Here is a 57,671-nt window from a genome sequence, read left to right on the forward strand (position 1 = left end):
AATATGCGAGTAGGTGCGTTCCATGACGGGTTCCTTGCGTGGGATAACTCATTGTTATCGTTTGCAAGTCGCACTTCAAGCTAGAACTCACCCCGACTACACTATTGGATCGCGTAATCTATCTTATGGAACTTTGAAAACTAGTAGAACCAAGGGAAGATCGTTCATTCTACGCGATCAAGCCTCGCCCATTGCAACAACTTCTGTGCGATTGCGTCCACTGTTCTTGGCTGTGTAAAGCGCCTTATCCGCGCGGATCATGACGTCCTCGAACTTAGCAGGTGCGCTCCGGGTCACAAGACCGATCGAAACCGTCACTGATATCGACGTATTCTCTATCGCAAACATGCTCTCAGCCACGGCGTTTCGAATATGCTCCGCTGCCAATTCAGCATTGAGACTGCCTTTCTCACCAAAGATGATGACGAATTCCTCGCCGCCCGTCCGAGCGATAAAGTCGTCCGCTTCCAGCACTGCTTTCAACCTCTGCGCAAGAGTTTGAAGAACAAGATCCCCCGCGAAATGACCATAGGTATCATTGATCGATTTGAACCAATCAATATCCAGAACTGCAACAGCTCGATGCTTGGAAGTTTCGTCGCCGGATTCGATAATCGACGTGCCATAAGCGATCAGTGAGCGCCGGTTGGGCAGATCCGTCAGATAGTCACGAGATGCAGCATTCTGCCAACGGCGCTTCACCTGATCGGAGCACATGAGCAGGAATGTCGTTGTCCCAATGACAGGCAGTACCGATAAGAAGACTGGCGTGACACTATTCATCCAGTGAGTGTTATCCGCTATCGTAAAGTTCGCCTGTGTATCAAGAGAGACATACAAAACGGCACGGAGAATAGTGGTGAATGCTGCCATCATATAGATGACCGCCATCGCAAAACGGCTACGGGATTGATACTCCGCGGAATGTTCTTTGCTGATCAGTATCGACGTGGAGGCCAGCATGATGCAGGCCCAGAGAACCGATACTATGACCACACGTGCTTTGATGTCTGGAACAAAGACTATGTAGTAAAGAAATGCGAGCATACCGAAAAGCGGCACCAACAGCACATTTGAGTAGAGCTGTAATCCGTGAAAGCGTCTTATGGCCAGATGGTACATGCTGAGCGCTATAACGAGCACTATATTTGCTACAATAACCGTGAAATTTTTGGGTAAATAAACCTCGGCCGCGAAAATTCCACAGCCGAGCGCAACGAGAAGCGTTGCCCATTGCCAGATGCGGGCAGCCGGGCGCAACGCGGCTGGAAAGTCGGAAAGAATGGCGCTCAAAACACCACCGTTCGCAAGAATGATCAGCATGACTGTAATATAGACTGACTTTGCGTCCATGCTCCGCCCCTCTTCGATACTGAAGAAGTCGAAATGCCCCCCAGGTCGCCAGAATTTTTATGTAAATAAGTTTATAATTTCAAATCAAGTGTCAAATGGCAAGTATTTTTCCGACGATAATAACAACTATAATCAATAGTAATATCGTATGCTGAACAGTCAAGCTTTAGCTGTTCAGCATTTTTCGCATGCGTTTATTTTCTATGCTGAGCTTCTCGGCTAGCTGCCGCTTTAGCGCGACATTCTCCGCTTCTAGCGCAGCCAGTTCATCCAGAATGTCAGCTGTGGCCTTGGGCGCTGGCTTGACCTTCACCGGCTTGTCAGCAAGTGACTTTAAACGACGGGGGACGTTAAGCTTTTTCCTTGTGCGGACAGGAGAAGTCGCCGCTTTGGCAGCGACGGGATTTTGGGTCTCCTGCGGAGCAACTTCTGCTTCAGCGGCGATGATTTCCGGCGCGTCTGCAACAACGATCTTCGGCTCAACAACGGCTTCCACCTGAAGCGATGGCTCGTGGGTTGTCGTTACAGGCTCACTGCTGGTTGCGGAAATCGCGGGCTGTGTTGGTTCGACAGGTGCCGGTGCCTTGGTGTCCTCTTCCACTGCACGTGCAATCGATTTCAGATCGAGATTGCCCCAAAGCGAATTGCCGCCCTTACGTGCACGTCGGTTCTTATATTCAACGACAACATTGCGGATTGGATTCTTCATCCGAAAATAGCTTTCTCAATCAATTTCCATGGAGGTGCCCCGACAGGTACTACGCTCTACCTATAGATTCCATCCTCGGTTTTCAACAAACAATCGAGACATATAATAGATCAGCTCACCATGCTCATTTGAGGGCATCTCTTCACAAAGTGTCAAAGTAATGGCACTTATAGTTGCATTAAGCATTGTCCCATATATTCGGCGACCGGAAAGCTTACCCGAGTATCAATCCAGGAGAACCTGAACATGGCTGATGAAACCATTGTAGAAGCAAACCAGACCGCTGCAGCTGAGCCAGCAAGCGCCAAGCCGAAAACCCGCGCACCGCGCAAGAAGGCTGAGCCCAAAGCTGCTGCCGCAAAGCCAGCTGCAAAGACAGCCAAGGCCCCTAAAGCTGCAAAGGCTGCTCCCAAGGCCGTCAAGGCGAGCGCAGCAGCTGTTGCTGCTCCGGCTGGTCGTCAGGTAAAGCGATATACGCCTGCAGAACGTGCTTCCATTCTTGCATCTGTCGAGAAGGCCACCAAGGGCGGCAAGACCACATTGAAGGCTGCACTGCAGCAGGCTGAAGTCAGCGAACAGACCTATTACAACTGGAAGAACGCTGCTGGAAAGACCGCAGCACCGGCAGCTGCCGCAAAGGCATCTTCGACGAGCGACGATCTGAAGGCGCTTGTGGCACTGGAAGCCGAAAACATCAAGCTGCGCAAGGAACTGGCTGCGAAGCTTCGTTCGGAAAATACTGAACTGCGCAAGCGTCTCGGCAAGGCATAACAAGCAGCATTCAAAACGCTGAACCAAAAGACGCCAAACAGGTGCCCAGCTAAAAGCCGGGCACCTGTTTTGCATTTGCGGCCCCAGCGTCGTCGATAGAGCCAATGAAATGGATTGGATATGGCGATGTATTTGATGCGGGCATTGTCATTACATAATCGACGCTTAGACCGCGTTACTCATATCGAGGTTTAACGTAACACCGGAAGCCTTATCAGCCTTCTCTGTAGAGCTGGGGAAACAGACACTCAACGAATTTAGCTGCTGTCGGCCTTGGCTCATGATTGGCAAGGCCGGGTCGTTCATTGGCCTCAACAAAGATGTACTCTGGTTTGTCCGGCTGTTTGATCATGAAATCTATACCGACCACTGGGATATTGATTGCGCGCGCGGCGCGACAGGCGGCGTCAACAAGTTTGGGGTCAACGATCGACGTCACGTCATGGATAGTTCCACCCGTATGCAAATTAGCCGCTTTACGCACGGTTATCTCATGGCCATCTTCTAGTACGCTATCGAGGGACAATTTTTGTTCCTGAAGGCATCGTTTCGCTTCCGCATCAATAGGGATGCGACTTTCCCCACCAGTCGCAGCGGAGCGCCTTCGCGATTGGATTTCGATGAGCTTTCGCACCGTTGCTTTTCCATCACCCATCACACGCGGAGGGCGCCGCACTGCCGCGGCGACAAGCTCATAGTTGATGATGACCAGGCGCAAATCCTCACCCTCAAAACATGCCTCCAGTAACACACGATCACAAACAGTGCGGGCTTGTTTGATCGCTGTCTGAAGGTGTTTCATGTCGGATATTCCAACGGAAATTCCGCGCCCCTGCTCTCCTCGCGCCGGTTTGACGACAAGTTTCCCATGCTGGCGTAAGAATGCCTCAAGCACTTCAGTACTTTCGTCTGCGGAAATCTGCGCGGGAACAACCAGTCCCGCTTTTTCGACGACGCGTCTGGTTACGGCTTTGTCGTCGCAGATCGACATCGCAACGCCGGATGTCATCTCGGACAAGCTTTCGCGACAATGAACTGAACGCCCTCCATAAGAGAGACGAAAGAACCCACCCTCTGCATCCGTTACATCGACCTGCACGCCCCGGCGCATTGCCTCGTCCACGATAATCCGTGCATAGGGATTAAGTGCTTCAACAGCTTCGAGACGGGATGCGAAAAACTTTTCATTAATTGCGTTTTTGCATTTAACCGCAAAGAGCGGAACGCGATTGAAACCGAGTTTCTCATAGAGACGAATTGCGTTTTCATTATTGTGCAGCACTGACAAATCAACATGACGCAGGCCGCGAGCCTGAAAATGTTCGGCAAGCATGCGCACCAGCTTTTCGCCGATGCCGGGCTGGCGTGCCTGAGGGTGAACCGCAAGGCACCAAAGCGACGCTCCCCGATCTGGATCATCGAACAGGCGCTGATGGTCAATACCGGTCACTGTGCCAACAATCTCGCCAGTGACATCGTCCTGAGCGACAAAATAGGTGACTGCACGATTGACGCGCTCTGCAGAAAAGAAGTCTTCACGAAGCTGAACCATGCCGCACGCGGCATAAACACCATTGATGCCGTCCGCATCAATTTCTGAAATAGCGCGGCGAATGGTGATGCCGCGTGTGCGGCGTCCACCGGCCCGGTAAGTTGAGAGTTCCAGACGATATGTATGCGACGGATCAAGGAATATTTCGTGAGGTGCAAGCGACAGCAGTACGTGTGGGTCGCTGACATAGAATAAAATATCTCTGCTCGCTGGCGCCTCCGCTCGCATTGCGTCGACAATGGACTGATTGCTGTCGAATGTCTGGGCAAACAACAGTCGCCCCCAACCGCAATCGAGGGTGACATTGTGTTGTCTATTATCGGCTTCCACCTTGTTGCCGCCATGCGAATGTTCCTGGTAAAATCCAGCATTTTCAGGCGTGCGCAAGCGTGTCAGACGATGTGAAAGAGCCTTGCCGCCCCTGGCTTTCTGCCGGGTCATATGTTCCTCACCATGATTTCGCATTTATGCCTCCTGTGTCTGGAGCCACATTTCCAGCAGTCCGGCCTGCCACAGTTCCGAGCCACGCAGCGGTGTGATGTGGTCTGATGGTTTGGCAAACAGACGCTCAAGATAGTCACGCTGGAAAAGCCCACGCTCACGTGCTTTCTGAGATGAAAGCGCATCCCGTAGCATGTCGAGATAAGGGCCAGCGATGTATTTTAGCTGCGGTACCGGGAAATAACCCTTCTTGCGGTCGATGACTTCGCTTGGAATGACTTTTCGCGCTACGTCCTTGAGGATGCCTTTACCGCCATCGCGCAGCTTTTCCTCCGGCGGAATACGCGCTGCCAGTTCAACCAGTTCGTGGTCGAGGAAAGGAACGCGCGCTTCCAGCCCCCATGCCATCGTCATATTATCGACGCGCTTGACCGGGTCGTCCACGAGCATGACATTGGTATCAAGCCTGAGTGCACGATCAACGGGCGTATCGGCACCGTCTTCTAGCAACTTCTCTTCGAGAAGTTCCTGACTGTAATCTCGCTCGGGCATCCATTCCGGAGACAGTTGCGTTGCAAGCACGGCATGCGTGCGGTCGCGAAAGCCCTTGGCATAGTCGCTAACAACATCGTTGGAATCCACAAGCGGCGGATACCAGTGGTAGCCACCAAACACCTCGTCAGCACCCTGACCGGACTGGACCACCTTGATATGTTTCGACACCTCTTTAGACAGAAGGTAAAAGCCGACATTGTCATAAGAGACCATCGGTTCCGACATGGCGGCAATGGTTCCGGGCAAAGCGTCCATAAGATCCGCCGACGGAACGAAGATTTTATGATGATCTGTTCCGAAGTGCTTGGCTATCAGGTCCGAATAGACGAATTCGTCGCCTTTCTCACCATTGGCTTCTTCGAAACCGACAGAAAAGCTCATAAGACCAGTCTGGCCTGCTTCCGCTAGCAAGCCTACGATGAGGCTGGAATCCACACCGCCGGAAAGAAGAACGCCGACCGGAACGTCTGAAATCATGCGCCTTTTGACTGCCAAGCGGAGCATGTCCAGCAGCTGTTCCTGCCACTCCTCGCTGCTGAGCGCGTTGTCCCCCGGAAGTCGGCGATACGGCGCCTGCCAATAGATGCGATCCTTGAAACTGCCATTGGCCTCATAAATACGCATCGTTGCGGGCGGAAGCTTGCGTACGCCTTCATAGATCGTTCGCGGCGGCGGAACGACAGCGTGAAAGCTCATGTAATTATGGAGGGCAGCACGGTCAATTGATGTATCAACACCACCCGCCTTCACCAGTGCAGGCAAAGAAGATGCAAAGCGCAATGCGCCATTGACCTCGGCGAGATAGAGCGGCTTTATCCCGAAACGATCTCGCGCAAGAATGATCCGCCCAGTATCGCGTTCGTGAATTGCGAAAGCAAACATTCCTAGAAACCGCGAGATGCAATTTTCTCCCCACGCATGCCAAGCTTTCAGGATCACCTCGGTGTCTCCATCGGAGAAGAAGTGGTAACCCTTCGCTTCAAGCTCCGCGCGTAACTCGCGAAAATTGTAGATACATCCATTGAATACCAATGTCAGACCGAGATCTGCATCGATCATTGGCTGTTGAGATTTTTCGGAAAGATCGAGAATTCTCAGTCTTCTGTGACCGAAGCCGATATTGCCCCGGATGACGATACCAGATGCGTCTGGCCCTCTGGGGCTCAAGACATCTGCCATTTTCGAGACTGCCGAAACCGATGGCGTACCGCCATCGAACCTGACTTCTCCGCAAATTCCACACATAAAAAGGGTCGAAACCTCCATTGTCATAATGGGAGCGTGTCCTGTGACGGTTGATCCGCCATACCCGCTCCGTCTCTTTGCATTGCTGAAAACTGTTTCACACTTTTCCAGCAACGCTATCACGAATGGGGCCGTCGCTTATGTTCTGGCGGCGGCCCTCATAGTTGCAAATGCAAGAGCGCCGGGATGGTTCCCATTTTTATCGACTTTTCCTACCCCGCAATAGCGACAGTCCCGGCTTTAGAAAGCATATAGTCTTCCGCTGCCGCCATGTGTTCATAAGTGATGCGCCGGGCATCCTCAGCCCTGTTTTCCGTAAGAGCGGCAAGCAGGCGATGCTGGAAAACAAGACCAGCTTCGCGGGAAGCAGGCGTTGGATCTGCATAGATTGCGCGCGCAACAGGCAGGCTGCGCAAAAGGTGGTGCGTCAGCCCACAAACGAAACCTAGCAGCCTGTCAGGACATTGTTGCGCCAGCAGCGAATGGAAATCCAGCTCCGCCACGCGTTGCTGATATTGATCTTCCAGATCAAGCGGAGGGCGGTCATAGATACGCATCGTGTTTTCAAGCTTGATGACATCGCCTTGTGTGAGTTTGCCTGAAAGCAATGCAGCAATTTCCGGTTCCAGCAATTTCCGTATCGCGTAGATTTCGCTCAAGCCTGGCTGGTCAAAGAAGAAAAAACTGCCCAGCATTTCCATGGCATGTCGCGCCGATGGCTCAGCCACAAATGCGCCGCCACCCGGTCCGCTTCGTGTGTAGATAAGCCCTTGCGTTTCAAGCGCTTTCATCGCCTCACGAACAGTCCCCTTGGCGGCCTTGAACCGATCGATCAATTCCTTTTCCTGAGGTAACCGATCTCCGGGTTCCAGTGTTTTCACTCGTATGAAATCTTTGATGCGGTCGGCAATTTCCTCCGGTCTGCGCTTGGCTTTTGTTGCACCCGGGCGCGCTCGTGCGCCTGTTACGCCGCCATTTTGAAGGCCCGTTTTGACCATGCCGCTTCTACTCTTTCCTGATGCGTGGTGCGCTTTCCAGCAATTGTCGCGTATAGGCGTGTTTCGGATGACCGAAAAGCTCTCTCGCTTCAGCTTCCTCGACAATTTCCCCGAAATACATCACTGCTACACGATCTGAAATCGCTTCCACGACCGCCAGATCGTGACTTATGAAAAGATAGGATAGATTAAATTCGCGCTTGAGCTCTTCCAGAAGCAATAGAACCTGAGCTTGTACCGAAACATCAAGAGCGCTCACGGGCTCATCCAGTACAATGATCTCGGCTTCCGCTGCGAGCGTTCGCGCAATCGCAATGCGCTGCGCCTGCCCGCCCGAGAACTCATGCGGATAGCGATCCAGCGTGTCTCTGGGCATTTGTACCGCATCGAGCAACTGCGCCATTTTCTGTGCACGCTGCGCAGCATCAAGTTTGCCTAGAAGATTAAGTGGAACGTCCAGAATTTGCTTGATCGTCTTGCGCGGGTTCAGTGAAGCGACAGGGTCCTGAAAAACATATTGAATGACCTTGCCAAATGCGCGAGCACCCGATTTGCGCAGATCGGTTGCATCGCGGTCCGCGATTGTCATGGTCCCGCTTGTCGGTTCGGCCAGTCCCACAAACATCCGTGCAAGCGTGCTTTTACCCGATCCGCTTTCCCCGACCACGGCAAGTGTCTCCCCCCGCCGCAGATCAAGCGACACATTTTTGACCGCATCGACCTGATGGCGTTTTCGACCGAAAAGAGTTCGCCCACCACCAAATGTCTTGGTAAGCTCATGTGCACTGATCGCAATTTCACTCATGCTTTCATGCCTTTATTCTCGCGTCCGAAGACTTTCGCTACCTTGTCGAGAAAACTTGCGCCTTGTCCGAGTTCGGGCACACAAGCAATCAGTCGACGCGTATAGTCATGCTGCGGATTGGATAAGACCTCCTTTGCAGTACCGGTCTCGACGATCTCGCCATCTTTCATCACCGCAACGCGGTCACAGATTTCCGAAACCACCCCAAAGTCATGGGTGATGAACAACAGCGCGATACCGCGCTCACGCTGCAATTCACGCAGCAGATCGAGAATTCGCGCCTGCACGGTCACGTCCAGCGCGGTGGTCGGTTCGTCGGCGATGATGACATCGGGGTCATTGGCGAGAGCCATCGCGATGCCAACACGCTGGCGCTGTCCTCCGGAAAGCTGATGCGGATAGTGACTGGCACGGTCTCGGGCGTCCGGAATGCCAACCTTCTCCAGCAGGACTATTGCCTGTTCACGTCGCTCGGTTGCTGTCATACGACGATGCGCTCCAATGGCTTCTTCAACCTGCCAGCCGATGGAATACATTGGATGCAATGTCGTCAGCGGATCCTGAAACACATAGGCCACTTTGCTTCCACGAAGGGTCGTGAGTTCTGTTTCCGGCAGGGAAAGAACATCCCTGCCCTCCAGACATATCGAACCGTTACGAATAAGCCCCGGCGGCGATGCCACGAGCCCCATGATTGAAAGCGCGGTAACGCTCTTTCCTGAACCGCTTTCTCCAATGAGGCCGAGACACTCTCCCCGATGCAACTGGAGAGAAACATTCTTCACGGCAGGGGTGAAACGCCCGCTGCTGACAAAACCAGTTTCCAGCGCCTCGACCGACAATATCGCATCGCCGGGCGCAACGGATTTCGTGGCGCGATCACGGGCTATTTCCGTTCTGGCGCCGGGGCGTGCAAGTGCACCGGACCGCAGGCGTGGATCGAGTATGTCGCGCACACCGTCGCCCAGCACATTCAAGCTGATCACGAGCAGGAAAATCATCAGACCGGGTATGATCGACACATGCGGCGCATTGAAAAGCTGTGCCCTGCCCTCACCCAGCATCGACCCCAGATCAGCCTGCGGGGGTTGTGCTCCCAGACCAAGAAAACTGAGACCGGCTGTTTCAAGGATCATCCAACCGGCAGTTGTCGACATGGTAATGACGATCACCGGCATGACATTCGGAAGAACCTCGCTCGCCAGGATCGAAGTAGGACTTTTGCCGGAAAGCCGCGCCGCATCGATGAATTCGCGATGGGCGAGACCGAGCGTAACACCACGGACATTGCGCGCAAAAAACGGGATGTTCACGACGGCTATAGCGAAAAGCGCATTCATCAAACCCGGCCCGAGAACTGCAACAATGGCTAAGGCAAGCAGTATGTAAGGGAACGCCATCAACATATCGATGCCGCGCATCATCAGATTATCGGTGCGGCCACCAACAAAGCCAGCGACAAGGCCGATGGAAGAACCGATAACAGCCGCTATCAAAGTTGCAGCAAAGCCCACCGCCACCGATACACGTGTCCCCCAGATGACCCGGCTTAGAATATCTCGCCCAAGTTGATCCGTTCCGAGCAAATGGCCGGACGCGAACAATGGCTGTAGACGTGTCGCGGGCGCTGTTGCATCCGGATCAGGTAAAGGCAGCAACGGTGCCGCCAGAACCACAAGACAGATAGCAGTCAGCAGGAAAAAGCCGAAAGCGGCCAGCCGATTGCTCATGAGCAATCCCCATGAGGTTAGACGTGTCTGCGCCGGTACAGCCGCAGTTTGTGTCAGAAAGCTCATGTGCGAATCCTCGGGTCAAGCACGGTCTGGAGAATATCGGCAACCAGATTGAAAATGACGTAGCTTGCAGCCACCACAAGCACACCGCCCTGGACTAGCAGGATATCGCGCGTGGATATGGCCTTCACTAACATCGCGCCGATACCGGGCCATTGGAACACGGTTTCGATATAGACCGCTCCACCCAGCACAAAACCTGCCTGTATACCGATAACGGGAATGACACTGACAAGTGCCGCGCGAAACGCGTGGCGATAGATCACCCGCCGTTCATTGAGCCCCTTGGCGCGGGCCGTGCGGATATAGTCCTGTCGCAGGACTTCCAGCATCGCGCTGCGTGTCAATCGGGCGATAACACCAGCCGCTACAACGGCAAGCGTTGCCGCTGGTAAAATCAGATGCCAGAGCAGGTCTTTCAGATCCCCGCCGCCATAGACAGCATACATTCCCGAGGCCGGCAGCACTCGCCAATGAACTGCAAAAAGATAAATCAGCAATAGGCCTAGCCAGAATGACGGGATGGAAATTCCGGCCAGAACCGCAAAGGTTATCGCGCGATCAGCCCAACCGAATTGCCGTACCGCCGAGACGATGCCCGCGAGCAAGCCGACGATGGAACACAGGACGAGCGCCACACCAGCCAAGATCAGCGTAGCATGGAATCGCTCCAGCACTTCATCAAGCACTGGTCTGTTGAGCACAAAGGAACGGCCAAAGTCGCCGTGCAACAGATTGCTGATCCAAATGAAATATTGCTGCACAAGCGGCTTATCCAGACCAAGATCGCGGTTTACGCGCTCAACGTTTTCCGGTGTCGCATACGAGCCTAGCAATGCAGTTGCCGTATCGCCGGGGATCATGGCCATCACAAGGAAAACGATGATCGAAAGTCCCAGCAGGACGGGGATGACCGCGGCAAGGCGTTTTAGAATATAGGCTGGCATTTCAAGCCCTCCTTCACGTCCGGGAATAATGCTGCCGTAGACTCTGGCAAGCGGGCTTGAGACTTAACCCTTTGTCACGTCTTTCAGATGCAGCAGGAAAGACGGTTGCAGCTTGAAGCCTTTGACAGCTGCTGTCGTGACCGCATTCTGCTTCCAATTGGCCACAAAAAGCCACGGCGCATCGTCATGCACAATTGCCTGCACCTCGCCGTAGAGTTTGCCCCGTTCGGCCTGATCGGTCGAGGTGCGCGCCTTTTCGAGAAGCGTGTCCAGTTGCGGGTTGGAGTAATAGCCGGAATTAAACCCACCCTTGTCAGGCAAGGCGTCCGTCCGCAAAGTCAGATATGGTACTGTATCAGGGTCATTGGTCATCCACGCCATTTCCGCCATATCGGCTTTGCCATCGAGACCGGTGTTTACGCGACCCAGAAAGGTGTTCCATTCGTAGGTCTCGATTTTCACCTTAAACCCAACAGCCTGCAGATCAGCCTGGATAGCTGCTCCCATGGTGATGGGGTCAAGCATGCCGGAACCGCCCTCAGTCACATAAAATGTAATCTCTGGATTGGTGACCCCGGCCTCGGCCAGCAATGCTTTTGCCTTTTCTGGATCATAGGGATAAGGCTCTGTTTTGTCCTCCACCCAGTTGAAAGCAGGTGGAATGGGGCCGGCTGCCACAGTTGCCGAGCCTTGCAGAACATTATCGACGAGCGCTGGCTTATTGACTGCGTAGTTTGCGGCCTGACGCACCTTCTTATCAGAAAAAGGACCGGTTTTTGCATTCAGAATCGTGAACCAGACGTGAGGTCCAGCCTGCTCGGCAACGGCGAAGTTCTCGTCCTGCTTGAAGGTGGCGAGATTGTCTGGCGGCACTTCCACCATCACATCAAGACCACCAGCCATCATCTCAGCGACGCGGGTATTGGAATCAGTGATCGGGCGAAATACGATGGCTTCCAAGGCGGGTGCACCATCCCAATAGTCGGGGTTTCGTTCCACGACAACGCGTTGACCAGATTGCCATTCTGCAAATTTGAACGGACCCGTTCCCGATGGATGGCGCCCAAATTCCTTACCGTATTTCTTCACGGCTTCAGGCGATACGATCAGACCGGTTGGGTAAGCCAGATTGGACAGGAACGGTGCAAATGGCTCCTTCAGTTTGAACTCGACTGTTGCCGGATCAATCGCATTGACCGCTTCAATCGATGAGAAATTGAAGGAAAGCGGAAAAGGCCCCGTGTTGTAGAAAGGGTGATCCTCCTTCAGCATGCGGTCGAAGTTGAATTTCACCGCTTCGGCGTTGAAATCCGACCCATCGTGAAATTTGACACCCTGACGCAGCTTGAAGCGATAGGTTTTACCGTCATCCGAAATTGTCCAGCTTTCAGCGAGTGCCGGTTCAACCTCAAGCGTCCCATCCTTATAGCGCACGAGGCCGTCATACATATTGACCAGAATACGGAAATCATTGGTTGCGGTCACCGTATGCGGATCGAGAGATTGCGGCTCAGCAATCTGTCCGACGATCAATACATTGGGCGGCGTTTGAGCCAGCGACGGCATTGCAGGTCCCGCAATTGCGAGCGCTATCGCTGTCAGCGCAGCACGAAATAATCTTCTCATAGAGCGATCCCCTTTCGTTATGCCAATTAGCTGACTCTAATTTATAAGCATAAAATCGTAGGGATCAATGAATTATCATAATAAATTTCAAGCCGACGAAAAAGGCGGGCCCTGGCCCGCCCGCAAGTTCCGGTCAATTTTTGCTATTCGGCAGGCGTGTCTTCCGGCTTCAAGTCCTGTTCGGCTTTGGTGGACTTTTGATGCGTAAAGCCCTTCAATCCCTTGGCAGTTTCTTCGGCATCGCGTTTAATTTCCACGTCGCTCATTGCGTAATGAACGGTCAGTTTTGCAATCGATGTCAAAGCACTCAGATGAATGCGCTCATATCCGTGCGACGCATCGACCCCGAACGTCAATAGCGCTGTGCGCACGTCATGCCCGGCTTCAACAGCTGAAGCCGCATCTGAGCGATAATAGCGAAACACATCTTTCTGCACCTGAATATCGTGTTCGCCACAAAGCTCATAGAGCTTCTTGGTCAGGTGATAATCGAACGGTCCGGTCTGATCAGCCATAGCAAGTGTTACGCCGAATTCAGATGAGTTTTGTCCTGGCGCAGTGGTTCCATTATCGATGGCAACAAGAGAGGCAATATCGGGAACCACCACAGCCGATGCGCCGACCCCCACTTCTTCGCCAATCGTGAAAAGCCAATAGGTGTCAACTGGCGTTTCGATTTCACCTCGCTGCATGGCTTCAAGAGAGGCCAGCATGATGGCAACGCCTGCCTTGTCATCCAGATGGCGAGAAACAATGAAGCCGTTATCGATAAACTCCGGTGCGGGGTCGACAGCAACAATGTCGCCGACATCAATGCCAAGCTGGACAAGGTCTTCCTTGTTTCGTGCCAGGGCATCGACCCGCAATTCGACATAGGGCCAGCCCACTGGCTGACTATCCACTTCTTCGTTGAAAGTGTGCCCGGAGGCCTTCAATGGCAGGATTGACCCGCGATAGGTTCCTTTACCGGAAAAGATGGATACACGCGCGCCTTCCGCGAAACGGGCAGACCAGTTGCCGATGGAGACAAGCTCGAGCCGGCCATTATCTTTCAGATACTTAACCTGAGCGCCTAATGTGTCAACATGGGAGACAATGCCTCGCGCCGGGCGTCTGGATGCACCCGATCGACGCGCCTGAATAGCGCCGCGTCTGGTCAACATGACTTCCAGACCGAGCATTTCCAATTCACGCGCAACATAGTGAACAGCTTCATCCGTAAAGCCGGTTGGGCTTGGTATCGAAAGAAGCGCTTTGAGCCGAGCGACGAGATAGTCCTGATCGATAGAGATGGAGTTCTGCATGACTCGAATGTCGCAGAATGCAGAAATATCGTCAACAATGCGGAGCCAACCTATCGTGAAGTTGACCCCGCGCAGTCCTGTTGTCAGCGATTTGCGAAAACGCTTTCAATTGCTGTTTTCGTTGCTGAAACGACCTGATCCGCTTCGTCCTGCGTCAGACAGAGCGGTGGCGCAAAGCCCAGAATGTCACCTTCCGGCATTGCACGCCCGATGACGCCGTTGGCAAGGAGGGCTGCCGAAATCTGTGCCCCAATCTTGAGCGACGGGTCAAAAAACCTGCGATCATCGCGATCTTCCACAAACTCGACTGCAGCCATCAGCCCCTCACCGCGCACATCTCCGACATGCTTGTGATCGCCGATAGCATCCTGAAGCGCCTTGCGGAAATAAGCACCGGTCGAACCGGCATTCTCCACGAGTTTCAGGTCATCAATGAGCTGGAGATTTGCTACACCGGCAGCCGCGCAGATCGGATGCGCCGAATAGGTCCAACCATGCCCGATCGGTCCCATCTTGTCCGATCCCTTGACCAGCACGTCCCACATGCGATCCGAGACTATCGATCCAGAAAGTGGCGCATAGGCCGACGTCAATCCTTTGGCGATAGTAATCAGGTCAGGCTTCATTCCATAATGTTCGGAACCAAACATGCTGCCCAGACGACCGAAACCAGTCACCACTTCGTCTGCGACCAGCAGAATGTCGTATTTGTCGAGAACAGCCTGTATCTTCTGCCAATAGCCAGCCGGAGGCGGTACGATCCCGCCGGTACCCAATACAGGCTCGCCGATGAAAGCAGCAATCGTGTCAGGTCCCTCGGCGAGGATCATTTCTTCAAGCTGATCAGCACAATATTGCGAGAATTGCTCCTCACTTATCGAGCGGTCCTCGCGGCGGAAATAATAAGGTGCCTGCGTATGCAAAATAGGTGCACGCGGCAAATCGAATGCATTATGGAAGGTCGCAAGACCGGTCAGACTGCCAGTCATGACGCCGGAGCCGTGATATCCGCGCCAGCGCGAGATGATTTTTTTCTTTTCGGGGCGCCCAAGAATATTGTTGTAGTACCATATCAGTTTGATGTTGGTTTCGTTGGCGTCAGAGCCGGATAAGCCGAAATAGACGCGGCTCATATGCGCTGGTGCCCGGTCGATAATCATCTTGGCAAGCGTGATCGATACTTCTGTGCCATGGCCCACATAAGCATGATAATAGGCAAGCTTATGAGCCTGCTCAGCGATCGCATCAGCGATCTCCTTGCGGCCGTAACCCACATTCACACAATAGAGGCCGGCAAAAGCATCAAGGCTCTGACGTCCATTCACATCGGTGATGAACACGCCGTTGCCTTCGTCCAATACTCGGGTTGGCGTCTCTCCGCGCGCATGCATGCCCATATGTGTTGATGGGTGGAAAAAATGATCGCGGTCCCAGGCGGTCAGTTCGTTGCTGTTGTTTAACACTGTCAGTTTCCTTTCATTTCGCGACACATTCATGCGGCGGTATCGATGCAAATATACTTGAGTTCGGTGAACGCCTGGATGCCGTGATGCGAGCCTTCTCGCCCTAGTCCGGATTGTTTCCAGCCGCCAAAGGGGATGGGTGCTCCGGTGATCTTGGCGCGATTGATGGCAACCATGCCGTATTCGAGCGCACGCCCCATTCTCAGTTGCCGGGCACCGTTTGCCGTTACGACATAAGCGACGAGGCCATATTCTGTGGCGTTAGCCCGCGCGATGACCTCATCTTCATGATCAAAGGCGGTAATTGCAGCAACCGGACCGAAGGTTTCTTCATGCATGATCGCCGCGTCATTCGGCACATCGACCAGCAAGGTCGGCTCATAAAACAACGTGTTTTCGCCGATACGATTTCCGCCAACGAGCACACTTGCCCCACGCCCACGCGCATCCTCGACGTGCTCTTCGACCTTGGCGATGGCCCGTTCATGCATCAGCGGCCCGATATCCACCCCAGCCTCGAAACCATGACCAACCTTGAGCGATGCGATGCGCGTCGCAAAGGCTTCGGTGAAGGACGCGAGAATGCCGCGCTGGACAAAAATGCGATTGGCAGCAAGGCAGTCTTGACCCGAAGTGGCGAATTTCGCAGCCATCGCCACGTCTACTGCTCGCTCCAGATCCGCGTCGTCGAATATGATCAATGGCGCATGCCCGCCAAGTTCCATGACAAGGCGTTTTACGCTTGCAGCACATTTTGAAGCGATCAACTTGCCGATCTGGGTGGAACCGGTAAAGCTCAACGCGCGTATTCTGGTGTCATTGCAAAGCGTATCGACGACTGGCGCCGCCTTGCCCGTGACTACGTTGAAAATACCAGCGGGAAAGCCTGCTCTTTCGCCAAGTTCAGCCAGCGCCAGTGCGGAAAGCGGTGTCTCGGAGGACGGATGGACGACGACCGGACAACCTGCGGCAAGAGCCGCTGCTGCCTTTCTGGTAATCATGGCATTCGGGAAATTCCACGGCGTTACCAGACCCACAACACCAAGAGCCTCACGACGCACGAGCATTTCGGCATCGGGCAGATGGCTGGCTATTGTTTCTCCGTTCAGGCGTTTTGCTTCTTCGGCGAACCACTCAATAAAGGCTGCGCCATAGTCGATCTCGCCGAGGGATTCAGAGAGCGGTTTGCCCTGCTCCAGCGTCATGAGCACTGCGAGGTCGTCCCTGTTCTGAACAATCAGTTCATACCATCGCCGTAAAATACCCGCGCGCTCCTGCGGCAGCAACCGTGACCAAACAGGAAATGCACTCTCTGCAGCATCAACTGCCGCAAGAGTGTGGGTCGCGTTCAGACTTGCGACACGTGCGAGGCGCTGGCCAGTCGCGGGGTCGACAACCGGAAATGTCTCGGCCTTCTCGCCGGACATCCAACGCCCATTGATATAGGCAAGCTCTCGAAAAAGATGTTTGTCCCGGAGCCTTTTAAGCCCGTCATGTTGTATAGGATGATCCAGAACGGCATTCATCGTGCTTCTCCCAATTCAGGAAAAGCATCTCATGAGAGCACTGTGGATTTGGACCAAAGCAGATTGCAGTACAGGTGATTTGGACCAATATAGCCCCTGTTCGTAGTCCGCTTGGTCTATGCAGGATTATCCGTCAGGAGTGAAAGTGGCGCAGCGCCTTTCGCGTCTTTGACCAACTTGGTCACAATATACGTGAAATAGCGCTCGATACCGATACTCTGGTCCAAAAGCCGGTCGATCAACCGCTGGTAGCCATCAATATCGCGCGCTGCGACCATCAGGAAATAGTCCACGCCGCCGCCAACAGACCAACAAGAAATGATTTCCGGTAACGCCGAAACAGCCCGCTCAAATCGATCAAAGTCGCTCTGCCGATGATTACCCAGTGTAATCTGCACGATAACATGCACGATGGGCGCGACTTTTCGATAGGCGATGTGCGCATGATAACCGGTCACTATGCCCGCGTCTTCCAGCTTGCGAAGGCGTAACCAGCACGGTGTCGGGGATAACCCAACCTTTTCCGCCAATGCGAGTTTCGTGATTTTTGCATTCTCCTGCACTGCATCGAGAATGCGTAGATCAACAGCATCAAGCTTCAAGGCGGACTTCATTTGGTTGATCCGGTTCACATGAGGTTATCTAATTCGGGCGCCGTTCCCTGGCATGAGCAAGAAGGGCTGGCAAGGCTCGCCGCCAAAACAGTGCGGAAATCTAATTGTAATGATCCAATATAATCATTGACATGATCTTCCCTGTCTTTCACACATATTGCAACGAAAATAATCAAGACATGGGGAACGAGCTTGCGGCCAGACGGTTTCGCATATGGTGCATTATTGCGCCTTGCGTTTGAGCATCCTTCAAATTGGCTGCAGCGTTTCCGTCACTCAACCAGCTCCGAGAGGCAATAGGCGTGTCCGAAACGGTGAGCATCAGAGAAATAGAACAAGCCCGCGACAGGTTAAAAGGCCATGTCAAGCGAACCCCGCTTGGCCGCTCAAATGCCCTCAGTAAAATATCGGGAACACCTGTCTTTCTCAAACTTGAAAATCGCCAAACCACAGGCAGCTTCAAATTGAGAGGCGCTACAAATGCTGTTCTAAGCCTGCCAGCTTCGAAGCGGATGTTCGGGGTTGTCGCTGCTTCAACGGGAAATCACGGTCGCGCATTGGCCCATGCAGCTTCCCTGCAGGGTCTTAAAGCCACCATCTGCCTGTCTTCACTCGTTCCACCAAACAAGGTCGAAGCCATACATCGACTGGGTGCGGATATTCGCATTGTTGGAAAATCTCAAGATGATGCAATGGAGGAAGTCGCTCGTCTCTCCCGTGACCAGAGAATGAATGTGGTCCCACCGTTCGATGATCCCCATGTGATAGCAGGTCAGGGAACGGTCGGGCTTGAACTTCTGGAAAGTTCGCCCGAGATTGAGACCGTTTTGATCCCGCTTTCTGGTGGCGGACTTGCATCAGGTATAGCTGCTGCAGTTAAGGCTCTTAAGCCGAAAGCCAGACTAATTGGCATCTCCATGCAGCGCGGTGCTGCAATGCAGGCAAGTCTTGCTAAAGGCCATCCCGTCAATGTGGAAGAAGTGGATACGCTTGCAGACTCACTTGGAGGCGGCATTGGACTAGATAATCGCTGGACCTTCGCTATGTGCCGCGATCTGCTGGACGACGTGATTTTGCTTGAGGAAGAGGAGATTGCCGCAGGCGTAAGGCACATGGCTATCCATGAGAGCGAGATCATTGAGGGCGCTGCAGCAGTTGGAGTAGGGGCACTGCTCAGTGGGAAGCTTGAGATTTCCACACCCACAGCGATCATTGTTTCGGGCGGTAATATAGACCCCAAACAGCATCGCATCATCATGAGTGCCAGTGTAGAGGGGGCGAACTGATGGCCGAGATGCGGATATTGAGCGAGGGAGATCTCCGTCAGTTCATAGCGCTTGATCTGGAGAGCATTGCGTGTGTTGAGGATGCGTTTCGCGCGCTTGCAAGCGGTAAAGTCAGCATGCCGCCTATCCTCCGGCTCGACATTCCTGCCGAGCGCGGGGAAGTCGACGTTAAAACCGCCTATATTCCCGGCCTCGATAGTTTCGCGATCAAAATCAGTCCCGGATTTTTCAACAATCCATCCATTGGCTTGCCCTCCACCAACGGCTTGATGATCCAGTTTTCGGCAAAAACCGGGCTTATTGAAGCCCTGCTACTCGACAATGGTTATCTGACCGATGTTCGCACGGCCGCTGCTGGTGCGGTCGCTGCAAGACATTTAGCACGTGAAGATGCAAGCAAGGCCGCGATCTTCGGCGCAGGCACACAGGCCCAGTTGCAGCTAGAGGCCCTGATGTTGGTGCGCCCAATCCGGGAAGCACGCATCTGGGCACGTGATTTCACCAGAGCCAAAAGCGCTGCAGCGATCCTCGAACAGAAACTCGACATCCCCGTCGTTCCTGTAGAGGATGCGCGGAAAGCCTGTGCCAACGTTGATATCATCGTCACGACAACTCCGTCTGAAAAGCCTCTTCTTGACGCGGACTGGTTGGAGCCGGGGCAGCATCTCACCGCAATGGGTTCGGATGCCGAACACAAGAACGAAATAGATCCCGCGATTTTCCGTCGTCCAGTCCTCTACGTCGCGGACAGCCTGAGCCAAACGCGCAGGCTGGGTGAGTTACATCACGCAATTGAAGCCGGGATTGTCAAAGCCGACGCCTCTTTCCCGGAACTCGGACGGATCATTTTGGAAGAAGGCATTTTTCATCGCAATGCCGAAGACATCACTTTCTGCGACCTGACAGGCACGGGCGTTCAGGATACCGCCATTGCGCGTCTTGCTACCGAACGCGCAATTACCCGCAACGCCGGTACTAAAATCGACTCGAACAAATCTGCTGGAGGCCATCAATGAGCGTTGAACTCAATTTCACCCGCGCCGAGTATGACGCCAGAATTGCCAAGACCAGACGCGCCATGGATAAGGCCGGCTTCGATATTATCATCGTAACTGACCCATCCAACATGCACTGGCTGACCGGTTACGACGGTTGGTCCTTTTACGTCCATCAATGCGTCGTCCTTGCGATGGATGGAGAACCAATATGGTATGGGCGTGGTCAGGACGGTAACGGCGCAAAGCGCACGGCCTGGATCAGTCATGACAGCATCATTGGCTATCCCGATCATTATGTGCAGTCGCTGGAACGGCATCCGATGGATTTACTGGCGTCCATCCTCAACGACAAAGGCTGGGGCAACAAGACCATCGCGGTGGAGTTCGACAATTACTGGTATACGGCAGCCGCCCATCATGCATTGCAGAAAGGCCTACCGAATGCGTGTTTCAAAGATGCGCAGGGCCTGGTGAATTGGCAACGCGCGGTCAAAAGCTCTACCGAGATCGACTATATGCGTAAAGCGGGCCGCATTGTCGAGGCTATGCACAAGCGTATCGTCGATACAATAGAACCCGGCATGCGCAAATGCGATCTTGTGGCGGAAATCTACGACGCAGGAACGCGCGGTGTGGCTGAATTCGGCGGTGATTACCCTGCCATCGTGCCGCTCTTGCCGTCAGGTGCGGACGCATCGGCCCCCCATTTGACATGGAACGATCAGCCGATGAAATCCGGCGAAGGCACGTTCTTTGAAATCGCAGGTTGCTACAAGCGTTATCATTGTCCGCTTTCTCGCACGGTCTTTCTCGGTAAGCCTACGCAAGCATTTCTTGATGCCGAAAAGGCCACATTGGAGGGGATGGAGGCAGGTCTCGCCGCCGCACGTCCTGGCAATACATGCGAAGATATTGCCGCAGGGTTTTTCGATGTTTTGAAGAAATATGGCATCGTGAAAGACAATCGCACTGGCTATTCGATCGGACTTTCCTACCCGCCGGACTGGGGCGAGCGCACGATGAGCCTTAGATCCGGTGACCGCACTGAATTGCAGCCGGGCATGACTTTTCACTTTATGACGGGGCTTTGGCTCGAAACCATGGGACTGGAAATTACTGAAAGCATTGTCATCACGGAAAACGGTGTCGAATGCCTTTCAAACGTACCGCGCAAGCTGGTGGTCAAGGACTAGGTCTGTTATGATGCATACTACACCACCTTTACGCCCCTCTCCGATCACGCCAACTGTCGATCTCAATCTGGATGGGGTCCAGCATGGTCATTTGCGACTACCGTGGTCGCGGAACGATTCTGCATGGGGTTCGTTGATGATCCCCATCTGTGTGATCCGCAACGGTGACGGTCCGACGGCCTTGCTGACCGGAGCCAATCATGGCGATGAATATGAGGGGCCCGTCGCGCTTTACGATCTTGCAGCGAACCTGAAGCCGGATCAGATCAAAGGTCGCGTCATCATCGTGCCTGCGATGAATTTTCCGGCCTTTCAAGCTGGTACACGCACCTCCCCAATTGATAAAGGCAATCTCAATCGCAGTTTTCCGGGCCGTCCGGATGGCACGGTAACGGAGAAAATCGCCGACTATTTCACCCGCTATCTGTTGCCTGATGCCGATGTGGTATTGGACTTTCATTCTGGTGGGCGCACGCTCGATTTCTTGCCCTATGCGGCTGCACACGCTCTGCCTGACAAGAAGCAGGAAAGCCGCTGCTTTGCGGCGGTCAAGGCCTTCTCTGCGCCCTATTCCATGCGCATGATCGAGATCGATGCAGTGGGCATGTATGACACTACTGCGGAGGATGCAGGGAAACTGTTCGTGACAACCGAACTTGCAGGTGGTGGAACCATATCCGCCCGCTCGGCTGCCATTGCCAAACGCGGCGTGCGCAACCTTTTGCGCCATTCCGGCATTCTGGAAGGTGAGATTGAACACTCGCCGACTGTGTGGCTCGATATGCCGTCACAAGACTGTTTCGGGTTTGCAGACACAGACGGCCTTCTGGAGCCTCTTGTCGATCTTGGTTCCGAAGTTCGGAAGGGCGATGTCATCGCCCGTGTGCATAACATTGCGCGAACCGGTGGTGCGCCACAGGAATACCGCGCGAGGCTCGACGGCGTTCTGGCCGCCCGCCACTTCCCAGGGCTTGTCAAAATGGGTGACTGCCTCTCGGTCATCGCTACGATCTGCGAGGAGCCCGTCACGCGTTAACACGTGCCAATAGAGACATTGAAGCAATAAGCCGGTGCAAAACAAAACCGGTAATTTTAAAGAGGAGTGAACACGATGCGCATGAAACTTTATACGATTTCCGCTCTGCTTTCTGCGGTGGCTACAATTGGCCTTACCTTGCCATCTCAAGCTGTCACAATCGACGACCTGAAAAGCGCTGGCTTTGTTCGCGGTGCAACCGCCAACGAGATGCCTTATGGCTATATGGACGAGAGCGGCGCGGCCAAGGGTATCGGTCCCGATGTCGCAGCCGCAATCTTTAAAAAGCTTGGTATTGAAGAAGTCGACTGGACTGTCACGCCCTTCGGCTCTCTTATCCCCGGGCTGAAAGCCAAGCGTTTTGAGTTTGTGGCCGCTGAACAGAATGTCTTGCCGGAACGCTGCAAGCAAGTGCAGTTCACCGTCGCCAATTCCAGCTATGGTGAAGGACTTCTGGTGCCCAAGGGTAATCCCAAAAAGATTCACTCCTACGACGATATCAAGAAGGACCCTTCCCTGAAGGTCGCGATTGTTTCGGGCGCTGATCAGATCGATTTTCTGCATGGAATGGGGATCGACGAATCCCAGATTGTTATGATCCAGGGCAATGCCGATGCGCCATCGACGGTGCAAACGGGTAGAGCTGATGCATATGCTGCAACTGAACTGACAGTTGCAAAGCTCGTTGAAAACTCACCGCAGCTGGAACAGGCTCATCCTTTCACCGATCCCGTCGTTGACGGAAAATCGGCTCGAAGCTTTGGCGCCTTCAGTTTCCGTCCTGAAGACAAGGACTTCTTCGCGGCCTTTAACAAAGAGCTGATCGAGTTCAAGAAGACCGACGACTATAAGAAAATCCTGACAACATATGGACTTAGCGATGAGAGCGTAGAAGCTGCTCGTACGGCAGACACAGCGGCACTCTGTAACGCGAAATAAGCTTACCAGCACCCGCCGGTCTCAACAGGGGTCGGCGGGTTCAGTCTTTTCTCTGCCCGGGAGACAACCCTATGCATTGGACGGAATATCTACCCGCCCTTTTCAAAGGTGCCCAAGTCACCATCATTCTGGCTCTCAGTTCGATGGTGATTGGCACGATACTCGCATTTGCCGCTGGCATAGCCCGCTTTGCAGGTGGACCACTCCTGTCCGCTATTGCGGTGATCTATATCGAAGTCTTCCGTGGTACATCGCTTCTCGTGCAGCTATTCTGGCTCTACTATGCCCTGCCGCTGATCGGCATCTCCTTTGATCCGATCACAACCGGCATTATGGGGCTGGGCCTGAATATTGGTGCCTATGGTGCAGAAGTGGTGCGCGGTGCGCTACAGGCTGTGCCGGAAGCCCAACATGAGGCCGCACGGGCGCTCAATTTTGGCAAGCGGCACACACTGTTTCATATTGTCTTGCCACAGGCAGTTGTCGAAATGATGCCAGCCTTTGGTAATCTGGCGATCCATAATCTCAAGGATACCGCCCTTGCGTCCCTCATTGCAATCAGTGACTTGACGTTTCAGGCGCAGAGGTTACGCAACCTGACGCTGGATAGCGTGACCATCTATTCCCTCACACTGCTCGGTTACTTCGCCGTGGCTCTCGTGCTTGCAACCGCAATAAGATGGCTGGAGCGACGCCTTAGACGCCAGACGATGGCAGGAGGTCTCGCATGATATATGGTTATGCCTGGGATACTTCGTCTACCCTATCCTTCGCCATCTCGATCCTGCCAATCCTGGCTATAGGCCTGACAGTGACGTTGAAGGCTGCAGCAACGGGCTTTGCAATCGCCCTGGTCCTCGGACTGGTCTTCGCGCTTCTCCGACGCAGCAGTCTCAAAATCGTATCCTGGCCAACCGTCGTTGTCGTGGAGTTTCTACGTGACACGCCGCTATTGGTCCAACTTTTCTTCCTCTATTATGTTTTGCCTGTCTATGGCATCGTTCTGCCCGCGTTCCTAACCGGCGCTCTGGCGCTTGGCTTGCAATATTCGGCCTATACATCGGAAGTCTATCGCGGCGGCATAGAAGCTATACCCCGAGGGCAATGGGAAGCTGCGCGCGCACTCAATCTGACGCCTTGGCGGACTTATCGTGATATCGTCATTCCTCAAGCGGTGCCACGTATCGTACCAGCCATGGGCAATTATCTCGTATCGATGCTCAAGGAGACGCCGGTTCTATCGGTCGTCAGCATTGTCGACATGCTCAATCTCGCCAATCTGATCGGTGACCGCACGTTCGAATATCTCGTGCCACTGTCAATGGTTGGTCTGATCTTCCTCATCCTGACGCTCATCTGCTCGGCAGCTATCCGCCTGCTTGAACGCAAACTTCCAAAGAACGGGATCGCTCTCAAATGACCCAGGAAATCATCCGCTTTCAAAACGTCGTCAAACGCTTTGGAGCGCTGACCGTATTGGATCAGTTCAATTTCTCGGTCAGCACCGGCGAAAAAGTCACGCTCATTGGTCCATCCGGCTCGGGTAAATCCACCGTGCTTCGCATACTCATGACGCTGGAGCCATTTCAGGAGGGCACACTGGAATTGGGTGGCACCTCCTATCATGAAACCGGAGGCAAGGAGCCGTTCCATGCCAGCGAAGCGCATCTGCGCAAAATCAGGTCGCATGTCGGCATGGTGTTTCAAAGCTTCAATCTGTTTCCCCACATGTCCGTTTTGCGCAACATCATCGAAGCGCCTGTTCACGTGCTTGGTCTCAAACGCGCTGAAGCTGAAGCACGAGCACTGGATCTGCTTTCGCTCGTCGGTCTGTCGGACAAGAAGGATCACTATCCGTCACAACTATCAGGCGGGCAGCAACAGCGCGTCGCCATAGCGCGATCACTGGCGATGCGTCCTCGCGTTTTGCTTTTCGATGAGCCGACATCGGCGCTTGATCCACAGCTTGTCGGTGAGGTGTTATCAGTTATACGCAGCCTCGCCCAAGAGCATGATCTGACGATGCTGATGGTAACACATGAGATGCGCTTTGCGCGCGAAGTCTCTGACCGTGTTTGCTTTTTCGACAAAGGTCGTATCTGTGAACAGGGCACGCCGGAACAGATATTTCATGCACCGAAAGAACAGCGCACCAAAGAGTTTCTCCAGTCTGTTTTGTGAGATCAGGCTATCGCGCCGACATCGTAAACAGGTGGAAGCTGGGCGGAGGTTTCCCGTATCGTTTCGAGCGCCTTGCGCAAGGCCGTCCGAGATAACCGCCCACCAAGGCAAATCCGGATGCCTCCATGGCCGCGATCAGCACCAGCAATGAATGGATCGGAGGGCGTTACCGCCACGCCCTTGTTTGCCAGCGCCCTCACCAGCCCGTCTTCCGACCAATGACGCGGAATCTTGAGCCAGGCGCACAGGGACAATGGGTTACTCCCTGCTATCAGAGATCCCAGAATATCGCTTACTTGCGCCTGTCTCGTTCGCAATTCGCCACGTTGAATTTCGAGCAATTCGTTGACCGTGCCATCCTCGATCCAGCGGCTGGCCATTTCGCCCAGAAGATTGACCCCGCTCCAGCTCGTCACACGCAGGATCGAAGCCACACGAATGGAATATTGCGACGGCACGACGAGATAGCCTGTGCGAAGTCCCGTCATAACGGTCTTTGTAAAACTGGTTACAAAAAAACCGAGATCGGGAAGTAATTCCGGCATTGAAGGCAACCGTTCTTCCAGAATGGGTTTGTAAACTTCGTCTTCAATCACACAGACTTCATATCTGGCCGCTATTTCCGCGATCGCTATGCGGCGTTGCGCGGACATGAGATGACTTGTGGGATTGCCCAATGTGGGGATCAGAACAAGCGCACGCACATCACCGGCTTTGCATGCCAGTTCAAAGGCGTCTGGTATGACGCCCTGCTCATCAATTGGCAGTCCGCGCAACGTAAAGCCCAGCACGTTGGCGAGCCCGATAATTCCATGATCGGTCAAGCGCTCGGTCAGTACAACTTCGCCCGGTTGAACAATCGTCGCAACGGCAAGAAACAAGCCGTGCGCCGCTCCATTCGTAATGACAATGCGGCCCGGATCAACGTCAACGGAAAGCCCCTGCAGCCACTCCTGAGCAACCGCACGATGACGATCCAAGCCTGCAATCGGGCGACATGGCCGCATGAAACTGGCGTTTTCTGATTGACTCAACTCTTCAAACAGGCGCTTCGATGCTCTCTCATGCGCTTCCGTATAGACGGCTCGAATAATTGACATGTCCGCGGTTCCACTCGGATCACGGTCGAGCATGAAGCGGTCCGCACGTTCAGTTACGCGCTTGCAGACATATGTTCCGCGCCCGACTTCGCCGCGCAGATAACCGCGTCGTTCTGCCTCCTTATAGCTGATGCTGACGGTCTGCACCGAAAGACCAAGACTGTGGGCCAGTTCGCGATGGGTGGGCATTTGGGTTGCTGGCAGCAGAACACCGTTCTCGATGTCATCGACGATTTTTTCTGTCAGAAGTCGGTGCTTGGTTGCGCCTTTGCGCAGTTCCAATACGGGTTTCCACATGCGCACACGGGCTCCATCATGACAAAAGACTGATTGAACTGTTATAACGATTTTTTGTCATGACACACACATTAAATCCGGTTCGACGGAACTTCACCCACACATTGTGAAACCAGGGCCTTTTCAATTGCGTGATCCCACAAGTGCCGTTTCCAGAACAAGGTTTAACCCCGGAATAGCCCAGAAAATAACTCGGTACGGTCACATTGGGCCTGTGCACTGGCCCGGTCGCCCCAAATCGCATTAAGCGAAATCACTGGAAAGGAAAGATGATGCCAAGAATTGCATCGTTTGCATTCGCAACTCTCGTCGCCCTGACCCCAGCCGCAATGGCTCAGCAACAGGCGCCACAGCCTCCGGCTAATTCGGCGCCAGCGACCCCGCAACCAACGGCACCAACCATTCAGACGGTATCGGTGGTTGATATCAAGGAACTCCCGGCTGAAAGCCAGAAGGAAGTTCAAGCCGTTGTCGAAAAACGAAGCGCCGACGACCTCACCAAACTACGTACATCTGTGAAAACATTCCCGCAGGCACGTGAAGCTCTTCAACAGAAGGGTATGAACGAACAGGATGTCATTGCTGCCAGCCTGTCGGAAAACGGGGCTTTAACACTCATCACGAAAAAGGCGGGCTAAGCTACAGCGACTCACAGTAGTCTGTTGCTCGTTGGAAACAGAAGGTCGGGCCGGAAAGGTCCGATTTTCCGGATTACGCATCTGCAAATCTGGTTCGAAGCGTTAAGATATCGTCGTAGTAATCAATTTGACCATCACGGATCATAATTCCGCAATCGCAATATTGCATGATCTGCGATATCGAATGCGAAACCATAATGACCCGAGCATGCGAGATTTTCGCATCTATTGCAGCCTTGGATTTAGCCTTGAACCGCTCATCGCCCACAGCAATAATTTCATCGATTAGATAACAGTCGAAATCAATCGCCAGACTCATGCCGATGGCCAGACGCGCTTTCATCCCGCTGGAATAGGTTTTGACCGGGAGATGGAGTGCAGTACCTAGCTCAGAAAAATCACTGACATAGTCGATCATCTGCTCCGTGTCCTGCCTATATATCCGCGCAACAAAACGGATGTTCTCCAGACCCGTCATTCCACCATTGAAACCGCTTGAAAAGCCCAGCGGCCACGACACGCGGCCGCGCCGCACGATCCGGCCTCTGTCGGGCAGCTCTGTACCGGCGATCAAGCGGATCAGCGTGGATTTGCCTGCCCCGTTGGGGCCAAGAATGGCGACGTTCCTGTCATTCGGAAAGGAAAAACTGAGACCGTCGAAAATGACTTTCCTTATCCCGTTGACCTTATACGATTTGGATACACCAATCAGATCGATCAAGCGGTCCTCCTTTTCCTGAAAAGGCGCTCTCCGGAAAAGCCAACCAACAGTAGAACGAGTATTGATCTCATCAGATAGGCACGATCAAGGATTGTACTATCATAATCTGGATAGAAGCCATCGCGCATCCACTCCACCACATGCAGAATCGGATTCCAGGATAGGTATGTCATCAGGTCGGGCGGCAGCAGGCTCGGTACATAAAAAATTCCGGATAGGAAAAAGAGCGGGCTGGTCAGTATTTTCTCAAGATGTCGCCAGGAATCCCAAATGGACAGAATGACCGCGTTTAAAACGCCAAAGGCTGTTCCCAATAGAGCTGTGACTGCAAAAGCTTCAATGGTCCTACCAAGATGAGCAGGCATTCCACTTGTGTCCCAAAAGATGATACCGCAAAACACCAACAGAAACACAACGGCATAAGTTGCGCTAATCAGCAAAGCGCGCGCGACCAGAACATCCAGCTCCTTTATCGGTGGATAGGTCAAGAGGGCTTTGTTCGCTTCGAATGCCGCCATCAATGACGACGACAGCTTGCTGAAGAACTGCAAGGTGAGGACGCCCGTTGCAAAAAAGAGCGCGAAACTCGATCCATAAGGAGGATTTCTTCCGGCCAAGGTGAACACAGCTACTAGCACCGCAATGCTGGTGGCTGGAACAATCACGGCCCAAAGATAACCGATGTGCGAGGCACCAAAAGCAGCGCGTGTTTCGCGCAAAACAAGTGCCTCCAACACGTGTATCTGTAATCCTAGCAAAGCCATCATGACAAATGATCCCTCACTGAATAGATCATAAGGACGGCAAGCCCCCAAAGAGCGATGAGGATTGCACCAAACTCCAGAATGTTGAGAATGCGTTTGGGATAAAGCGGATATTCCGGCAGTGACGGCGATTCATAAATTGCCAGGTAGCGTTGCTGTCGTCCAGCTTCAACCCGCGCTTTTTCAAGAGAAGACAGTGCTGATGCGTAAGCCTGTTGCGAAAAGTTGCGCTCGACATCCAGGGTCTCATAGGTGGAAAGCAATTCGGATAAGGCAGTGTTCGGTAAGTTCTTTCTGCTCTCTCCTTTCGTCGCCTCCAGCTTTGTGGCGGCGATTTCCTGTTCCAGCGCATCCACCTGACGCCTTAGTATTTTCAGTGACGGAGAATCTTCGTCGACAGTACCGATAAGCGCGGATATTCTGGCTCGCAGTTCGGCGAGTTGTTTCTCAAGTCCGCCGACAATTTCAATTTGAACTTGCGCACTTTTGGTCGGATCAATTGACTTCTCGTCGTCACGGAAAAACCGCAGTTTCTCCAAAGCGTTCCGAAGTCTATCCTCTGCGTGCGCAACCTCTCCTTTCGCAAACGAAACAGCATCGGTTCTTGCCCGCTCCGATAATTCATTCACCAGCTCTGTACAGTAGTGTAGAACGAGATCGGCAATCCTTTCCGCGTCGCGCGGCGAAAATGCATTGACCCTAAAGGTGATCACACCCGAGATGTTATCGTAGGATGTCTGGATCATTCCACTCCAATAATCAACAACATGTTCAATGTCGCTTCCGGTGGACAAATGGGAGATGATATCAGGACCTTCCGAGGCATAGGCACGGCGCAGCGGGAAGTCTTCTTCAAGCTTTTCGACCATCCCTCGGCTTTTCATGTACTTCAGCAAAATATAGGAATCCGAAGTTGTGCTACCAGCATTCGCAATGCCGGTGAAAGCTCCGAAGAAGTCGCCACCGCTCCCCGCATCCATGCTCCGCACGGCAAATCCAGCGCTTGCGACATAACGATCAGAAGCGATGCACATGAAGTACACAGCGCCAAGGATGGTGGGTACGATGACGACAAACGCGAACGAAAACGCTAGCACGTGTCGCCTTCGTTTCTGGGGCCGTGTTTGCCTTATTCTTGGGGCTCCGTCATCTTTGGTAGGCTGCGGCACCTTGAGGGAGACAACTGTTTTACTGGCGTCGTTCAATCTGCGGTTCCACCGTGTGACGTCTCGGTGGCAAACCCGTTACCGAGCTGAGAGATATGTATCTGGCTTTTGTTGCTCTTGCTGTTTGCACTGCAAGCTTATAGGCGCGACGCCAAAGCGGGATATGCAATCGCGGCTGATCGCGCCAGGCAATCAGTTCCTGCACGACGCGCTCCGGCGTCGTATAGTGTCCCGTCACGCGGCTTACATAAACTGGATAAAGGATCAGGGTTCCGGCGACGAGTTCATCAAGGCTTAGCTGCCTTTTCCTAACAAAAGGGATGACGTCTTTCGTAAGCCCCCAACCGGAGTAGAAGGGCAACCCATAGCAAGTAACAGGAATTTCTCTGAGCAGCGCTTCAAACCCGGTGAGCGACGTCATCGTGTGAACTTCATCAACGGTGTCGAGTATTTGTGGTAATCTGGAATCCCATATGATTTCGTCACAATAAGATTTCAATTGCTCCGCCGTCGCTCCGCCATGACGCAAACCAGCGGTCACATCTGGATGAGGTTTGAACACAATATAAGCATCAGGCCTAGATCGGCGCACTGCTTTCAGCAGTTCGATAATTGTCGATGTGCCCGGTGCGCCCCAATGCAGCGATGCATCGTCTTCAACTTGGCCAGGCACTAGAATGACAGGGTCGGCACCCACAGGCCGACACCATGCTGTTTGCGCGACATTATACTTGGAAAGACCCGCCGCAACGATAGTCTTGCGTAGTTCGGCCGCTCTTCTGAGAAGAGTTTTATCTTCCTGTAGGCCCTCAAGGATGTGGGAAAGACCGGAGTGCAGCGTAGCATCATAATAGATGCCGGCATCATCAACTATCCACGAGAGCGGCGGCGTCAGCTCTGCCCCCAACCCCACAGACCGTAGAAAGCCGTCTTCGATACGACGAATTGACAACGGCGTTTGAATGTCTTGGATATCTTGTTTCCCCCAGGCAAAAACATGTGATTGGGGCGGAACAGACTTGCCTGTCTTGTGAAAATGCACTTCTGAACCCGCCGCGAAGCGGCGAAGGATCGGCTGTTTCCATTTGCTGAACCTAACGGCATGAAGCTCCTTAGGCAGCCGTTCCCTCATGGTGCGCTGAAACGCGAGATACTCCGCAACACGTTCTACCTCGCAGCTTTGACCAGTCTCGGGATCGACATAATTGCAGTATTCTATCAGAGCCGCATGGACAAGCTGCTCTATACTCGCATTTTGTCGCCTGAGTGGTCTAGACAGCTCGTCTTGCGTCAGCCCCCAACCTGCGTAGAACGGCATACCGAAACAGCAGACTTCCTTATCCCAGATAAGTGCTTCAAAGCCAATCTGGGAAGTGACCGTATACACACGTTGACAGTTCTCGATCAACTTAACTGGATGACAGTTTTCACTGATCAGCTGGATGCGTGGATCATTCAATACATTTGGCGCAGTAAAATAGCCTCTACGTCCACGGAAAAGAACATCAGGATGCGTTTTGACCAGAACAAAGCAATCAGGGTTTTCTATTAAGGCGTTATAGAGCATCTGATGGAAAGTGCGATCGTCAGCAAATCCATAGCTGACGGACCGATCACGAAAAGACTGATCGACCACAAGGACATAACGGTCAGGAAGATTGCCATCATATTCACGAGCGCAGTTATATTTGGAAATGCGGCCGCGCCGCCAAAGTCCGATCAATTCCTTTGCGCGATGCAGTTCAGTGGCCGACAGCGGTCTGGAAATCAATCGCTCAAGACGGCTCGGTTGTGTTGCGTCATAATAAATGCCTATATCGTCCTGAAGGAGCGACAGAGGTGGGTCGTTGCGTTCGACCGAGCGCAAGAAGCCGTCTTCCAGTGTCAGAAAGGGCAAAGCTCGATTGATGGCCAATCGCTTTGCCAAACGGGCATGTATTCCACGTCCCCACCCTGCCATTATATCGATATCACGCAATCCACTGAGCGGGACATAGTGTGGCTCGGCTCCTAAAAACGCACGCAGATTGGGCAATCGCGTAGCCTGAGCGGAAAGGAACCCCATTTTTCTATGTGAGGCGCCCATTTCAGGTTACTCTATCCATGATCTGTCCGAGCCGGTGTCGCCATGTGTGGTGTCGAAGCACGTGATCCGTGCCCGCACGCTTGCGTTCGCGATCTCGGTGAGACCAGCCGTCCTTGGAAAGCCTGTCGAACAACAGCCTAGCATCTTCTTCGCAATCGATTGTCTCGCAGTAATCCCGAAAGTGCCGAGTGACCGCCGGTGTTGTATTGGTAACGGCGAAGCCGCCACTTGCGATGATTTCCACCAGCCGCCGGGAGAAGGCAGTACGCGAATTATCGACCGTATTGACATTCAGGCTGGCAATATGACGGCGATAAACATCGGCTGTGCGCGTGTGTGCTATCGCCTTTTTGACGTTGATCCAATGCCGACTTGGAAAGCGGTATTGTTCCGACCGGCGTCTGGAATTGCGGTTATAAACAGTCAAGCCAATGTCGTTAGCGGCCTCAAATGCCATATCCTGCCACTGGCGGCGGTGAATATGAAGATGTCGGCTGTAACTTCCGAGGAAAGCTAGCCGTCGATCTGGTTCGGTCAGCGCTGGATAGTGTATTGCCGGTTGAGCCGCGAACATTAGTACGTCGAGTGAAGGTGTATCTTTAAGCGCTGCATGGTAGAGCGGTATCATGTTTTCATCGACTGTAAAAATATGCTCAAACAAGCTTGCCGAAGCGATGAAGCGGTCAAAATGGACACCGTCCTCGCGGTTCCAGAATACTGTCGGGATGCTTTCATCCCGCGCGCGACCCACAAGGCAATCCAGAACTGCGTTGTTGCGCTCCGGATGATCAGGATAAGACGCAATGCCGTATCGCCAGCCGCCCCAGAATCCTTCCCATGCCGACTCGACCAACAGAATATCTGGCTTCCAGTGATCGAACACATAAAGACTATTCCAGTACGTGACGTTCATCACGCGGCATTCATGCGACAAGCATATTCGTGTCGGTTCATCTGCGATCAAGGCAATCTTGAGACGAGAAAAGATGGAACGTGGCGAACTCAAGACGAAGCCTCCACGTGGAAGCCGCAGATCAGCGCCAACTCCTGGCGGATAATCTCGTTGGCGCTGCTTTGACTGCGCACCCGCTTCGCGGCGGCCCTGGACATATCGAGAAATTTCTGCGGATGTTTGTAGAGATCGGCTATGGCAGCCGCCAAGCCTGTGGCATCCTCTGGCTTAGTCAGATAGCCGCAGCTTTCATCCAGAAATTCGGGTATAGCCGATATTCCAGTGGTGACGGGCACAAGGCCAGAGGACATCGCCTCATCACGGGAAACACCTTGAGAATCCCATCGCGTCGGCGTTAGAAAGACCCCATAATTTTCCTGAAGAGCGACGATTTCAGAATGGGAGACAAAACGCTTTTCCAGAAATACATTTTTGAACCCCTGCAATGGTAGTGTTTCTTCATCGAAGAGCTGCCCATCGCCGATCAGGCGAAACTCCAAGGCCGGCAAAAATGGCTCGTCTTTCAGAGCCAGTATCGCGGCTACAGACAAATCATTGGCGTATTTCTTGGATGCGTAGGTTCGGATCGACAGGATGCGCTGACGAAGACCGACGTCTTTCTTCTGATAGGCAAAAAGATCGGTATCGATGGGGTTATGGATGATGGAGTAACGCCACTCAGCGAGCCGGAATCCCAGATCCTCCATCACCTCTTCAGAGAAATTCTTCGATACGAAGATGATGTGAAGATTGTCATGCTGTTTGGCTAAAAGCTTCTGCCAGAACTCAAGCCTTTGCTGGCTTTTCGCCTTCTCGGCCTGTCGTTCCAAATCGTTGCGAAAATTGAATTCGCGCCGATGCCAAGGCTGAATCTCCGCACCATGGATCCAGACATTGACTCTCACTTTGTCGATGTGGCGCTCCAATACTTGCCACATGACGGGATCAAGGAAATGCACGGCAATACTCTCGAACCGACTGTCGCCGATCAGCTTGTCCAGCGCCTCGGTGCCACCTGTCGTTACGTCGACGTCTTCGAATTCATGGTAGCTGAGCGTGGCATTCGCCTGAAAGCGGAAGACATCCACCGGCACGTTGCGCTTGATGTAATGCTTCACCCGGCTGTGTACGAAGCCGTTTCGATACAAGTCGTCATAGCGCGGATAATGATTGGTCAGAACGAGATGGCGAGCTTTTCCCAGGAGCGCTCCTGGCACTGTAGCCTTGTGGCCTTTGAATAGTCTTTTGACCTCGGCAGTGCCCGGACCGTACAACCGTAAACCGATACGAACCAGAGACGTGTTGTCCGGTAAGGTGCAAGTGGCATTCTGGTTCGCGTGGAATATTTCGTGGCTGAGCTTCTGCCTTTTCGCGTCGAGGTAAACCAGAACGCATTGAACATTCAATCCGGGCGTCGTTTCCAGATGTAGTTTCGCTGTGTCCGAGAAGCCGAGTGCTGCTGGCTCTAGTTCCCTGGAGGCATACACATACTCGTGCTTGCCGTCGGGCAAGATTGAAGACATCCGCCAGCGTTGGTCCTGAACCGCAAGCGTGAGATACTCGCTGCGCGTCGTTTTAAAGTGACTGGCAAGGTCTGGCGCAGAAATCGCCGAGTCTGCCCCCGTTGGCATGGAGTCAGCCGCTATCGCCTCGGCTCTGGCAATAATCGAGGACATGCTGAGACCCGCATCGAAATGCGCATCATCAACTTGTTCCAGAGCCGCTGCGGTAGCGGCCGTTCCGTTCTCGCAATAGTTAAACTCGTCGATAAACAGCGCTCGGTCGACAGTAACAACCTTTCGATGAAGGTCTGCAATCCAGTCATTAACGGCATCATCTTCGATCACCGACGCCGCAATGATCGCAGATTTTGCCATCACTGTTTTGCCGGGACGATAGCGGTGGCCGGTATCGCTCAATTCGATACCATCGGCTGACTCTGACACATAATAGTGATCATGTTTGCCGATGGCCTCCCCATTGAAGTAACGCGTAGCCAAAGCAAGATCGGTGAGGTAGTGGCGGCCATAGTAATCTGTTTCGACCATGCCAGCGACATAACGGGCGCTACCGGTCAGCGATGAGAAGCGCGCTTCATGCAGATGTGCGCCGTCGATAGCGTGTACCAAAATATTGTCTTGCGGTTCAACTACAAAGCCGTTTGTCACGACCAAAAGACGCTTTTTCTGGTAGGTTTGGCGATGGAAGTTCGTGAGTATCCGATCAAATATAGCGAGGTCATCGGCATAGGAGACCACCAGAATATCCGGCAGCAATTGGGCCGGCTGGGTTCGCAGCACCTTCGAAGCTACGTAAGCAAGGCGGTCTTGCATTGTATGTTCGCTCATGACCTTGCGCAGACCAGCCAGCCGGAACTTCCGTGCCGACGTGTCATCGGAAATTCCGTCGAGACTTCGGAGGATTTCATCGCCATTATCGCTACAGATAACCAGGTCACCGAAGAGTTTGCGCACCCCACGCGAAAAATTACTGATGGTGATCGTGTTGCTGCCAAGCAGTTCGTAAACCCGGCGCGCAAACATACTTTGGGATTGCTTGATTGAGTTCATGTTGATGGCGTGCGTGTAAGCCTTATAGGCCTTTTCAATCTGCTCATAAGAAAGGTTCCCCACGATGAAAGGCTGAAACTCCGGCGGGAACTGATACCGTGGATCGTCCTGTCCATAATTGCGATCATAGATCGCAACCTTGTGGTTTTCTGCAAGCGCCGAGATGATACTCGCAAGATCGCCATTGCGTTCCGGATATCGCGCATAATAAGCCCCGGCAAATGAGAACGCTTGCTCACGCGCATAAGTTTCAATCGGATTGAAGCGACTGGTCGGGCAGGCAAAAGGCAAAAGCCAGACATTGTCGTGTCCCAGTGCTGCTTTATATCGACCGATACAGTCGATATCAGTCGTGAAAACATGATCGAACAGAACGGCTGTGTTCAGGAATGTCTCGTAATGGACGGGATCTTCCTTATTCCAAAACACCGTCGGTATTCTTCGGTGCTTGCACCACTCGACCAGCTCGACCAGATGGTTGCTGCGATGTCCAATCTGATTGCCCCAAAGCTCATCTTTCCCGCGCCAAGCGGATTCAACAAACAGCAATTCCGGAGCAAAAGCCTCAAGCTGATCCCGCCAGTCATCTGGAGTAAGCTGCATGAGAACGGCTTCGCTCTCATAGGAAGCATAGGTGAAGTCATCCATAATGCAGGCTATCTTGAGCGCCTTGAGTTGCTGTGCGCTGTAACCCGCCTTTTCAAAGGTGATTGAAGGCAATTTCAGTTTCGCAGGGACCAAGCGTGCAGGTTTGAAATCGCCTTTGGTCCGTAGCTTGGCATCTTTCGATATATCTCGAAGACGCTGCGGCAAGAGCGCTAGACCTTGCCAGGATTTGCTTGCCTGAATGAGCGCATAACCAAGCTGGAACGAGATCATATTGCGGGTTCGCAAAACTTTCGTTTCAGCCAGAACGCGCCCTCTTTCGGCGGCTTCGACCTTGGTTTGCAGCAGCATGATTTGGGCACTGGAGCGTTGAACCTGCCGTTGCAATTCTTCGTTGCGGATGCCGGTACTGCGGCCGTCCAATTCCGCTGCTTCAAGCCTGCCGAATGTCGCCTGGTGCAGCTCCTTTTCAGCTTGCAGTTCTTTTTGGGTCTGATCGTGGGCGAGTTTTCGCTGCACGGCATCCGTACGCAATCGCGCTAGAGTGTGCTCGGCTTCTTGCAGACTGGAGGTCAACAATCCGATCTTCTCATCCTTGTTGGTAAGTTCAAACTGCAACTCACCGATTTGACTTTCCAACACCCGACGCTGGAACCGCTCGCTTTCCTGTAGTTTTGCGAACAGCTCTAGTTCGGTCTTACCGCGACTGACTTCAGCGAGCGCATCCTGCAATTCACCGGAAAGACGCACGATCTCCTGATCCTGATCGTCTCGTTCGGCACGAAGCTGCTTTAATCGTCCTGCTGCGATAGTCGTCTCGTTCGTCTGCGTGGCAAGCCGTTCACCAGCTTCTTTGAGCAGTATGTCAACGGCATCAAGACGGGCTTCCGCCAGAATGATTTTCTTCTCAGCAACAAGCCGCTCATGTCGTTCACTCTCAAGTGTTTCAGCGAGCTGTTCCGACTCGTGCTTGAACCGTTCGGTCAGAGTTTCGAGGGCGGTGTGCTCTGCTGACAGACGGGCGAAGTCCTGAGCAGACGCGGCCTTTTCCAGCTTTGCCCTCTGCAAGCTGCCTTCCAGCAGATCAACACTGTCAGCGATCTCGGCACCCTTGCCTCGGTAAACATCAATTTCGGCATTAAGCGCAACAACCCGCTCTTCCGCGAGCAACTGGATTATTTCTGCCTGCGATAAGGTGTCTATCAGTGTGGCGTTCTGCTCGTCGATGGATTGAAGCCGAGCCTTCAGCTTATCAACCTTGTCCGTCAATGCGCCTGATTTGGAAATCAAATCGCGTTCAACGCTTTGAAAGGCCCGCTCCACTTCCAGTAGCAACGCCTCGGACGGTACGCCATCGAGCTCGCGGGACTCGCCGCGCCTCCGACCGACAAAGCCAATCCATTTGCCGAAGAATTTTACCTCCTCGATGTCAAAATGCTTAGACAGCAATCGCCAGGGTCCAAGCAGATAGAATGTGTGTTTGTGGTCTGGCCAGTCGTTGACACCAAAGGGCACGGTAACGATAACCGTTCCATTTTCATTGAGCAGTCGGGCGGCAGCGCTGACGAATTCATCCGGCTTCGTCAAATGCTCCAGCACTTCGCTCATGATGACAGTGTCGAATGTTTCGGCTCCGAAATCTGTGCCTATGAAATCGCCATGAATGAACCTGACGCTTTGTCGTACATGGGCGGGTTCACGCGCGATGAATTGACGTGCCTCATCAATTGATCGCTTGGAAATGTCGAGCGCAATGACGGAGCGTCGTTCTCGCCCAAGCAGGATCGACGTTATGCCCTGACTGCAACCAACATCGAGGATGCGTATCCCCTTGGTGCGTTCGCATATCCAATGAATGCGCTCACGTGTGGACTGGGCAAACTCTTGTCCAAGCTGGCCAAGATAGGCTTCCATGATGCGGTCATGTAGGTCCGGCAACAGTGCGGCTTCCGCAAGTCCGGCATTGTTCGTCTGTTCAGATATGTCTGGCGATTGAAGGGTCATGTTTGTGTCTCAACCCTCAACCGCATTCTGGCGCGCCTTGCGAGGTTTAGCGGTTCGCTGGTTCGCGAGCAGCCCCACCACATCAATGATCTGCTGGTCATCACGTAAGGATTGTTCTGCAAGGAATTGGAATGATCGGTGCGCGACCAGAACCAGCAATATATCAGCCTCTTCCACTGCGACGGGAATATCCACCAGTCGGGCTTTAGGCAGGCGTGGTGGGAGCTTTTCGATATTCGGTTCAACAACTATCAGCTGCTCTCCAAATTCTTTATAGAGCGCAATAGCTATTTCCAGCGCGGGGCTTTCGCGCAGGTCATCAATATCTGGTTTGAACGAAAGTCCGCAGACAGCAATCACAGGCTTTCTTCCATTATGATGCTCAAAGTTTGCAGCCGCTGCCCGAAGTTTTTGCAAAGTCCAATCAGGCTTTGAATTGTTCACATTGCGCGCCGCGCGCACGAGATGCGCCAGATCCGGCGCTCCGGCCACGATGAACCAGGGATCGACGGCAATGCAATGACCGCCGACTCCAGCGCCAGGCTGAAGAATATTGACCCGGGGATGACGGTTCGCCAGACGGATCAATTCCCAGACATCGATACCGCTTCGGTCGCAGATTAGCGAAAGCTCGTTCGCATAAGCGATGTTCACATCACGAAATGCGTTTTCCGCAAGCTTGCACATTTCCGCTGTGCGCACATCTGTGGCAATGCATTCGCCTGTGACAAACACCTTGTAGAGCGCCCTTGCGGCCGCTGCGCAGCGTGGTGTTACCCCACCGATAATGCGATCATTGTGTACCAGTTCATCCAGCACCTTGCCGGGTAGTACACGTTCAGGACAATGGGCAATCCGGATATCAGAAGCCTCACCCGCATCCTGCGGGAAGGTTAAGTCAGGACGGGCCTCCGCAAGCCATTCCGCCATTTTTTGGGTCGCACCCACGGGAGAGGTTGACTCCAGAACCACGAGGTTTCCAGTTGTGAGTACAGGTGCGATAGCGCGCGCCGCGGCCTCTATATAAGACAAATCGGGTTCGTGGTTCGAGCCGACGAATGGTGTTGGCACAGCAATCAAAAAGGCGTCAGCGGGACCAACTATAGTGGATGCACGAAGATAACCGCCCAAGACCACTTGCCTGACGCAATCTTCAAGACCAGGTTCAACGATATGCACCTCACCCCTGTTAGTGGTCGCAACAACGGACACGTTAACATCGACGCCCTGCACGCTGAGGCCATGTTGGGCGAAGACCGTGGCTGTTGGGAGGCCGATGTAACCAAGGCCGATTACGCATAAGGTTTCGTAGGCAAAAAAATGCTGCATGAACGTGGTCCCGTCAGGAATACAGTGCGGATGCATGTTTGCGACCAAGACCAGTCGAAAAATTTTGTAGGGCTCTTACGATGGCAATTGAGGCTGTTCCATTGCCATAGGGGTTCTGAGCTGTTGCCATTTGATTGTAGACGTCGGGATCAAGAAGCAGCTCTCGGACGCCGTCGAATATGCGGATTCGGTCGGCTCCAACCAATCTGGCAGTGCCAGCTGCGACAGCTTCGGGGCGTTCGGTGGTTTCACGCATCACCAGAACGGGCTTGCCGAATGTCGGCGCTTCTTCCTGCACACCGCCAGAATCTGTGAGTATCAGGTAGGAGCGTTTCATTAACCAGACGAAAGGCAGGTAGTCCTGAGGTTCGATCAGGTAAATATTTGAAATTCCGCACAGAAGTCGCCCAACAGGTTCGCGGACACTGGGATTCAAATGCACTGGATAGACAAAATCAACATCCGGGAAATGGCGGGCGAGATCGCAAACCGCCTCGCAGATGTTTTCAAAACCAGAACCTAAATTCTCACGGCGATGCCCGGTTATCAGCACGAGCGGCGCCTTCGCGCGCAAAAAGTTGAAGCGCTTACGCATTGTATTGTCAAGCTGGGCGTCCTGAGTGAAAAGCTGCTCGGTATGAACCAGAGCATCGATCACCGTATTTCCCACCACGGTGATGTTTCGTGCCGGAATGCCTTCCAGCAGCAGATTTGTTCGCGCATTTTCAGTCGGCGCAAAATGGAGCGCTGCTAGCGCGCCGGTCAGTTTGCGATTGGCTTCTTCCGGCCACGGCGAGTAGAGATTACCAGTACGCAAACCGGCCTCTACATGCCCGATTGGCGTCCGATGAAAATAGGCCGCAAGGCTGGCACTGAAAGTCGTCGAAGTATCGCCATGAACCAGAACGATATCAGGAGAAAAGTCGTCGAACACCGCGTCCATACCGAGAAGAATAGCGCTCGTGATATCGCCGAGTGTTTGGCCGGGTTTCATGATGTCCAGATCATAATCCGGGGTCAGCTCAAAAAGCTGTAGCACTTGGTCCAGCATTTGTCTGTGCTGAGCCGTTACGCACAAGCGCGCTTCGAATCCTTCAGTATCGGAGAGACCTCTCACGACAGGCGCCATCTTGATCGCTTCGGGCCGCGTGCCGAAGACCGTTAGTACTTTCATATGCCCCCACATCATTTGTCGGAGCGTTCCCGTGCGAAACCGGATAATGGAAGCGCTGATTTATCTCTTAGTCTGGTCGGCCTGCTTGAAACCGTTTATTCGCCAAGAACCTCAGCCGTTCGGGCAGCGCCGAGAACCGGAGAAACGATTAGCGTCAGAAACTTGCTCAACTCGGCAGCGGGATGGTTGGCGACATAGATGACGTCCTTGTCTCGCATCTGAAATGACTGGGAAAGAAAGAAGGATTCAGGCTTGTTGAAGTTAAGCCTGTATATAACTGGTACACGTCGAGTATCGTCTATTGGCAATCGGTCTGCCCGACTACCGGACATTTGTTGCACAAGTCCGTAAGGTTCGAACCTGAAGATAAAGACACCACCAGCATCGGCAGATCGGTCACTCAGACCACCCACTTGTGCCAAGGCTTCAGATAAAACGAGCTTTTCGGCCGGGAAAGCAACGAGCTGACTATTCTTGACCGCGCCAAAGGCTGAGAAAGTGCGTGGCTGGTGTGTCACGGTTATATTGTCGCCGGAAGCTAGCCAGATGTTATCATCTGGATAGTTGACAGCATCTTCAAGCCGCACGGTCGCGTTGGCTGCGCCCCTTGTCACCGTCGCAATGCTTTCGAAAATCGCTTTTTTGGTTCCGCCCGCAAGCGCAACGGCATCCAATAGCTTTAGACCGCGCAACGGTACCGGAAAGGGCCCGGAACTTGCCACGTCCCCCGTGACAATCAGTACTTTACTTCGATTTTCGGTCACGAGGACTTGAATCTGCGGCTCTACCGCCTTGCCTTTCAGTCCCACTTCAATCGTGCGACGTAACGCTTCGGCGCTCTGCTCCGCAGCGCGCACCTGCCCGATATAGGGGATGAACACCATACCCCGCTCATCGACAATCAGCTGCAGCGTAGCGCTCTTTTTCTCTGCCGTCGAAAACAAACCGTCAGGAGCTGCCTCCCAGATATTCACCGCAAGCCCGTCACCTGCACCGATCGTCATCGCTTGCCTGTTGCCAAGTTTACCCTTGAAACTCGCGGGAATGCCGCCGAATGAGTAATTCCTTAGGACGGACAGTGCAGCGGCATTGAGTGGCACGACGACATAGCTTTTACTTTCGGCTTTTGTGGTTGTTTTGGTACCAACCGCTGCGGTCAGGGGGCCGCTGCCGGGAACTGCTGTGCAGCCCACAAGACCGGGAATGGTGATAGCTGTTACGAGAAGGTGTGCGAACTTTTTCATTAAGCTGCGTCCTTCAGAACGTCGCGTCGAACAGCCGGAGAACGGATCGCATCAATGACGGCCTTACAACTTGCTTCCATTCCGTTCGCAGTAAAAAAATCTCCGGGTCGCAAGCAGTGTTTCCTTATCCAAGCGATGTAACGCTTTCGCAGGCGCGCATGAGCAACTGTTCCACTCTTCCAAAATGCATCAAAATCCGGTTTTCCGAACGCACAAGTAGCAAGGTCACTATTGGCATAAACCGCGTCTCCAATAACCAGAAGTCGAACTCCGTGATGAATGGCGGAGAAGCCAGATGTGCTGTTGATGGTGATCATGCCAGCCGAATGGCGCGTCAGATGGCCAATTGACCCCACATCCACGAGGTCGACGCGATTGCGGATGCCAAGTTTGGTGGCTGTTTCATCTATGAGACAACGATCATTGTCGCGTCCGCGTTCAAGCGGATGTATCTTGAAAACCAAACGAAGAGTTTCTGGGGCAGATACCGCAAAGCTATCGAGCACTTCGGTTATCAAACGCGTGTTGTTCCAGCCTATGGCAGATTGCTTCAGCTGGGTATCCTGCGCGACCTGTAGCGCCACAACAAAATACTGACCAACATGATGTTCCAGAAGATGCTCGATGATGGCCCTATTCTTGGACTGTCTCCAAAACCATCGGTGTAGATTTCTGATCCAACATACAGTTTCCCGAAAGCCATCGATATTGCGGTGCAGAAGTTGTCGCTGTCTGCCTCTCGCAAAAACTGCAATGGCCCCGTAATAGAGGCCCCCATAGGCACACATTGCTGGGAAATTCCGTCGATCAGCCCTATAGGATTCTTCAGTCTCGATCTGAATGTTGCGTGGTGGTAACTGCCTGGCAATTGGAGACATTGCGTTGTTTGCTCCAAACTCCAGCGTGATCGCGCCAGGGCGTATATATCCCTCTTCAAGTGAAATCACAGCCAGTCCCAGCTCATCAGCCACCCGGCGTGCAACGACATGAACCGGGCGTTCTGATCCGAAGAGAACCATATGCGTGATTGCCTTTTTCTTGATCTGCACACAAAGCCAATCTTGAAGACCATCCATGTTGCCGCGATAGATCAAAGTGCCGTTGGCAAGCCCTGCGAACAGCCGGTCTCCCGGGTTGAACAGAACCTGAAAGCAGTGAAAGCTCAGCTGTTTCAGTCTTTTCCGAAGTCGATAAAAGAATGGGCCGACAGGTCCTTGTAGCAGGAGAACCCGTTGCCATGGTTCAGGTTTCAACTCGTCTCTGGGATCAGCCCGCACAATGATTTCCTGCCGTCTCGCGCGATAATTCATATGGGCGAGAAAGCGCTCGAAATACGCGATCGCCTTGCCCCATTCTTTACCTGGATTTACCGTTGGCCCGATACCCGCCTTACATTCGTTGCAAAGCAGAATAGCAATTCAAACGTGATCGCAGAGCTGACAAAGCGAACAGGAAGCAGCTAAAATAGCGGGCAATCCTGTCGATAGCCGGTCTGTACGGAGACCGCGAGCTTGACGTTGGCAGCACCGCAAGCGAGAAGTATATATTTATGGTTGAATGGTGTAGATCGCGCCGTTAAACTGCGCGAATGGCAATTTTTAAAGATATTGATGGCCTGCTATCGCAGACTGGTCGACTTCTAGCTAGGTTTTGGCCTCAGCTGCTTCTGGTTGGCGCAATTGGATACATAGCACGTGACTTGCTGATGGGCGCGGCGGTTGCGACCGGTCTCAAGTTTCCGCTGGGCGGCATGGTCATTCTGTCACTGGTTGTTTTGGTCAAGCTCCTTGTCGTCATCACGATGTTTGCAGTTTTGCGACCCGGTTTGCCTGCGCTAACCGCCTTGCGTGAAAATTCGGCTCCAAGGGCGAGTCCCCGAAAAGACGATAAGCGTAGCGACCGCATGCTTATGGTGGCAGCCGCAGCCATTCTGCCATTTTTTGCTTATTATGCCGCTTGGGGATTTCTGGGTGACACAATTCGCGAGTATTCGCGACTGGCCTTTGATCGCGCAGCTTTCGGGGAGAAAATTCAGATTTTCGATCTCGTGCGATCCCGAAGTCTGATTGCGGCGATCGTTCTCTGCTGGTTCATACGGTGGATTGCGAAGAAAAGCGCGGACAAGACGCAATCGCCATGGCTCCGCTTGTTGATCGTGGCAGCAGATGCAAGCTGGATATTCATTGGTCTTTATGCTCTCGATAAATGGAAAGACGATTTTATCGCATGGTTGGGAGCAGCTTCGTTTCTCGAGTATCTTGAAGCTCATGCGACCTGGTTCTCAATTCAGGCCTATGCCGCAGCTCCAGAGTCTGTCCCTGTTGAGTTTCGCCAACCAAGTTTCATCGAGCAGGCAAAAAACCTGTTCTTTTATGCACTGCTGCCGCTTGTCTGGTTGGTGATGGCATCCATTATCTATGGCTATGACCTGTCCGCAAAGCGGGCATCAGTCCCTCCTCTCCCCTCACGCGTGACCACGTTACGGGTTTGGCTAATGGACTTTGCTGCTCATTATCTGGGCGGCTATCGTTCGCGGTATCGACCAGTATGGACGTGTCTGCGGCTTGTGTTCGGGGCCGGACTTGGAACGCTGTTGAGTTTCATCGTGTTTTATAAAGCAATCAGCTGGGGCGGCGCCTGGATCTGGTATGCCATCACGCATACTATCGGCCCTTATGATATTGGAACATGGCAACGCATCTCCGATATACTGGTCATCCTGATAGGAAGCCCATCAGAGCTTGACGGTGGTATTGTGCTTGATGCCGTGCGGGTTGCACTTCTGGCAGCCGTGCTTGAATATGCAGTTGCTGGTGCTACTTCAAAAGCAGGCTCTGATGCGGTTCGCCCCGCATAGCAACCGATACTGCGAAATCCTTTGCGCCAGCGGGGACAAGAAATGTTTCAGCAATCTCTACGGTTCCTTTCTCAGCGCTTTGAATGAGATTGAGACAGTGCTGTTTTTCAGCTGCATCCGGCTTCGTCTTTTTCAGAATTTGATCTGTCAGGAAAGTTGGGCTCCAGCTGCGTTTCTGGCTGTCAGTCACGGCAATAATACACGGCATAGCCTGTTTGAATCGCTCAGGATCGTCGATTTCAAGTTCCATTTCTGCGACCAGCATAATGGTCTGCGGTAACTCGCCGGGAAATGATGTCAGCGCAACAAGCTTCCAGTTTGCGCCCGCATAGCCCGGCATTTCGCCTCTCTCAGCTATTGTCGGCTGGCGCAGTTTTTCCTGCGCCCATTCAATAAAGCCGCCGCGCGAGTGGACCAAAACCGCAAGCGGGATGAATAGCACGAGTAGAACGATACTGATCCGGAAATATCGTTTTTCGCTCAGAGTTTGTTCGACTGTCATCGCGCCTCCAACGCCCATGGTTGAATGCGACCGCCGCGCTTGATCAGGATCGCGTGTTGCGTATGGCTTTCATCGGGAAAACCAACGCGGATCTCTGCCTGTTGCCCGAGCGGCGTTATCAGGCTTTCAGCCACGAGAAGAAAACCGCCCTTGATCTCATGTTCCGGCAACTCAAATATGAGAAGGACCGGTCTTGGAATGCCCGGTTCCAGCCTTTCCGAACCGAGCACGCCCCATGCATTGGTGATACGTTGGCTCAATGCATATTGCGCGCCACTTGGTCCCTGCCACAGAGCCGACATCAGGTTGATGCTCTCTTTGTTCGCTCTTGCCGCGGCTTCCAGAACCAGCCATTTACCTGACGTCGTATAGTTGCGATCATTTCCGAAACTGGATGTGACCAGTTGATCCGCCATATAGGCCTCCGCGACACCCATGGTGAATTTCGCAGTTGAGACCGGCTTTCCAGCTTCACCGCGTACTTTGACCATCGAAACAATGTCGCTGTAATAAGGCGTGGAATGCTGCATGGCGTATAAGGTCGCAATCGTAGCAACCACTGCGACGAAGGTTAGTAGCGTGCGTCTCATCCGCTGTCTCCTGGTGCGGATTCGGCTATTTTCAGTTCGACAGCAGCAACCGGGTCGCGGTCCAGCCAGTTGGATGCGCCAAAGAGATTGTCGCGCTTTTTATAAATCTGGCTTCCAACTAATAACCTTATCTTATCCGGCAACGTGACATTGGCAGGAACTTCCCAGGCAAGGGTCAGTTTTTCCGGCAATCCCGGATGGATCGCGCCGGCTACAAATTTGTCTCTGGCGAGATAGATCGTCGGATCAACCAGCCCCGCTATCGGCGGATCAAGTGTGATCAACTTCATTGGAACGAATGCTGATTCCGCCGAGCGGTTATCCGCTTCGAAAGCGATCAGAAGGAACTTTTTGGGTTCAACCGGCTGAAGGCCTGTTGGAGACGTATTGCTCAACCGCGCATCGAACACTGTGATGTTCCACCGCCCGGTATCTATCTTTCCACCTTCCGTGACGACCTGCAACGGCACCGGATTGGCAGCATGATAGATGGCGGTCGCATAGGAAATGGCACTTGCCAAAGCGCTCCCGACGCCAGCAATAATGATCGTGGCAAGGCGCTGCCGGACCGTTTTTCGCTTTTCGTCCGCCATAACCCTCCCCGTCATTGGCGTTTCAACGATTTTCCCCAGCCCGTTGATATCCCTATAGCATGGTCCTTCCGTTTCGTCACCTCAAGCGGCACTCCCGTTCAAGGTGACGTTCTGCCTGATCGCTAAGGAGCGAATAGCCGTGTCTCATCCCGCAATAAGAGGCGGATTGATTTGAGCAAAACCTGCCTGACGTTGATAGGGAAAATGTGGATATGGCGCCGTAACTGCACTGGCTGCATCGAGTTTTGCAATTTGCTGGGGAGACAATGACCAGCCCACGGCCCCAAGATTCTGGCGCAATTGCTCTTCATTACGGGCCCCCACGATCACCGATGCCACTGTCGGTCTTGACAGGAGCCAGTTCAGCGCCACTTGCGGCACTGTTTTGCCGGTTTCTCCCGCGACCACCTCTAATGCATCGATAACATTGAAAAGATGTTCCGTTTCCACCGGCGGGCCATAGCTCGCGGTCTCATGCAGGCGACTACCTTCAGGCAAGGCCTCGCCGCGTTTGATTTTCCCGGTTAATCGGCCCCATCCAAGTGGGCTCCAGACCAACGCGCCCAGTCCCTGGTCGGCTCCAAGCGGCATCAGATCCCATTCATAATCCCGGCCAATGAGCGAATAATAGACTTGATTGGCAATATAGCGCGGCCAGCCATAACGATCTGCAACAGCGAGTGCCTTCATGATCTGCCAGCCGGAAAAATTCGACACGCCGACATAGCGAACTTTGCCTGTCCGCACGAGCACATCAAGCGTGGACAAAACTTCTTCCACTGGCGTATGCGCATCAAAGGCATGCAGTTGCAGAAGATCGATGTAGTCGGTATCGAGCCGCTTCAGCGCCTGTTCTACAGAACGTATCAGGCGAAATCGCGATGACCCGGCATCATTGGGGCCCTCTCCAATCGGCAGGCTCATTTTGGTTGAGATAATGACGCTATCGCGCCGTCCACTGATTGCTGCGCCCAGAACTTCTTCCGAAGCGCCGTTCGAATAGACATCGGCTGTATCAAACAGATTGACACCAGCCTCCAGACATATGTCGATGAGGCGGCGCGCCTCTTTCACATCGGTGTTTCCCCATGCACCGAACAATGGGCCTGTCCCACCAAACGTTCCCGCGCCAAAGCTCAGGGGCGACACTTTGAGGCCAGAGCGTCCCAGATAACGGTATTCCATGAGATTTTGCCTTTCAAAACGGTGGGGCAACATGATCCCCGCAACAATTGATGAATGAACATAGACCTCTCTCGTCCTGTGATATAGAATAGGACAATTCAAATCATTTGTGAATTAGAAGACCAATGGCGAGATCAGAGATCAACCGCTCTGGCGAGATGGAAGTCTTTGTCAGCGTTGTGGAACAAGGTGGCTTTTCAGCGGCAGCCAGAGCTTGCCGGATGACGCCCTCAGCTGTCAGCAAGCTGGTCGCCCGTTTAGAAACGCGGCTTGGTGCACGCCTGATAAATCGTTCCACGCGCGCGCTTCAGCTGACGCCCGAGGGATGTGCTTTTTATGAGCGCGCAACCCGGATTCTTGTCGATATTGAAGACGCCGAACGCGTTGCAGGTGTAGGCGAAAGACCTGTCGGTCGCATCCGCTTCAGCACCAGCCCATCTTACGCAACGCATGTTCTTGCGCCGATACTGCCTGCATTTCTGGAACTATATCCGGATGTCACTCTTGATCTGACACTCAGCGACACTGTCGTCGATCTGCTAACTGAGCGGATAGATGTGGCGGTGCGAGCAGGACCGTTGAAGAGTTCAAGCCTCGTCGCACGCAAGCTTGGAGAGACGTCGATGATTGTGGTTGGTGCACCCGCTTATCTCGACCGCTTCGGCACACCGCAAACGCTCGAAGAACTCGCTTCTCATAGTTGCATCGGTCTTGGATATATACGAACAACAGATGGTTGGCCGATGGTCCAAAACGGCGAGCACATCGTCGTTCCAACGGTCGGACGCGTTCAGGCCAGCGATGGCGAAGCCGTACGACGCCTGACTCTGAGCGGAACGGGACTTGCACGCCTGACTGAATTCACAGTTCGCGACGATATCGCTACGGGACGGCTTATGCCTGTCCTGGAACATTTAAATCCGCATGACCGTGAGGCGTTCCATGCCGTTTACATCGGTCAAGGCGGTCCATTGCCATCAAGGGTCCGGGCACTTCTCGACTTCCTTGCTGAAAGAGGCCGCGTGACCTGACACGAGTAGCCCCCGACAGCTTTTCCGTCAGGGGCTATCCTCAAGCGCAAAACCGCATTATTCGGCAGGTTGAGCCACACAATTGACATCGGCATCCGATGTTGTCCGCTCTCCTGACAAAGCACGCTGTCCGAAGCCGACGATCAGAACGGTCGTTACAGTGGCTACAATTGACACCCAGAAGCCGTTCGCTGCCCCGAAATTATCAACCACCCAACCTGCGATGAAGGCGCCGAGCGCCATCCCGATACCGATGCCCGTCATAACCCATGTGATTCCCTCAGTTAACATGGCTTCCGGCACCCGACGCTCAATGAGACCAAAGGCGGTGATGAAGGTGGGCGAGATAGCAACGCCACTGACGAAGACAGCCAAGGCAAGCAAAACAACCGACGAACTGGCAAACAAAAGCGGTAAGGCCGTAATTGCAAGCACACTAACCGCGATCAGAAGTTGCAACGGCAATTGAATTCTTGGCTTAAGCGCACCGAGAGTAAGACCGACCGCAAAAGACCCGATAGCGTAAACACCAATGACCAGACTTGCCATATTGGGCTGACCAAGCTCTCTGGTGATTGCCACAGCACTGACTTCCGCAGTCGCAAAGGTTGAGCCGACAAACACAAGGGCAAGTGTAATAATCTGAACCGAACGGAGCCGGATAGCGGAGCGCTGGGGACCGGTTTGATCAGGAGCACGGACTCTGGGTTCAGTTGTACGCTGTGCCAGAAACGCAACCGTGCCAATTGCCAGAAACACTGTACTGATCAGCATTCCTGCTTCTGGGAACAAGGCCACGGCCAAGCCAACAGAGAGCGAAGCACCCGCAATATAGACCAGTTCGTCGGCAGCTGATTCAAACGCGAAAGCAGTGTTCAACTCTGGTCGGTTGCGAAATATTTCCGTCCAACGCGCCCGGACCATTGCAGGTATACTCGGCATCGTGCCCGCCAGAAACGCCGCAACGAACAAGGTCCAGCTCGCCCATTTCTGATTGGCGGCCAGAATAAGCACTGCAAATGCAATCACCGAAATGGCCGTAACCGGCCCGACAACAGCCCGTTGACCGTATTTGTCGACCGCCCGCGATATCTGCGGCGATAAAAACGCGTTGGTCAGGGCGAACGTAGCTGAAACTGCACCTCCCAGCCAATATTCGCCATGCGTTAGAGACAACATGGCGACGATTCCAATTGGAGCCATTGCCATTGGAAGCCGCGCGAAGCCTGCTGCCGTTGAAAAGCCCAGTGCGCCCGGCGCACGGAAAATCTCTCTATATGGATTGGACATAGACGTGTTCCTTGATGGTAAGGATTTACCACTTACATACGTAGCGTATGTCAAATAATTAGTTGATACGCGACGTATGTCAACTAATATACGTAACGTATGTAGAAATTGGAGAACGATATGCGCAAACCCCGTAGCGAGATGATCGCCGAAACCCGGGCAAAACTACTCGCGGCAGGGCGCCAGGCATTCGGAACGGTCGGCTATGCGGATGCTTCAATGGATGACTTCACGGGCGCAGCAGGTCTGACGCGAGGTGCGCTTTACCATCACTTCGGCGACAAGAAGGGCCTGTTGCAGGCGGTGGTCAATCAGATCGATGCAGAAATGACGGACAGGCTTTGCGCCATTTCTTCCCGGGCTGACACGCCCTGGCAGGGCTTCGTTGACGAGAATGTTGCTTATGTTCAGATGGCTCTCGAGCCAGAAATCCAGCGCATTATGTTTAGAGATGGGCCCGCGGTGCTTGGAGATCCATCAGGCTGGCCAAATGCCAATGGCTGCATTGCAACGGTGGCGCGCAGCCTCGCCGACCTGCAAAAGGCTGGCATGATTGTTGACATCGATCCGGAAGCTGGCGCGCGCCTCATTAATGCAGCCAGCAGCAGCGCTGCACAATGGATTGCCAATGCAGACGATCCCGAAGTTACCTCGGAAAAAGCCGCGCAGGCTTTTCGTACTTTTCTCGAAGGACTGCTCTTAAAAAAGGACGTCGCTGAATGAGGCGGCCTTAAGCAGCTTAGCCCTTTGCTACGTTGAGAACCGCATCGAGAAGGCCCGGGAAACGTTGATCGAGCTCTTCGCGCCGCAGTGACAACAAGCGTCCGCGACCATTCGGCTTGTTCCAGACGACTCCACTTTCACGCAGCACTTTCATCAGATGCGAACGTGTCGATTTCGGTACATTCGGATCGCTTAAATGACACCGCGCCATCTCCAGCGGACCGTCATCCAATTGCCGCACAATTTCTAGACGCGACGGATCGCTCAGCGCAAAAAGCACCTGCGTTAGCGTGATTTCTTCGCAGTTCGGATGAGCCAGATCAACCGGGTGAGATAGAATTTCATTCGTCATGGTTCGAATATAGTTGAACCGTCGCCGGTTTCATAGTAGGAAATGGTTCGAATAATATCGAACCATTTCGCAATTGTATCGTGGCGATTGCAGCAGGTGCACCATGTCGAATGATCAGATCAAAGCAGCAGGCGGTAGCCGACCCGGTTTCACAATTGCTTTGCTCAGCCAGTTTGTCATGATGGCCAGCGCAAGCCTGCCCTCTCCCTTTTATCCGGCGTTACAGCAGGAGATTGGCTTTTCCGCAGCAGCATTGACGGGCATTTTTGCCATCTATGCCGGCGCTTTGCTCGCCACGCTACTGATCGCCGGTGCAAGTTCCGATTATATCGGACGCCGTCCCGTTCTCTCCCTCGGTTTCTTGCTACTCGCGATATCCGCATTTGACTTCATGACAGCGGCTAGCCTCACAGGATTGATGATCGCGCGATGTGTTCAAGGCATTGCCTGCGGGTTACTGATCACCGCTTCCTCGGCGACTGTTGTGGACTTTGAACCCCGCAGATTTCCGGGTATCGCCGCTGTCTGCAACTCGGTCGTTCCGCTTCTTGGGTTGGCAGCTGGCGCGCCGATCGCGGGCATCATCATGGACGTTTTTGATCAGCCAAGAACCTATGTTTTTGGCGGCCTCATTGCTATCAGCCTGACACTCGCGGCCATCATATGGATCTTGCCTGAAAGTTCACCGCGTCACCGCGGCTTTCTCACCTCGTTACAGCCCCGGCTGGGACTACCAACGAATGTGAGAAGCATTTTCTGGAAGTGCGCACCGGCGATTGTTGCCACTTGGGCCACAGGCGGATTTTACCTCGCGCTTGGCCATCTTATCATGGCGCGCGTATTTGACTTTCATGATTACTTTGCTCAGGCAAGCGTCATCACGCTGCTGTCCCTTGGCGGAGCAATTGCAAGCTATGTCGCGCGCAAGTTCGCTCCCCGGCACATCATGCTCTATGGCTCGACCAGTCTCGCCATCGGAACTATATTTACGCTCGTTGGCATTCTTTCATCCAATATCGCAATCTATCTGGCCGCGCTTTTTATTGCTGGAACAGGATTTGGAACCTGCTTTTATGCGAGCTTGCGAAGCATAGTTCCTCTAACGCCCGCCAGTGAACGCGGAGAGGTCTTCGCCTCGATCTTCACGATCAGCTATCTTGCCTTTGGCGTGCCAGTCGTTCTCGCAGGGATCATGATGCCGTATCTCGGCCTGCAAACAACATTATTGGTCTATGGTCTCATCATCGCCTTTATGGCAACGACGGCTGGCGTCTTGAGGAAAGCTGACCGACTTGAGAACGTATCCCAGGCGGCAGCGGCCACCAGATAGCCGCATAGCGAGACGAGCTTTTTGTTAAAGCTTAATCTGGGTCTCTATGCGGAGAAGCATTTTCCGCATACGTTTATTCTCTATGCTCAGCTTCTCGGCTAGCTGCCGCTTTAGCGCGACATTCTCTGCTTCTAGCGCAGCCAGTTCATCCAGAATGTCAGCTGTGGCCTTGGGCGCTGACTTGACCTTCACCGGCTTGTCAGCAAGTGACTTTAAACGACGGGGAGTGTTGAGCTTTTTCCTTGTGCGGACAGGAGAAGTCGCCGCTTTGGCAGCGACGGGATTTTGGGTTTCCTGCGGAGCGACTTCTGCTTCAGCTAGGATGATTTCCGTTGCGTCTGCAACAACGATCTTCGGCTCAACAACGGCTTCCACCTGAAGCGATGGCTCGTGGGTTGTCGTTACAGGCTCACTGCTGGTTGCGGAAATCGCGGGCTGTGTTGGTTCGACAGGTGCCGGTGCCTTGGTGTCCTCTTCCACTGCACGTGCAATCGATTTCAGATCGAGATTGCCCCAAAGCGAATTGCCGCCCTTACGTGCACGTCGGTTCTTATATTCAACGACAACATTGCGGATTGGATTCTTCATCCGAAAATAGCTTTCTCAATCAATTTCTATGGAGGTGCCCCGACAGGTACTACGCTCTACCTATAGATTCCATCCTCGGTTTTCAACAAACAATCGAGACATATAATAGATCAGCTCACCATGCTCATTTGAGGGCATCTCTTCACAAAGTGTCAAAGTAATGGCACTTATAGTTGCATTAAGCATTGTCCCATATATTCGGCGACCGGAAAGCTTACCCGAGTATCAATCCAGGAGAACCTGAACATGGCTGATGAAACCATTGTAGAAGCAAACCAGACCGCTGCAGCTGAGCCAGCAAGCGCCAAGCCGAAAACCCGCGCACCGCGCAAGAAGGCTGAGCCAAAAGCTGCTGTCGCAAAGCCAGCTGCAAAAGCAGCCAAGGCTCCTAAAGCTGCAAAGGCTGCGCCCAAGACCGTCAAAGCTGCCGCAGCAGCTGTTGCTGCTCCGGCTGGTCGTCAGGTAAAGCGATATACGCCTGCAGAACGTGCTTCCATTCTTGCATCTGTCGAGAAGGCCACCAAGGGCGGCAAGACCACATTGAAGGCTGCACTGCAGCAGGCTGAAGTCAGCGAACAGACCTATTACAACTGGAAGAACGCTGCTGGAAAGACCGCAGCACCGGCAGCTGCCGCAAAGGCATCTTCGACGAGCGACGATCTGAAGGCGCTTGTGGCACTGGAAGCCGAAAACATCAAGCTGCGCAAGGAACTGGCTGCGAAGCTTCGTTCGGAAAATACTGAACTGCGCAAGCGTCTCGGCAAGGCATAACAAACAGCAATCAAAACGTTGTACCAAAAGACACCAAACAGGTGCCCCGCTAAAAGCCGGGCACCTGTTTTCGTTTTGGAGGATTGTCCGTTGTCTTTCCGCTGCTACGAACTGCGTTCAATCAACCTTCTTCAAGTCGTGCCGACATGTGATCATTCTCCGCAGAGTGTCATCTTGCCGGAAGAAATGGTGATGCAACGCTGCCCCTGCATGCAACGCAACCAGTCCCATAGTGCCATACACAAATATTGCATGTAGCCACGACCAGAATGCTTCATCGGCATCTGAAACCGGTAGCGGCATATTCGGCATGACAAAGAGGTCAAAGACATAGCTTGGAATGCCAAGCGGCGAAGTCGACACAATTGCCCAGCCGGTAACTGGTACCGCGATTGTCAATGCCAGCAGTAGCTTGTGAACAATGCGTGCAAGACGCCATTCCAATGGACTGACCCCGGCACTCGACAAGGGTCGGGTGTTTACAACGAACCAGAACAATCGGACCAGAGCGAGTGCAAGGATCAAAAAGCCAACCGATTTATGCCATTGGTAAAGCGAAAACTGGAGCGCCGGTTTATTCGCTGTTTCCTGAGTGAGAAATCCGAGACCAATCTGCACGACGATCAACAGAGCAATCGACCAGTGCAGGATTTGTGTGAGGCAGCTGTAAGCGGCTCGTGTGTTACGCCACATGACACCCTCCCGAAACCAACCTCCACCCTATTCGAACTGCTTGTAGGCGCTCATGGCAATTTGCTGAAGACGCGGGCGCGGCAAGTCACCGACAAGCGCGCAATTGAGCGCATTATCGCTCCAGATGAGCGCCTCCAGATTACCCCGTGTCAGATAACGCAATGATGTTTCCTTGTTATCGTCAGAAGGAACAATAAAAAGCGTCACGCGTTTGCCGCTCGTGTCCTCATACATCAATTGGGCCGCTGGCCCACCATTGGCTGGCAAAAGACGACCGCCAACCAAAGAGAGCCCTTCTGTCCGCAGGTCAGGTATGACGAGGGTCCGCTCCAGTCGCTTGGAAAGCCAGGCAGACAGATGTTGCTCCTGCTCTGCTTTCACCTCAACCGGATGCACAATTTCACTTGTATAAAGACTATGGGCGGCCATCGCTTCGCTTACGAGCGGCATTGATGATGGTGGCGTGGCCTCGAGAGCATCACGACCAAACCATCCAGCCCCTGCCCCTACAGCGACCAACACTACAGCAGCAGCTGCCATGCGCCAGGAACCCTGCCGCGTGGATCGAATTTCGTCTCTGATGGCCCCCGGGTTCAACCGTGCTGGTACAGGCTCCTGCGCGACATGCGAATAGAGTGCCTGCAAAGTTTCATTTTGTCGCTGCCAGACACCAATCTCTGAGGCCAGTTGAGGATTGGCTGACAGTTCTGCCTCGATCACCTGACGACGCTCAACAGGAAGCAGCCCATCCACATAGGCTTGCAATTCAGCGTCACTGATCAACCTGTTTTTCATTTCAAGGCCCTCAAATGCGAACCGTTCTCCTCTGTAAGACTGCGCAATGTTGCGCGAGCTCGTCCCAGACGTGACATCAATGTACCAAGTGGAACCTCAAGCACGGAAGCCGCCTCTGTGTAGCTCATACCTTCAACTGCGACCAGCAGAAGCGCTTCGCGTTGCTCCGAAGGCAATGTTTGTATTGCCCGCGCCGTCTCGGCGAAAGCAAGTCTGGACGGCGATGCGCTTGGCACCTGTGGTTCAACCATAACGCTCGACAGTGGCGCACTGTCCGGAGCCCGGCGTCTGTGGCGCAACTCATTGCGCCACAGGTTAACGAGGATGCGGAAAAGCCAGGCACGCAATGGACCAGATGGTTTCCATAAACTGCTTTTGCGAATTGCGCGCTCCAGACAATCCTGCACGAGATCGTCCGCCCGATCGATGTCATGTGTCAGCGCTCGGGCGTAACGCCTGAGCGCGGGAACACATTCCTCCATTTCTTCCAAAAAGCGCGACATTCTCGAACCGGTCCTGCACTCAATCCTTGGCTATATGCCAGACACCGCCAACCCCGTCGCCTGACACGTCACCGGGTTTTTTATCGCCTTGCCAGAGATATAGCGGCTGTTCTTCATGTGCCCACTGTTTCGTGCCATCTTTGCGTGTGACGAGAGTGAACTCAGAATCCATTTTTGCACCCTTGGAAGCCGTCAGAGGCGGCCACTTCTTCGCGCAGTCATCGTAACAGTTGGATGTTCCCTTGCTGTCCTTGTCGAATACATAGAGGGTCATGCCCTTTGCGTCGGTCAGAACTTCACCCTTCGCCGTTTTCATCGTCTTGACGGCGCCAGACGCATAATCTTCACTATGTGCGGCCAGTGGCATGCTAACGACGAGGGCGGCTGTCGCCAAAAATGCTGTCACTTTAATCATGATAGTCCTCCTCTACGGGTTGGTCTTAGTCTCCGTCTTGAAGAACACCGTAGGAATGAATTTAATCCCGATCATCTAACATTATTTTTCGCCCAGTAGCTCCATGTCGAAATCGACAACATTGGAATAGATCGGCGTGCCGACATCCATGCCATAGGGCGAACGCAAAACCTCGCCGGTCACATGAAACGTAACAGTTTTCTCGTCATGACCAACCATGGACGCGAAGAATGTTTCACCATGTGTCTTGCCGCGGGCAGTCAGAACGCCGTCGATCCGGGCATTCAGTGGTCCCGTCTGGGTGATCTTTGTCGAGCGAAATGCGAGAACCGGATAGTGCTCAATATCAAAGACGGCTGACGATTTGAGAAAGTCGCTGATGCGCCTCTGTCTTGCGTCGACGCTCGCTGGCTTCAGCGTAAAGGACACGGACGACTTTGCCAGATTTTGAGCGTTGAGATTAAAATCGCCCGCAAATTCAGCAAACGAACCCGCCAGACCGCCGCCGCCAACCTGACCAACACGAAAGCCGATCATTGATGAGCGCTGGATCGTATAATGTCCGTTGACGGCTTCCAGACTATCGGCCAACGACGACGCTGGCGAAACAAAGAGTAGTATTGAAATCGAGAGTGCGCGGATCATGACGACCTCCCATGTCTGCTGCATTATAGCATCAACACCCGGTCCCGCCTTTTAATCCGCCAGTCGTCATATTCTTTTCGAGCACGTCCTTTTAACGCCGATCGCGACTGGCGCGACCGGCGTTCTTATGGGTATTCGGTGAGCCAATTATTTGTGTTCAGGCCAACCGTAGCGGTCGTCCAGCACATCATAGCCGGCGAGTCCAGTTACGGCGCTGAACTCAGCATATGTCACCATGGCATCTGCGCGGCTAAGCGGAGTGCCTTCCGCCTTCAGCACATCAAGAGTGTCCCGAACGGCTTTAACCGCTGAGAAAAGGGCAGAAAGCGCATAGAAAGCGATGTTGAAGCCAAGCTCTTCCAAGTCCTTTGCCTTCAGCGCGGTGGTCTCATTGCCGTCAACGATGCTGACGACTTTCGGACCCTGTACGCCCTTAGACACCGCCTCGACGTCGGCGATCTTCTTGATCCCATCGACAAAAACCAGGTCGGCACCCGCATCCTGATAGAGCTTAGCGCGACGAATGGCTTCATCAATGCCTTCGCTCTGGATCGCATCCGTCCGCGCAATCAACAGCATCGGGTGCTGGCCACGTGCTTCCACGGCACAGCGCAGACGGCGAATGTTTTCCTCTGCAGGAATAACCCGTACGCCCGAACGTTGCCCGCATCGCTTCGGCAATTGCTGGTCTTCAAGATGAATGGCGGCAACGCCAGCCTGGATATACTCCTCGACCGTGCGCCAGATATTGGCGGGACCGCCATAACCGGTATCAGCGTCCGCGATGACCGGAATATCGACCGCGCGAACCATGTCGCGCGC

Annotated in this window: 52 protein-coding genes (1 of these 52 running past the window's edge); 15 read left to right on the forward strand and 37 right to left on the reverse strand. The window is 53.4% G+C overall.

Annotated features, from left to right (window positions below):
- Positions 1–177: 177 nt before the first annotated feature.
- Positions 178–1,353: a GGDEF domain-containing protein gene (locus tag FHW03_RS18380; RefSeq protein WP_182521925.1), complete on the reverse strand. Its 1,176-nt coding sequence runs from the start codon at positions 1,351–1,353 to the stop codon at positions 178–180.
- A 166-nt stretch (positions 1,354–1,519) separates the two neighbouring features.
- Positions 1,520–2,062 (reverse strand): hypothetical protein, encoded by a 543-nt coding sequence (locus FHW03_RS18385; RefSeq protein WP_182521926.1) that lies wholly within the window; start codon positions 2,060–2,062, stop codon positions 1,520–1,522.
- 246 nt (positions 2,063–2,308) lie between these two features.
- On the opposite strand from FHW03_RS18385, the gene FHW03_RS18390 reads away from it, so the two are divergent.
- Positions 2,309–2,833, forward strand: coding sequence for a transposase (locus FHW03_RS18390; protein ID WP_182521927.1), 525 nt, complete (start codon positions 2,309–2,311; stop codon positions 2,831–2,833).
- A 214-nt stretch (positions 2,834–3,047) separates the two neighbouring features.
- On the opposite strand, the gene ngg is transcribed toward FHW03_RS18390, so the two are convergent.
- The 11 genes from ngg to FHW03_RS18445 form a co-directional block, all read right to left on the reverse strand.
- Positions 3,048–4,850 carry an N-acetylglutaminylglutamine synthetase gene (gene ngg, locus FHW03_RS18395; RefSeq protein ID WP_182521928.1) on the reverse strand — a complete coding sequence of 601 codons (1,803 nt, stop codon included), beginning with the start codon at positions 4,848–4,850 and terminating at the stop codon, positions 3,048–3,050.
- Positions 4,851–6,626 (reverse strand): N-acetylglutaminylglutamine amidotransferase, encoded by a 1,776-nt coding sequence (locus FHW03_RS18400; RefSeq protein ID WP_182522052.1) that lies wholly within the window; start codon positions 6,624–6,626, stop codon positions 4,851–4,853.
- Between the two features lie 212 nt (positions 6,627–6,838).
- Positions 6,839–7,624, reverse strand: coding sequence for a GntR family transcriptional regulator (locus FHW03_RS18405; RefSeq protein WP_182521929.1), 786 nt, complete (start codon positions 7,622–7,624; stop codon positions 6,839–6,841).
- A 7-nt stretch (positions 7,625–7,631) separates the two neighbouring features.
- A complete protein-coding gene (locus FHW03_RS18410; RefSeq protein WP_182521930.1) occupies positions 7,632–8,429 on the reverse strand; it encodes an ATP-binding cassette domain-containing protein in 798 nt (265 codons plus the stop codon).
- A complete protein-coding gene (locus FHW03_RS18415) occupies positions 8,426–10,225 on the reverse strand; it encodes a dipeptide/oligopeptide/nickel ABC transporter permease/ATP-binding protein (protein ID WP_182521931.1) in 1,800 nt (599 codons plus the stop codon). The genes FHW03_RS18410 and FHW03_RS18415 overlap by 4 nt, the downstream gene beginning before the upstream one ends.
- A complete protein-coding gene (locus tag FHW03_RS18420) occupies positions 10,222–11,169 on the reverse strand; it encodes an ABC transporter permease (RefSeq protein WP_182521932.1) in 948 nt (315 codons plus the stop codon). Before FHW03_RS18420 ends, FHW03_RS18415 begins: the two co-directional genes overlap by 4 nt.
- Before the next feature lie 63 nt (positions 11,170–11,232).
- Positions 11,233–12,795, reverse strand: a complete 1,563-nt coding sequence (locus FHW03_RS18425; protein ID WP_182521933.1) for an ABC transporter substrate-binding protein — start codon at positions 12,793–12,795, stop codon at positions 11,233–11,235.
- 143 nt (positions 12,796–12,938) lie between these two features.
- Positions 12,939–14,099 (reverse strand): osmoprotectant NAGGN system M42 family peptidase, encoded by a 1,161-nt coding sequence (locus FHW03_RS18430; protein ID WP_182521934.1) that lies wholly within the window; start codon positions 14,097–14,099, stop codon positions 12,939–12,941.
- A gap of 83 nt (positions 14,100–14,182) precedes the next feature.
- Positions 14,183–15,562 (reverse strand): aspartate aminotransferase family protein, encoded by a 1,380-nt coding sequence (locus tag FHW03_RS18435; protein ID WP_182521935.1) that lies wholly within the window; start codon positions 15,560–15,562, stop codon positions 14,183–14,185.
- A gap of 29 nt (positions 15,563–15,591) precedes the next feature.
- Complete coding sequence (locus FHW03_RS18440; protein ID WP_182521936.1) at positions 15,592–17,088, reverse strand: NAD-dependent succinate-semialdehyde dehydrogenase; 1,497 nt, start codon at positions 17,086–17,088, stop codon at positions 15,592–15,594.
- Between the two features lie 116 nt (positions 17,089–17,204).
- The gene (locus FHW03_RS18445) at positions 17,205–17,690 is read right to left on the reverse strand and encodes an Lrp/AsnC family transcriptional regulator (RefSeq protein ID WP_182522053.1); all 486 of its coding nucleotides are present in this window, start codon (positions 17,688–17,690) and stop codon (positions 17,205–17,207) included.
- A 314-nt stretch (positions 17,691–18,004) separates the two neighbouring features.
- Here FHW03_RS18445 and eutB point away from each other — a divergent pair, with 314 nt between their 5' ends.
- The 8 genes from eutB (at position 18,005) to ehuA (ending at position 25,335) form a co-directional block, all read left to right on the forward strand.
- Complete coding sequence (gene eutB, locus FHW03_RS18450; RefSeq protein WP_182521937.1) at positions 18,005–18,988, forward strand: hydroxyectoine utilization dehydratase EutB; 984 nt, start codon at positions 18,005–18,007, stop codon at positions 18,986–18,988.
- Positions 18,988–20,004, forward strand: coding sequence for a cyclodeaminase (locus FHW03_RS18455; RefSeq protein ID WP_182521938.1), 1,017 nt, complete (start codon positions 18,988–18,990; stop codon positions 20,002–20,004). The genes eutB and FHW03_RS18455 overlap by 1 nt, the downstream gene beginning before the upstream one ends.
- Entirely contained in the window at positions 20,001–21,179 is a 1,179-nt protein-coding gene (gene doeA, locus FHW03_RS18460; RefSeq protein ID WP_182521939.1) for an ectoine hydrolase DoeA, read from the forward strand. Before FHW03_RS18455 ends, doeA begins: the two co-directional genes overlap by 4 nt.
- Positions 21,180–21,189: 10 nt before the next feature.
- A complete protein-coding gene (gene doeB / locus FHW03_RS18465) occupies positions 21,190–22,215 on the forward strand; it encodes a N(2)-acetyl-L-2,4-diaminobutanoate deacetylase DoeB (RefSeq protein WP_182522054.1) in 1,026 nt (341 codons plus the stop codon).
- Positions 22,216–22,290: 75 nt separating this feature from the next.
- Positions 22,291–23,154 (forward strand): ectoine/hydroxyectoine ABC transporter substrate-binding protein EhuB, encoded by an 864-nt coding sequence (ehuB, locus tag FHW03_RS18470; RefSeq protein WP_182521940.1) that lies wholly within the window; start codon positions 22,291–22,293, stop codon positions 23,152–23,154.
- Positions 23,155–23,225: 71 nt separating this feature from the next.
- Complete coding sequence (ehuC, locus tag FHW03_RS18475; protein ID WP_182521941.1) at positions 23,226–23,885, forward strand: ectoine/hydroxyectoine ABC transporter permease subunit EhuC; 660 nt, start codon at positions 23,226–23,228, stop codon at positions 23,883–23,885.
- Positions 23,882–24,574, forward strand: coding sequence for an ectoine/hydroxyectoine ABC transporter permease subunit EhuD (ehuD, locus tag FHW03_RS18480; protein ID WP_182521942.1), 693 nt, complete (start codon positions 23,882–23,884; stop codon positions 24,572–24,574). The genes ehuC and ehuD overlap by 4 nt, the downstream gene beginning before the upstream one ends.
- Positions 24,571–25,335: an ectoine/hydroxyectoine ABC transporter ATP-binding protein EhuA gene (gene ehuA / locus FHW03_RS18485; protein WP_182521943.1), complete on the forward strand. Its 765-nt coding sequence runs from the start codon at positions 24,571–24,573 to the stop codon at positions 25,333–25,335. Before ehuD ends, ehuA begins: the two co-directional genes overlap by 4 nt.
- Positions 25,336–25,337: 2 nt before the next feature.
- Here the strand turns inward: ehuA and FHW03_RS18490 are convergent, their stop codons facing one another.
- Entirely contained in the window at positions 25,338–26,732 is a 1,395-nt protein-coding gene (locus FHW03_RS18490; protein WP_182521944.1) for a PLP-dependent aminotransferase family protein, read from the reverse strand.
- A gap of 269 nt (positions 26,733–27,001) precedes the next feature.
- Here FHW03_RS18490 and FHW03_RS18495 point away from each other — a divergent pair, with 269 nt between their 5' ends.
- Positions 27,002–27,370, forward strand: a complete 369-nt coding sequence (locus FHW03_RS18495) for a hypothetical protein (RefSeq protein ID WP_280993673.1) — start codon at positions 27,002–27,004, stop codon at positions 27,368–27,370.
- A 73-nt stretch (positions 27,371–27,443) separates the two neighbouring features.
- Here FHW03_RS18495 and FHW03_RS18500 read toward each other — a convergent pair whose 3' ends face one another.
- The 10 genes from FHW03_RS18500 to FHW03_RS18545 form a co-directional block, all read right to left on the reverse strand.
- Complete coding sequence (locus tag FHW03_RS18500; protein WP_182521945.1) at positions 27,444–28,091, reverse strand: ABC transporter ATP-binding protein; 648 nt, start codon at positions 28,089–28,091, stop codon at positions 27,444–27,446.
- Complete coding sequence (locus FHW03_RS18505; RefSeq protein WP_182521946.1) at positions 28,088–28,858, reverse strand: ABC transporter permease; 771 nt, start codon at positions 28,856–28,858, stop codon at positions 28,088–28,090. Before FHW03_RS18505 ends, FHW03_RS18500 begins: the two co-directional genes overlap by 4 nt.
- A complete protein-coding gene (locus tag FHW03_RS18510) occupies positions 28,855–30,060 on the reverse strand; it encodes a lipopolysaccharide biosynthesis protein (RefSeq protein ID WP_182521947.1) in 1,206 nt (401 codons plus the stop codon). Before FHW03_RS18510 ends, FHW03_RS18505 begins: the two co-directional genes overlap by 4 nt.
- Complete coding sequence (locus FHW03_RS18515) at positions 30,044–32,056, reverse strand: capsular polysaccharide biosynthesis protein (RefSeq protein ID WP_182521948.1); 2,013 nt, start codon at positions 32,054–32,056, stop codon at positions 30,044–30,046. Before FHW03_RS18515 ends, FHW03_RS18510 begins: the two co-directional genes overlap by 17 nt.
- A gap of 52 nt (positions 32,057–32,108) precedes the next feature.
- Positions 32,109–33,020: a glycosyltransferase gene (locus tag FHW03_RS18520; RefSeq protein WP_182522056.1), complete on the reverse strand. Its 912-nt coding sequence runs from the start codon at positions 33,018–33,020 to the stop codon at positions 32,109–32,111.
- 89 nt (positions 33,021–33,109) lie between these two features.
- Entirely contained in the window at positions 33,110–38,239 is a 5,130-nt protein-coding gene (locus FHW03_RS18525; RefSeq protein WP_182521949.1) for a methyltransferase domain-containing protein, read from the reverse strand.
- 9 nt (positions 38,240–38,248) lie between these two features.
- Complete coding sequence (gene wecC, locus FHW03_RS18530; protein WP_182521950.1) at positions 38,249–39,568, reverse strand: UDP-N-acetyl-D-mannosamine dehydrogenase; 1,320 nt, start codon at positions 39,566–39,568, stop codon at positions 38,249–38,251.
- Positions 39,569–39,581: 13 nt separating this feature from the next.
- Entirely contained in the window at positions 39,582–40,742 is a 1,161-nt protein-coding gene (gene wecB / locus FHW03_RS18535) for a non-hydrolyzing UDP-N-acetylglucosamine 2-epimerase (RefSeq protein WP_182521951.1), read from the reverse strand.
- Between the two features lie 95 nt (positions 40,743–40,837).
- Complete coding sequence (locus FHW03_RS18540; protein WP_182521952.1) at positions 40,838–41,986, reverse strand: polysaccharide biosynthesis/export family protein; 1,149 nt, start codon at positions 41,984–41,986, stop codon at positions 40,838–40,840.
- Positions 41,986–43,263 carry a hypothetical protein gene (locus FHW03_RS18545; protein WP_182521953.1) on the reverse strand — a complete coding sequence of 426 codons (1,278 nt, stop codon included), beginning with the start codon at positions 43,261–43,263 and terminating at the stop codon, positions 41,986–41,988. Before FHW03_RS18545 ends, FHW03_RS18540 begins: the two co-directional genes overlap by 1 nt.
- Before the next feature lie 311 nt (positions 43,264–43,574).
- On the opposite strand from FHW03_RS18545, the gene FHW03_RS18550 reads away from it, so the two are divergent.
- Positions 43,575–44,843, forward strand: a complete 1,269-nt coding sequence (locus tag FHW03_RS18550) for a hypothetical protein (protein WP_182521954.1) — start codon at positions 43,575–43,577, stop codon at positions 44,841–44,843.
- On the opposite strand, the gene FHW03_RS18555 is transcribed toward FHW03_RS18550, so the two are convergent.
- The 4 genes from FHW03_RS18555 to FHW03_RS18570 all read right to left on the reverse strand — a co-directional run bounded on the left by FHW03_RS18555 (position 44,803) and on the right by FHW03_RS18570 (position 47,713).
- The gene (locus tag FHW03_RS18555; protein WP_182521955.1) at positions 44,803–45,345 is read right to left on the reverse strand and encodes a hypothetical protein; all 543 of its coding nucleotides are present in this window, start codon (positions 45,343–45,345) and stop codon (positions 44,803–44,805) included. The genes FHW03_RS18550 and FHW03_RS18555 overlap by 41 nt on opposite strands.
- Positions 45,342–45,935 carry a hypothetical protein gene (locus FHW03_RS18560; protein ID WP_182521956.1) on the reverse strand — a complete coding sequence of 198 codons (594 nt, stop codon included), beginning with the start codon at positions 45,933–45,935 and terminating at the stop codon, positions 45,342–45,344. Before FHW03_RS18560 ends, FHW03_RS18555 begins: the two co-directional genes overlap by 4 nt.
- Positions 45,932–46,528: a hypothetical protein gene (locus FHW03_RS18565; protein ID WP_182521957.1), complete on the reverse strand. Its 597-nt coding sequence runs from the start codon at positions 46,526–46,528 to the stop codon at positions 45,932–45,934. The genes FHW03_RS18560 and FHW03_RS18565 overlap by 4 nt, the downstream gene beginning before the upstream one ends.
- A 144-nt stretch (positions 46,529–46,672) precedes the next feature.
- On the reverse strand, positions 46,673–47,713 hold the full coding sequence (locus FHW03_RS18570) for an aldo/keto reductase (RefSeq protein ID WP_182521958.1): 1,041 nt from the start codon (positions 47,711–47,713) through the stop codon (positions 46,673–46,675).
- 125 nt (positions 47,714–47,838) lie between these two features.
- On the opposite strand from FHW03_RS18570, the gene FHW03_RS18575 reads away from it, so the two are divergent.
- Positions 47,839–48,744: a LysR substrate-binding domain-containing protein gene (locus tag FHW03_RS18575; RefSeq protein ID WP_182521959.1), complete on the forward strand. Its 906-nt coding sequence runs from the start codon at positions 47,839–47,841 to the stop codon at positions 48,742–48,744.
- A gap of 57 nt (positions 48,745–48,801) precedes the next feature.
- Here the strand turns inward: FHW03_RS18575 and FHW03_RS18580 are convergent, their stop codons facing one another.
- Complete coding sequence (locus FHW03_RS18580) at positions 48,802–50,034, reverse strand: MFS transporter (RefSeq protein WP_182521960.1); 1,233 nt, start codon at positions 50,032–50,034, stop codon at positions 48,802–48,804.
- A gap of 120 nt (positions 50,035–50,154) precedes the next feature.
- On the opposite strand from FHW03_RS18580, the gene FHW03_RS18585 reads away from it, so the two are divergent.
- Positions 50,155–50,757: a TetR/AcrR family transcriptional regulator gene (locus FHW03_RS18585; RefSeq protein WP_182521961.1), complete on the forward strand. Its 603-nt coding sequence runs from the start codon at positions 50,155–50,157 to the stop codon at positions 50,755–50,757.
- Between the two features lie 16 nt (positions 50,758–50,773).
- Here the strand turns inward: FHW03_RS18585 and FHW03_RS18590 are convergent, their stop codons facing one another.
- Positions 50,774–51,109: a helix-turn-helix transcriptional regulator gene (locus FHW03_RS18590; RefSeq protein WP_182521962.1), complete on the reverse strand. Its 336-nt coding sequence runs from the start codon at positions 51,107–51,109 to the stop codon at positions 50,774–50,776.
- Positions 51,110–51,212: 103 nt separating this feature from the next.
- Between FHW03_RS18590 and FHW03_RS18595 the strand changes: the two genes are divergently transcribed.
- On the forward strand, positions 51,213–52,439 hold the full coding sequence (locus FHW03_RS18595) for an MFS transporter (protein WP_182521963.1): 1,227 nt from the start codon (positions 51,213–51,215) through the stop codon (positions 52,437–52,439).
- A gap of 24 nt (positions 52,440–52,463) precedes the next feature.
- On the opposite strand, the gene FHW03_RS18600 is transcribed toward FHW03_RS18595, so the two are convergent.
- Entirely contained in the window at positions 52,464–53,027 is a 564-nt protein-coding gene (locus FHW03_RS18600; protein ID WP_182521964.1) for a hypothetical protein, read from the reverse strand.
- Positions 53,028–53,273: 246 nt separating this feature from the next.
- On the opposite strand from FHW03_RS18600, the gene FHW03_RS18605 reads away from it, so the two are divergent.
- Positions 53,274–53,798, forward strand: a complete 525-nt coding sequence (locus tag FHW03_RS18605) for a transposase (protein WP_182521965.1) — start codon at positions 53,274–53,276, stop codon at positions 53,796–53,798.
- 117 nt (positions 53,799–53,915) lie between these two features.
- Here FHW03_RS18605 and FHW03_RS18610 read toward each other — a convergent pair whose 3' ends face one another.
- The 6 genes from FHW03_RS18610 to FHW03_RS18635 form a co-directional block, all read right to left on the reverse strand.
- A complete protein-coding gene (locus tag FHW03_RS18610; RefSeq protein WP_182521966.1) occupies positions 53,916–54,491 on the reverse strand; it encodes a cytochrome b in 576 nt (191 codons plus the stop codon).
- A 27-nt stretch (positions 54,492–54,518) separates the two neighbouring features.
- Positions 54,519–55,286 (reverse strand): anti-sigma factor, encoded by a 768-nt coding sequence (locus FHW03_RS18615; RefSeq protein ID WP_182521967.1) that lies wholly within the window; start codon positions 55,284–55,286, stop codon positions 54,519–54,521.
- Entirely contained in the window at positions 55,283–55,789 is a 507-nt protein-coding gene (locus FHW03_RS18620; protein ID WP_182521968.1) for a sigma-70 family RNA polymerase sigma factor, read from the reverse strand. Before FHW03_RS18620 ends, FHW03_RS18615 begins: the two co-directional genes overlap by 4 nt.
- Before the next feature lie 19 nt (positions 55,790–55,808).
- Positions 55,809–56,201, reverse strand: a complete 393-nt coding sequence (locus tag FHW03_RS18625) for a hypothetical protein (RefSeq protein ID WP_377515212.1) — start codon at positions 56,199–56,201, stop codon at positions 55,809–55,811.
- A gap of 84 nt (positions 56,202–56,285) precedes the next feature.
- Positions 56,286–56,849: a YceI family protein gene (locus FHW03_RS18630; protein WP_182521970.1), complete on the reverse strand. Its 564-nt coding sequence runs from the start codon at positions 56,847–56,849 to the stop codon at positions 56,286–56,288.
- Between the two features lie 147 nt (positions 56,850–56,996).
- Positions 56,997–57,671: the 3' portion of an oxaloacetate decarboxylase gene (locus FHW03_RS18635; protein WP_377515179.1), read on the reverse strand. The gene runs 207 nt beyond the window's last position; the window shows 675 of its 882 coding nt (coding positions 208–882); its start codon lies beyond the right edge, outside the window — the gene reads right to left on this strand; it ends in the stop codon at positions 56,997–56,999.

The organism is Ochrobactrum sp. RH2CCR150 (assembly GCA_014138095.1).
Classification (GTDB): Bacteria; Pseudomonadota; Alphaproteobacteria; order Rhizobiales; family Rhizobiaceae; genus Brucella; species Brucella gambitense.

What these genes read in the sequence shown, in the direction of transcription:
- FHW03_RS18555 (WP_182521955.1), bottom strand. Translation starts at nt 45,345, where the DNA reads ATGACAGTCGAACAAACTCTGAGCGAAAAACGATATTTCCGGATCAGT.
- wecC (WP_182521950.1), bottom strand. Translation starts at nt 39,568, where the DNA reads ATGCAGCATTTTTTTGCCTACGAAACCTTATGCGTAATCGGCCTTGGT.
- FHW03_RS18540 (WP_182521952.1), bottom strand. Translation starts at nt 41,986, where the DNA reads ATGAAAAAGTTCGCACACCTTCTCGTAACAGCTATCACCATTCCCGGT.
- FHW03_RS18420 (WP_182521932.1), bottom strand. Translation starts at nt 11,169, where the DNA reads ATGCCAGCCTATATTCTAAAACGCCTTGCCGCGGTCATCCCCGTCCTG.
- FHW03_RS18615 (WP_182521967.1), bottom strand. Translation starts at nt 55,286, where the DNA reads ATGAAAAACAGGTTGATCAGTGACGCTGAATTGCAAGCCTATGTGGAT.
- FHW03_RS18605 (WP_182521965.1), top strand. Translation starts at nt 53,274, where the DNA reads ATGGCTGATGAAACCATTGTAGAAGCAAACCAGACCGCTGCAGCTGAG.
- FHW03_RS18490 (WP_182521944.1), bottom strand. Translation starts at nt 26,732, where the DNA reads ATGTGGAAACCCGTATTGGAACTGCGCAAAGGCGCAACCAAGCACCGA.
- FHW03_RS18525 (WP_182521949.1), bottom strand. Translation starts at nt 38,239, where the DNA reads ATGACCCTTCAATCGCCAGACATATCTGAACAGACGAACAATGCCGGA.
- wecB (WP_182521951.1), bottom strand. Translation starts at nt 40,742, where the DNA reads ATGAAAGTACTAACGGTCTTCGGCACGCGGCCCGAAGCGATCAAGATG.
- ehuB (WP_182521940.1), top strand. Translation starts at nt 22,291, where the DNA reads ATGCGCATGAAACTTTATACGATTTCCGCTCTGCTTTCTGCGGTGGCT.
- FHW03_RS18600 (WP_182521964.1), bottom strand. Translation starts at nt 53,027, where the DNA reads ATGAAGAATCCAATCCGCAATGTTGTCGTTGAATATAAGAACCGACGT.
- ehuD (WP_182521942.1), top strand. Translation starts at nt 23,882, where the DNA reads ATGATATATGGTTATGCCTGGGATACTTCGTCTACCCTATCCTTCGCC.
- FHW03_RS18590 (WP_182521962.1), bottom strand. Translation starts at nt 51,109, where the DNA reads ATGACGAATGAAATTCTATCTCACCCGGTTGATCTGGCTCATCCGAAC.
- FHW03_RS18630 (WP_182521970.1), bottom strand. Translation starts at nt 56,849, where the DNA reads ATGATCCGCGCACTCTCGATTTCAATACTACTCTTTGTTTCGCCAGCG.
- FHW03_RS18565 (WP_182521957.1), bottom strand. Translation starts at nt 46,528, where the DNA reads ATGGCGGACGAAAAGCGAAAAACGGTCCGGCAGCGCCTTGCCACGATC.
- FHW03_RS18505 (WP_182521946.1), bottom strand. Translation starts at nt 28,858, where the DNA reads ATGATGGCTTTGCTAGGATTACAGATACACGTGTTGGAGGCACTTGTT.
- FHW03_RS18440 (WP_182521936.1), bottom strand. Translation starts at nt 17,088, where the DNA reads ATGAATGCCGTTCTGGATCATCCTATACAACATGACGGGCTTAAAAGG.
- FHW03_RS18585 (WP_182521961.1), top strand. Translation starts at nt 50,155, where the DNA reads ATGCGCAAACCCCGTAGCGAGATGATCGCCGAAACCCGGGCAAAACTA.
- FHW03_RS18575 (WP_182521959.1), top strand. Translation starts at nt 47,839, where the DNA reads ATGGCGAGATCAGAGATCAACCGCTCTGGCGAGATGGAAGTCTTTGTC.
- FHW03_RS18405 (WP_182521929.1), bottom strand. Translation starts at nt 7,624, where the DNA reads ATGGTCAAAACGGGCCTTCAAAATGGCGGCGTAACAGGCGCACGAGCG.
- FHW03_RS18595 (WP_182521963.1), top strand. Translation starts at nt 51,213, where the DNA reads ATGTCGAATGATCAGATCAAAGCAGCAGGCGGTAGCCGACCCGGTTTC.
- FHW03_RS18410 (WP_182521930.1), bottom strand. Translation starts at nt 8,429, where the DNA reads ATGAGTGAAATTGCGATCAGTGCACATGAGCTTACCAAGACATTTGGT.
- FHW03_RS18550 (WP_182521954.1), top strand. Translation starts at nt 43,575, where the DNA reads ATGGCAATTTTTAAAGATATTGATGGCCTGCTATCGCAGACTGGTCGA.
- ehuA (WP_182521943.1), top strand. Translation starts at nt 24,571, where the DNA reads ATGACCCAGGAAATCATCCGCTTTCAAAACGTCGTCAAACGCTTTGGA.
- FHW03_RS18620 (WP_182521968.1), bottom strand. Translation starts at nt 55,789, where the DNA reads ATGTCGCGCTTTTTGGAAGAAATGGAGGAATGTGTTCCCGCGCTCAGG.
- FHW03_RS18570 (WP_182521958.1), bottom strand. Translation starts at nt 47,713, where the DNA reads ATGGAATACCGTTATCTGGGACGCTCTGGCCTCAAAGTGTCGCCCCTG.
- FHW03_RS18455 (WP_182521938.1), top strand. Translation starts at nt 18,988, where the DNA reads ATGGCCGAGATGCGGATATTGAGCGAGGGAGATCTCCGTCAGTTCATA.
- FHW03_RS18415 (WP_182521931.1), bottom strand. Translation starts at nt 10,225, where the DNA reads ATGAGCTTTCTGACACAAACTGCGGCTGTACCGGCGCAGACACGTCTA.
- FHW03_RS18520 (WP_182522056.1), bottom strand. Translation starts at nt 33,020, where the DNA reads ATGAACGTCACGTACTGGAATAGTCTTTATGTGTTCGATCACTGGAAG.
- FHW03_RS18610 (WP_182521966.1), bottom strand. Translation starts at nt 54,491, where the DNA reads ATGTGGCGTAACACACGAGCCGCTTACAGCTGCCTCACACAAATCCTG.
- FHW03_RS18390 (WP_182521927.1), top strand. Translation starts at nt 2,309, where the DNA reads ATGGCTGATGAAACCATTGTAGAAGCAAACCAGACCGCTGCAGCTGAG.
- doeB (WP_182522054.1), top strand. Translation starts at nt 21,190, where the DNA reads ATGCATACTACACCACCTTTACGCCCCTCTCCGATCACGCCAACTGTC.
- FHW03_RS18425 (WP_182521933.1), bottom strand. Translation starts at nt 12,795, where the DNA reads ATGAGAAGATTATTTCGTGCTGCGCTGACAGCGATAGCGCTCGCAATT.
- FHW03_RS18430 (WP_182521934.1), bottom strand. Translation starts at nt 14,099, where the DNA reads ATGCAGAACTCCATCTCTATCGATCAGGACTATCTCGTCGCTCGGCTC.
- ngg (WP_182521928.1), bottom strand. Translation starts at nt 4,850, where the DNA reads ATGCGAAATCATGGTGAGGAACATATGACCCGGCAGAAAGCCAGGGGC.
- FHW03_RS18580 (WP_182521960.1), bottom strand. Translation starts at nt 50,034, where the DNA reads ATGTCCAATCCATATAGAGAGATTTTCCGTGCGCCGGGCGCACTGGGC.
- FHW03_RS18400 (WP_182522052.1), bottom strand. Translation starts at nt 6,626, where the DNA reads ATGTGTGGAATTTGCGGAGAAGTCAGGTTCGATGGCGGTACGCCATCG.
- FHW03_RS18560 (WP_182521956.1), bottom strand. Translation starts at nt 45,935, where the DNA reads ATGAGACGCACGCTACTAACCTTCGTCGCAGTGGTTGCTACGATTGCG.
- FHW03_RS18380 (WP_182521925.1), bottom strand. Translation starts at nt 1,353, where the DNA reads ATGGACGCAAAGTCAGTCTATATTACAGTCATGCTGATCATTCTTGCG.
- doeA (WP_182521939.1), top strand. Translation starts at nt 20,001, where the DNA reads ATGAGCGTTGAACTCAATTTCACCCGCGCCGAGTATGACGCCAGAATT.
- FHW03_RS18385 (WP_182521926.1), bottom strand. Translation starts at nt 2,062, where the DNA reads ATGAAGAATCCAATCCGCAATGTTGTCGTTGAATATAAGAACCGACGT.
- ehuC (WP_182521941.1), top strand. Translation starts at nt 23,226, where the DNA reads ATGCATTGGACGGAATATCTACCCGCCCTTTTCAAAGGTGCCCAAGTC.
- FHW03_RS18495 (WP_280993673.1), top strand. Translation starts at nt 27,002, where the DNA reads ATGATGCCAAGAATTGCATCGTTTGCATTCGCAACTCTCGTCGCCCTG.